57 protein-coding genes, 1 tRNA gene, 1 rRNA gene, 1 pseudogene and 1 riboswitch (1 of these 61 running past the window's edge) are annotated in these 57047 nt (G+C 45.1%); of the genes and pseudogenes, 38 read left to right on the top strand and 22 right to left on the bottom strand.

All coding sequences use genetic code 11. The features are described 5' to 3' along the window. Positions 1-11: 11 nt before the first annotated feature. Both M1D59_RS17165 and M1D59_RS17160 read left to right on the top strand, forming a co-directional pair. Positions 12-1175, top strand: coding sequence for an iron-containing alcohol dehydrogenase (locus M1D59_RS17165; RefSeq protein ID WP_458117553.1), 1164 nt, complete (start codon positions 12-14; stop codon positions 1173-1175). Positions 1176-1463: 288 nt separating this feature from the next. Continuing rightward, positions 1464-2816, top strand: coding sequence for a glucose-6-phosphate isomerase (locus tag M1D59_RS17160; protein WP_128823074.1), 1353 nt, complete (start codon positions 1464-1466; stop codon positions 2814-2816). Positions 2817-2837: 21 nt separating this feature from the next. Here M1D59_RS17160 and M1D59_RS17155 read toward each other — a convergent pair whose 3' ends face one another. Both M1D59_RS17155 and M1D59_RS17150 read right to left on the bottom strand, forming a co-directional pair. After that, complete coding sequence (locus M1D59_RS17155) at positions 2838-3365, bottom strand: GNAT family N-acetyltransferase (RefSeq protein ID WP_128823077.1); 528 nt, start codon at positions 3363-3365, stop codon at positions 2838-2840. A 74-nt stretch (positions 3366-3439) separates the two neighbouring features. Beyond that, complete coding sequence (locus M1D59_RS17150) at positions 3440-3916, bottom strand: TspO/MBR family protein (RefSeq protein ID WP_023856129.1); 477 nt, start codon at positions 3914-3916, stop codon at positions 3440-3442. Positions 3917-4032: 116 nt separating this feature from the next. On the opposite strand from M1D59_RS17150, the gene M1D59_RS17145 reads away from it, so the two are divergent. Both M1D59_RS17145 and M1D59_RS17140 read left to right on the top strand, forming a co-directional pair. Beyond that, the gene (locus M1D59_RS17145) at positions 4033-4599 is read left to right on the top strand and encodes a DUF421 domain-containing protein (RefSeq protein WP_023856128.1); all 567 of its coding nucleotides are present in this window, start codon (positions 4033-4035) and stop codon (positions 4597-4599) included. Between the two features lie 37 nt (positions 4600-4636). Beyond that, positions 4637-5041, top strand: a complete 405-nt coding sequence (locus tag M1D59_RS17140; RefSeq protein ID WP_020452758.1) for a YugN-like family protein — start codon at positions 4637-4639, stop codon at positions 5039-5041. Here the strand turns inward: M1D59_RS17140 and M1D59_RS17135 are convergent. Together M1D59_RS17135 and M1D59_RS17130 are read right to left on the bottom strand one after the other, a co-directional pair. Beyond that, on the bottom strand, positions 5038-6021 hold the full coding sequence (locus M1D59_RS17135; protein WP_020452757.1) for a potassium channel family protein: 984 nt from the start codon (positions 6019-6021) through the stop codon (positions 5038-5040). The genes M1D59_RS17140 and M1D59_RS17135 overlap by 4 nt on opposite strands. Further along, positions 6018-6272, bottom strand: coding sequence for a membrane-integrating protein MstX (locus tag M1D59_RS17130; protein ID WP_020452756.1), 255 nt, complete (start codon positions 6270-6272; stop codon positions 6018-6020). Before M1D59_RS17130 ends, M1D59_RS17135 begins: the two co-directional genes overlap by 4 nt. Positions 6273-6454: 182 nt before the next feature. Between M1D59_RS17130 and M1D59_RS17125 the strand changes: the two genes are divergently transcribed. The 4 genes from M1D59_RS17125 to M1D59_RS17110 all read left to right on the top strand — a co-directional run bounded on the left by M1D59_RS17125 (position 6455) and on the right by M1D59_RS17110 (position 9760). Further along, on the top strand, positions 6455-6679 hold the full coding sequence (locus tag M1D59_RS17125) for a hypothetical protein (protein WP_023856126.1): 225 nt from the start codon (positions 6455-6457) through the stop codon (positions 6677-6679). A gap of 98 nt (positions 6680-6777) precedes the next feature. Beyond that, positions 6778-7452: a zinc metallopeptidase gene (locus M1D59_RS17120; protein ID WP_023856125.1), complete on the top strand. Its 675-nt coding sequence runs from the start codon at positions 6778-6780 to the stop codon at positions 7450-7452. 50 nt (positions 7453-7502) lie between these two features. Further along, positions 7503-8792 (top strand): hemolysin family protein, encoded by a 1290-nt coding sequence (locus M1D59_RS17115; RefSeq protein WP_020452754.1) that lies wholly within the window; start codon positions 7503-7505, stop codon positions 8790-8792. A gap of 182 nt (positions 8793-8974) precedes the next feature. After that, positions 8975-9760, top strand: a complete 786-nt coding sequence (locus M1D59_RS17110) for a GH12 family glycosyl hydrolase domain-containing protein (protein WP_020452753.1) — start codon at positions 8975-8977, stop codon at positions 9758-9760. An 82-nt stretch (positions 9761-9842) separates the two neighbouring features. Here the strand turns inward: M1D59_RS17110 and M1D59_RS17105 are convergent, their stop codons facing one another. Together M1D59_RS17105 and M1D59_RS17100 are read right to left on the bottom strand one after the other, a co-directional pair. Next, entirely contained in the window at positions 9843-10517 is a 675-nt protein-coding gene (locus M1D59_RS17105; RefSeq protein ID WP_023856124.1) for a YqeB family protein, read from the bottom strand. Beyond that, positions 10514-11104 (bottom strand): TetR/AcrR family transcriptional regulator, encoded by a 591-nt coding sequence (locus M1D59_RS17100; protein WP_224066696.1) that lies wholly within the window; start codon positions 11102-11104, stop codon positions 10514-10516. Before M1D59_RS17100 ends, M1D59_RS17105 begins: the two co-directional genes overlap by 4 nt. A gap of 302 nt (positions 11105-11406) precedes the next feature. Here M1D59_RS17100 and M1D59_RS17095 point away from each other — a divergent pair, with 302 nt between their 5' ends. Genes M1D59_RS17095 through M1D59_RS17085 form a run of 3 tightly spaced genes read left to right on the top strand, consistent with a single transcriptional unit; the run spans position 11407 to position 14599 of the window. After that, on the top strand, positions 11407-13089 hold the full coding sequence (locus tag M1D59_RS17095) for a glycoside hydrolase family 13 protein (RefSeq protein WP_458117552.1): 1683 nt from the start codon (positions 11407-11409) through the stop codon (positions 13087-13089). Positions 13090-13127: 38 nt separating this feature from the next. Beyond that, positions 13128-13529: a secondary thiamine-phosphate synthase enzyme YjbQ gene (locus tag M1D59_RS17090; protein WP_096748284.1), complete on the top strand. Its 402-nt coding sequence runs from the start codon at positions 13128-13130 to the stop codon at positions 13527-13529. Positions 13530-13543: 14 nt separating this feature from the next. Beyond that, positions 13544-14599 (top strand): nitronate monooxygenase, encoded by a 1056-nt coding sequence (locus M1D59_RS17085; RefSeq protein WP_101561528.1) that lies wholly within the window; start codon positions 13544-13546, stop codon positions 14597-14599. On the opposite strand, the gene M1D59_RS17080 is transcribed toward M1D59_RS17085, so the two are convergent. Continuing rightward, positions 14579-15316: a protein-glutamine gamma-glutamyltransferase gene (locus M1D59_RS17080; RefSeq protein ID WP_020452748.1), complete on the bottom strand. Its 738-nt coding sequence runs from the start codon at positions 15314-15316 to the stop codon at positions 14579-14581. The two genes, M1D59_RS17085 and M1D59_RS17080, sit on opposite strands and share 21 nt — an antisense overlap. Before the next feature lie 131 nt (positions 15317-15447). On the opposite strand from M1D59_RS17080, the gene tlpB (M1D59_RS17075) reads away from it, so the two are divergent. The 4 genes from tlpB (M1D59_RS17075) to M1D59_RS17060 all read left to right on the top strand — a co-directional run bounded on the left by tlpB (M1D59_RS17075) (position 15448) and on the right by M1D59_RS17060 (position 22332). Next, positions 15448-17430, top strand: a complete 1983-nt coding sequence (gene tlpB, locus M1D59_RS17075; protein ID WP_020452747.1) for a methyl-accepting chemotaxis protein TlpB — start codon at positions 15448-15450, stop codon at positions 17428-17430. Positions 17431-17574: 144 nt separating this feature from the next. After that, positions 17575-19560, top strand: coding sequence for a methyl-accepting chemotaxis protein TlpB (gene tlpB / locus M1D59_RS17070; RefSeq protein ID WP_023856119.1), 1986 nt, complete (start codon positions 17575-17577; stop codon positions 19558-19560). 133 nt (positions 19561-19693) lie between these two features. Beyond that, positions 19694-21676, top strand: coding sequence for a methyl-accepting chemotaxis protein TlpB (gene tlpB, locus M1D59_RS17065; protein WP_458117551.1), 1983 nt, complete (start codon positions 19694-19696; stop codon positions 21674-21676). Positions 21677-21807: 131 nt separating this feature from the next. Further along, positions 21808-22332: a type 1 glutamine amidotransferase domain-containing protein gene (locus M1D59_RS17060; protein ID WP_025809689.1), complete on the top strand. Its 525-nt coding sequence runs from the start codon at positions 21808-21810 to the stop codon at positions 22330-22332. 44 nt (positions 22333-22376) lie between these two features. Here M1D59_RS17060 and M1D59_RS17055 read toward each other — a convergent pair whose 3' ends face one another. After that, complete coding sequence (locus tag M1D59_RS17055; RefSeq protein WP_144498826.1) at positions 22377-23363, bottom strand: Gfo/Idh/MocA family protein; 987 nt, start codon at positions 23361-23363, stop codon at positions 22377-22379. A gap of 212 nt (positions 23364-23575) precedes the next feature. Between M1D59_RS17055 and M1D59_RS17050 the strand changes: the two genes are divergently transcribed. From M1D59_RS17050 to M1D59_RS17040, 3 genes are all read left to right on the top strand, one after another. Further along, complete coding sequence (locus tag M1D59_RS17050; RefSeq protein ID WP_025809685.1) at positions 23576-24721, top strand: AI-2E family transporter; 1146 nt, start codon at positions 23576-23578, stop codon at positions 24719-24721. An 82-nt stretch (positions 24722-24803) separates the two neighbouring features. Further along, positions 24804-25634, top strand: a complete 831-nt coding sequence (locus tag M1D59_RS17045) for an undecaprenyl-diphosphate phosphatase (RefSeq protein ID WP_020452741.1) — start codon at positions 24804-24806, stop codon at positions 25632-25634. 126 nt (positions 25635-25760) lie between these two features. Further along, a complete protein-coding gene (locus M1D59_RS17040; protein WP_020452740.1) occupies positions 25761-26576 on the top strand; it encodes a metallophosphoesterase in 816 nt (271 codons plus the stop codon). 45 nt (positions 26577-26621) lie between these two features. On the opposite strand, the gene M1D59_RS17035 is transcribed toward M1D59_RS17040, so the two are convergent. After that, complete coding sequence (locus tag M1D59_RS17035; protein ID WP_023856115.1) at positions 26622-27170, bottom strand: YkoP family protein; 549 nt, start codon at positions 27168-27170, stop codon at positions 26622-26624. A 99-nt stretch (positions 27171-27269) separates the two neighbouring features. Between M1D59_RS17035 and M1D59_RS17030 the strand changes: the two genes are divergently transcribed. After that, a complete protein-coding gene (locus tag M1D59_RS17030; protein WP_035337557.1) occupies positions 27270-28403 on the top strand; it encodes an MGDG synthase family glycosyltransferase in 1134 nt (377 codons plus the stop codon). Positions 28404-28419: 16 nt separating this feature from the next. Beyond that, a complete protein-coding gene (locus tag M1D59_RS17025) occupies positions 28420-29901 on the top strand; it encodes an alkaline phosphatase family protein (RefSeq protein ID WP_458117550.1) in 1482 nt (493 codons plus the stop codon). Positions 29902-29921: 20 nt separating this feature from the next. Here the strand turns inward: M1D59_RS17025 and M1D59_RS17020 are convergent, their stop codons facing one another. Together M1D59_RS17020 and M1D59_RS17015 are read right to left on the bottom strand one after the other, a co-directional pair. Then, on the bottom strand, positions 29922-30095 hold the full coding sequence (locus tag M1D59_RS17020; RefSeq protein ID WP_020452736.1) for a hypothetical protein: 174 nt from the start codon (positions 30093-30095) through the stop codon (positions 29922-29924). Positions 30096-30117: 22 nt separating this feature from the next. Continuing rightward, positions 30118-30327 (bottom strand): zinc ribbon domain-containing protein, encoded by a 210-nt coding sequence (locus M1D59_RS17015; protein ID WP_003184724.1) that lies wholly within the window; start codon positions 30325-30327, stop codon positions 30118-30120. 292 nt (positions 30328-30619) lie between these two features. Between M1D59_RS17015 and M1D59_RS17010 the strand changes: the two genes are divergently transcribed. The 8 genes from M1D59_RS17010 (at position 30620) to M1D59_RS16975 (ending at position 35984) form a co-directional block, all read left to right on the top strand. Next, positions 30620-30979, top strand: a complete 360-nt coding sequence (locus M1D59_RS17010; RefSeq protein WP_023856112.1) for a hypothetical protein — start codon at positions 30620-30622, stop codon at positions 30977-30979. A gap of 18 nt (positions 30980-30997) precedes the next feature. After that, the gene (locus tag M1D59_RS17005; RefSeq protein WP_020452734.1) at positions 30998-31348 is read left to right on the top strand and encodes a WXG100 family type VII secretion target; all 351 of its coding nucleotides are present in this window, start codon (positions 30998-31000) and stop codon (positions 31346-31348) included. 17 nt (positions 31349-31365) lie between these two features. After that, positions 31366-32073 carry a DUF5081 family protein gene (locus tag M1D59_RS17000; RefSeq protein ID WP_458117549.1) on the top strand — a complete coding sequence of 236 codons (708 nt, stop codon included), beginning with the start codon at positions 31366-31368 and terminating at the stop codon, positions 32071-32073. Then, complete coding sequence (locus M1D59_RS16995) at positions 32070-32393, top strand: hypothetical protein (protein ID WP_458117548.1); 324 nt, start codon at positions 32070-32072, stop codon at positions 32391-32393. Before M1D59_RS17000 ends, M1D59_RS16995 begins: the two co-directional genes overlap by 4 nt. Positions 32394-32412: 19 nt before the next feature. Continuing rightward, entirely contained in the window at positions 32413-34089 is a 1677-nt protein-coding gene (locus tag M1D59_RS16990; RefSeq protein WP_146874799.1) for a glycohydrolase toxin TNT-related protein, read from the top strand. Continuing rightward, positions 34082-34483, top strand: a complete 402-nt coding sequence (locus M1D59_RS16985) for a hypothetical protein (RefSeq protein ID WP_458117547.1) — start codon at positions 34082-34084, stop codon at positions 34481-34483. Before M1D59_RS16990 ends, M1D59_RS16985 begins: the two co-directional genes overlap by 8 nt. Before the next feature lie 326 nt (positions 34484-34809). Further along, a complete protein-coding gene (locus M1D59_RS16980) occupies positions 34810-35796 on the top strand; it encodes an ADP-ribosylglycohydrolase family protein (protein ID WP_458117546.1) in 987 nt (328 codons plus the stop codon). Positions 35797-35911: 115 nt separating this feature from the next. Beyond that, positions 35912-35984, top strand: a tRNA-Ala gene (locus tag M1D59_RS16975). A 74-nt stretch (positions 35985-36058) separates the two neighbouring features. On the opposite strand, the gene M1D59_RS16970 is transcribed toward M1D59_RS16975, so the two are convergent. Next, a complete protein-coding gene (locus M1D59_RS16970) occupies positions 36059-37240 on the bottom strand; it encodes an oxalate decarboxylase family bicupin (RefSeq protein ID WP_025809665.1) in 1182 nt (393 codons plus the stop codon). Positions 37241-37564: 324 nt separating this feature from the next. Here M1D59_RS16970 and alr point away from each other — a divergent pair, with 324 nt between their 5' ends. After that, complete coding sequence (gene alr / locus M1D59_RS16965) at positions 37565-38746, top strand: alanine racemase (protein ID WP_075212801.1); 1182 nt, start codon at positions 37565-37567, stop codon at positions 38744-38746. Positions 38747-38922: 176 nt separating this feature from the next. Then, positions 38923-39840 carry a class I SAM-dependent methyltransferase gene (locus tag M1D59_RS16960; RefSeq protein WP_023856015.1) on the top strand — a complete coding sequence of 306 codons (918 nt, stop codon included), beginning with the start codon at positions 38923-38925 and terminating at the stop codon, positions 39838-39840. Between the two features lie 44 nt (positions 39841-39884). Here M1D59_RS16960 and M1D59_RS16955 read toward each other — a convergent pair whose 3' ends face one another. Next, entirely contained in the window at positions 39885-41513 is a 1629-nt protein-coding gene (locus tag M1D59_RS16955) for a high affinity choline transporter 1 (RefSeq protein WP_023856014.1), read from the bottom strand. A 120-nt stretch (positions 41514-41633) separates the two neighbouring features. Then, positions 41634-42188: a choline uptake/conversion transcriptional regulator CudC gene (gene cudC, locus M1D59_RS16950; RefSeq protein ID WP_023856013.1), complete on the bottom strand. Its 555-nt coding sequence runs from the start codon at positions 42186-42188 to the stop codon at positions 41634-41636. Positions 42189-42508: 320 nt separating this feature from the next. Between cudC and betB the strand changes: the two genes are divergently transcribed. The 3 genes from betB to M1D59_RS16935 all read left to right on the top strand — a co-directional run bounded on the left by betB (position 42509) and on the right by M1D59_RS16935 (position 45898). Continuing rightward, a complete protein-coding gene (betB, locus tag M1D59_RS16945) occupies positions 42509-43981 on the top strand; it encodes a betaine-aldehyde dehydrogenase (RefSeq protein WP_458117545.1) in 1473 nt (490 codons plus the stop codon). A gap of 17 nt (positions 43982-43998) precedes the next feature. Continuing rightward, on the top strand, positions 43999-45207 hold the full coding sequence (locus M1D59_RS16940) for an iron-containing alcohol dehydrogenase (protein WP_020452714.1): 1209 nt from the start codon (positions 43999-44001) through the stop codon (positions 45205-45207). Between the two features lie 109 nt (positions 45208-45316). After that, positions 45317-45898, top strand: a complete 582-nt coding sequence (locus tag M1D59_RS16935) for an MOSC domain-containing protein (RefSeq protein WP_020452713.1) — start codon at positions 45317-45319, stop codon at positions 45896-45898. A gap of 45 nt (positions 45899-45943) precedes the next feature. Here M1D59_RS16935 and M1D59_RS16930 read toward each other — a convergent pair whose 3' ends face one another. Beyond that, positions 45944-46429 carry a DinB family protein gene (locus tag M1D59_RS16930; protein WP_033155020.1) on the bottom strand — a complete coding sequence of 162 codons (486 nt, stop codon included), beginning with the start codon at positions 46427-46429 and terminating at the stop codon, positions 45944-45946. 116 nt (positions 46430-46545) lie between these two features. Between M1D59_RS16930 and M1D59_RS16925 the strand changes: the two genes are divergently transcribed. Then, on the top strand, positions 46546-47460 hold the full coding sequence (locus M1D59_RS16925) for a DMT family transporter (RefSeq protein ID WP_020452711.1): 915 nt from the start codon (positions 46546-46548) through the stop codon (positions 47458-47460). A gap of 10 nt (positions 47461-47470) precedes the next feature. On the opposite strand, the pseudogene M1D59_RS16920 reads toward M1D59_RS16925, so the two are convergent. The 6 genes and pseudogenes from M1D59_RS16920 to M1D59_RS16895 all read right to left on the bottom strand — a co-directional run bounded on the left by M1D59_RS16920 (position 47471) and on the right by M1D59_RS16895 (position 51854). Then, positions 47471-48789: pseudogene (locus tag M1D59_RS16920) on the bottom strand (TrkH family potassium uptake protein). 2 nt (positions 48790-48791) lie between these two features. Next, positions 48792-49448: a potassium channel family protein gene (locus tag M1D59_RS16915; protein ID WP_020452710.1), complete on the bottom strand. Its 657-nt coding sequence runs from the start codon at positions 49446-49448 to the stop codon at positions 48792-48794. 123 nt (positions 49449-49571) lie between these two features. After that, positions 49572-50219, bottom strand: coding sequence for a pyroglutamyl-peptidase I (pcp, locus tag M1D59_RS16910; protein ID WP_020452709.1), 648 nt, complete (start codon positions 50217-50219; stop codon positions 49572-49574). Between the two features lie 79 nt (positions 50220-50298). After that, positions 50299-50427 carry a hypothetical protein gene (locus tag M1D59_RS16905; RefSeq protein WP_023856006.1) on the bottom strand — a complete coding sequence of 43 codons (129 nt, stop codon included), beginning with the start codon at positions 50425-50427 and terminating at the stop codon, positions 50299-50301. Between the two features lies 1 nt (position 50428). Beyond that, a complete protein-coding gene (locus M1D59_RS16900; RefSeq protein WP_020452708.1) occupies positions 50429-51541 on the bottom strand; it encodes a response regulator aspartate phosphatase in 1113 nt (370 codons plus the stop codon). Between the two features lie 124 nt (positions 51542-51665). Further along, on the bottom strand, positions 51666-51854 hold the full coding sequence (locus M1D59_RS16895) for a hypothetical protein (protein ID WP_003184678.1): 189 nt from the start codon (positions 51852-51854) through the stop codon (positions 51666-51668). Positions 51855-52033: 179 nt separating this feature from the next. On the opposite strand from M1D59_RS16895, the gene M1D59_RS16890 reads away from it, so the two are divergent. Then, positions 52034-53029: a processed acidic surface protein gene (locus M1D59_RS16890; RefSeq protein ID WP_458117544.1), complete on the top strand. Its 996-nt coding sequence runs from the start codon at positions 52034-52036 to the stop codon at positions 53027-53029. A gap of 106 nt (positions 53030-53135) precedes the next feature. Further along, positions 53136-53693 carry a class D sortase gene (locus M1D59_RS16885; protein WP_023856005.1) on the top strand — a complete coding sequence of 186 codons (558 nt, stop codon included), beginning with the start codon at positions 53136-53138 and terminating at the stop codon, positions 53691-53693. 40 nt (positions 53694-53733) lie between these two features. Here the strand turns inward: M1D59_RS16885 and thiT are convergent, their stop codons facing one another. Beyond that, complete coding sequence (gene thiT, locus M1D59_RS16880) at positions 53734-54318, bottom strand: energy-coupled thiamine transporter ThiT (protein WP_020452705.1); 585 nt, start codon at positions 54316-54318, stop codon at positions 53734-53736. A 111-nt stretch (positions 54319-54429) separates the two neighbouring features. Further along, positions 54430-54529, bottom strand: a riboswitch (TPP riboswitch). A gap of 161 nt (positions 54530-54690) precedes the next feature. On the opposite strand from thiT, the gene M1D59_RS16875 reads away from it, so the two are divergent. Further along, on the top strand, positions 54691-55791 hold the full coding sequence (locus M1D59_RS16875) for a GntR family transcriptional regulator (protein ID WP_023856004.1): 1101 nt from the start codon (positions 54691-54693) through the stop codon (positions 55789-55791). A gap of 538 nt (positions 55792-56329) precedes the next feature. Further along, positions 56330-57047, top strand: a 16S ribosomal RNA gene (locus tag M1D59_RS16870) (it continues 832 nt past the right edge of the window).

Here is a 57047-nt window from a genome sequence, read left to right as displayed (position 1 = left end):
AGGAGATATAGATGGATAATTTTACATATTGGAATCCCACGAAGCTGATGTTCGGCCGGGGAGAAGTTGAAAAGCTGGCAGAAGAGGTGAAACACTACGGCCGCAATGTCCTGCTCGTATACGGCGGAGGCAGCATTAAACGAAACGGTTTATACGATCAAGTGATTTCAATCCTTGAAAAGGCAGGCGCGACCGTCCATGAATTGCCCGGTGTCGAACCGAATCCGCGTGTTGCCACTGTGAATAAAGGAGTCGCGATCTGCAAAGAGAACGATATTGACTTTCTATTGGCAGTCGGCGGCGGAAGCGTCATCGATTGTACGAAAGCGATCGCCGCCGGAGCGAAATACGACGGCGATGCATGGGATATTGTGACAAAAAAACATATTCCTGCTGATGCGCTGCCGTTTGGAACGGTTTTAACATTGGCAGCAACAGGATCGGAAATGAACTCGGGATCTGTGATCACAAATTGGGAAACCAATGAAAAATACGGCTGGGGAAGCCCGCTCGTATTCCCTAAATTTTCAATTCTTGATCCGGTCAACACATTTACCGTTCCGAAAGACCACACGATTTACGGCATTGTCGACATGATGTCCCATGTGTTTGAGCAATATTTTCACCATACCGAAAATACTCCTTATCAGGACCGGATGTGCGAATCCCTGCTCAAAACGGTGATTGAAACAGCTCCTAAGCTCATTGAAGACCTTGAAAACTATGAGCTGCGCGAAACGATTCTCTATACAGGCACCATTGCGCTGAACGGCATGCTATCAATGGGCGCACGCGGAGACTGGGCGACGCACAATATCGAGCACGCTGTTTCAGCCGTCTACGATATTCCGCATGCGGGAGGGCTTGCGATCCTGTTCCCGAATTGGATGAAGCACACGCTTTCCGAAAATGTCGGCCGCTTTAAACAGCTTGCCGTACGCGTTTTTGACGTAGAAGAAACAGGAAAAACCGATCGTGAAGTGGCGCTTGTTGGAATCGAGAAGCTGTCTGAATTCTGGACCAGCCTTGGCGCGCCAAATCGCCTTGCTGATTATGACATAACAGATGAGAAGCTGGATCTGATTGCCGACAAAGCGATGGCAAACGGCGAATTCGGCCGCTTTAAAACGCTGACTAAAGACGATGTTCTGTCTATTTTGAAGGCTTCTTTATAAGATTTCTTGACGGCTCAAGGAGGACCGCCATACCTTGAGCCGTTGTTCATTTGTTATCTTTTTGACAAAACTGCGCGTGGCGGCTGAAAAACATGCATTTTTGCGCGCCTGCCTCCATCCTCCTTTTTTTCGTCACTTGATTTAACGAAGGAGTTCATATAAAGTGAAAAGGGAAGAGGTGTCGCCGAAAATCGACATGTTTTAAAACCCTTTGGCCCGCACTCTCATGAAAATGAAAGCGCTGGCGGGTATATGGAAGAAAACAGCTAGTACTGGAGGTTTAATAATATGACGCATGTCCGTTTTGACTACTCAAGAGCATTGCCATTCTTTAAAGAACATGAACTTACATATCTGCGTGACTTCGTGAAAGTCGCCCACCATACCATTCACGAAAAAACAGGTGCGGGCAGCGACTTTTTAGGATGGGTGGATCTTCCGACTGACTACGACAAAGAAGAATTCGCCCGCATTAAAAAATGCGCTGAAAAAATTCAAAATGATTCCGATGTTTTGCTGGTTGTCGGAATTGGCGGTTCATACCTCGGCGCAAGAGCGGCGATCGAAATGCTGAATCATTCATTTTACAATGTGCTGCCGAAAGAAAAGCGTAAAACGCCGCAAGTGATTTTCATCGGCAACAACATCAGCTCTTCTTACATGAGAGACGTGATGGATCTTCTTGAAGACGCTGATTTTTCAATCAACGTGATTTCTAAATCAGGCACAACGACAGAACCGGCGATTGCTTTCCGGATCTTCCGCAAGCTTCTTGAAGAAAAGTATGGAAAAGAAGAAGCGAAACGCCGCATTTATGCAACAACTGATAAAGAGCGGGGCGCATTAAAAACGCTTGCTAATGAGGAAGGCTTTGAATCATTTATCATTCCTGACGATGTCGGTGGCCGCTTTTCTGTGCTCACAGCGGTCGGCTTGCTTCCAATCGCAGTCAGCGGAGCCGATATCGATGAAATGATGAAGGGCGCCCGCGATGCGAGCAAAGACTTCTCCACATCAGAGCTTGAAGACAATCCGGCTTACCAATACGCGGTCGTCAGAAATGTCCTTTATAACAAAGGCAAAACGATTGAAATGCTGATCAACTACGAGCCGGGCCTTCAGTACTTCGCAGAATGGTGGAAGCAGCTCTTTGGCGAAAGTGAAGGAAAAGACGAAAAAGGCATTTATCCATCTTCAGCCAACTTCTCGACGGATCTTCACTCTCTTGGACAATACGTACAAGAAGGAAGAAGAGACATGTTCGAAACGGTGCTGAACGTTGAAAAGCCGAGACATGAGCTGACAATCGAAGAAGCGGACAATGATCTTGACGGCTTAAACTACCTTGCCGGCAAAACGGTCGACTTCGTCAATAAAAAAGCGTTCCAAGGCACAATGCTCGCGCACACAGACGGTAATGTGCCGAACCTGATCGTGAACGTACCTGAAATGAACGCTTACACGTTCGGCTACCTCGTATACTTCTTTGAAAAAGCCTGCGCAATGAGCGGATACCTGCTCGGCGTCAACCCGTTTGACCAGCCTGGAGTGGAAGCGTACAAAGTCAATATGTTCGCTCTCCTCGGCAAGCCTGGCTTCGAAGAGAAAAAAGCAGAGCTTGAGAAACGTTTGAATCAATAAACGAAAAAACAGCCTCCGGACTTATTGTCCAGGAGGCTGTTTTAATTCATATGACGGATGCTGAAGTCCAGTAGACGGATAAAATTCGTCATGAGTGTAGACAAATCCCAATTTTTCCAGTCGTTTTTGTGAAACTGTATTTTCAGGGTGATGTCCCGCAAACAGCTTTTTTGCCCGGATTTTGTTAAATGCGTATTCAATCATGGCCTCAGCCGCTTCAGATGCATAACCTTTCCCCCAAGCCGAACGGACGAGATGAAAACCAAGCTCGTACACATCATTTTCCGGGTCATAGGGGCGAAGTCCGCAACATCCGATGAATTCGTTGTTTCCTGTTTTAAATATCGGGAAGTATTGCACACCGTGTGTTTTGTATTGTTCGATCTCAAGCAGCAAACGATTTCTTATTTCGCTATCGGTCATAATTCCGTCTGCTGTCAGATATTTGGCCACATCTCGATTTCCCCACAATGTCTTTGCCAAATTCAAATTCTCTTTAGCCCATAAAGAAAAGCCGATGCGTGTTGTTTGCAGAAAGCAGTGCTTCATTCCATTCCGGTCCCCCTTGTAAGGCAGCTGTTCACCTTATTTTAACACGGCAATAGCCGGCGGGGCTCGTTAACCTAATGATTCATCCCGTAAATCGCAAACGCGAGATAAGTCGCGAAAAAACTCCACAACACATAAGGGACAAGGAGAAGTGCTGCTCTTTTATGAATGCGAAGTGTAATCAAGGCAAGCGCAAGAGCGGTCAAGGCTACGAAAAAGGAGTCGGCCGCGGCAGCAAGTACGTTTTTTTCCGTGAATTGAAAATAGCTGAATGCCTGGTTAAACAAATAGTTAATGATCAGCATGATCCAAAATGGCGCCGCTGCTTTTCTCAGATCATATGTGGCATACACAAGCGCCGCCGCTAATGAAATGAAGGCGAACAGCACGCTCCAGATGGTTCCGATCAAACGGCCTGACGGTGTCCAATCCGGTTTGTTCAATGACTCATACCATTCCCGGTCTACCGGGAATAAAACGCCCGCCAGTGAAAACAGTGCATATGTAGCAATAAACACGATGACAGCCGTTGCTATTTTTTCCTTCTTCAATAAAAGTCCCTCCCCATAGTAAGCTCATACCTTTGTCTTTCCCTATTCGTTTAAATATACTCATACCGCACAAGCTTCTGATCCATACTAAAAAATAAAACGGGTGAAGTGACATCATGTTATTTGTATTGGAAACGTTGTTTCTCATCTTAACGGGTATTGTTCTGCTGAGAATTTCGGGGAGGAAATCAATTTCGCAAATGACAATAGCCACCACCGTCGTCATGATTTCCATCGGAACGATCATTGTTCAGCCGATCATTGAAGACAGCATTTTTAAAACGGTGGCAGCTGCATCGATCTTTATCATCGTCCTTCTGTTGATCGAGTATTTGAAAATGAAATTTGATTTTTTTGAAAGCCTGATTGCGGGGAAAGCCGTTGTATTAATCGAAAACGGCGAGCTTCAGAAGCAGAACCTAAAAAGGCACCGCCTGACTGTCGACCAGCTGGAAATGAGGCTCAGGACACAGGGGATTTCAAAATTATCGGACGTGAAAAACGTAACGCTCGAATCAAACGGCCAGATCGGCTACGAGTTATCGGATGATGCAAAGCCTTTTACTATGGGAGAGTATAAAAAATTCCTCCGCATGCAAAACAACCTGCAGCAGCCGGAGGACAATCTGTTTAAGGAAATCAATGAAGGGCACCTGCACGAACCTGATAAACAATTGCGCTAGGGCCCAGAAGTATAAAAACGAAAAAAGGAGTTTTTTTATGATAAGCTTACCTTCTGAACTGGAAAACCGGTCGTTTTCTCTTTATCATCTCGAACAGACGCTCAAGCCTCTCGGTTATGTAATCAGCGGCGGCTGGGAATATGACCGCGGCTTTTTTGACTATAAAATTGATGATGAGGAAGGATACTTATTTTTGCGGATTCCGTTTGAAGCGGAGGACGGACAGCTTGATTCGCAAAATGCGACGGTCAAGCTCGGTACACCGTTTTTGCTTCGCCACGTCTATCAGGAAGCGCTGGACGACTACGTCGTTCAGGGGAATTTTCGCGCATCTTTTGACCAGTTTGCTGAACCGAAAGAAAAAGACGCCGATATTCCCGGCGTCTATGAAAAGCTTGGCCAATCGTATGTAAAAGAACTCGAAAAGGCGCTTCTTTCCTAAAGTGACAGCAGCTGGTCTGTCGGCTGAAGCTTGTACGAAAATGAAGGAGACAGCACAGGCCCGTCTTTTTGGTGAATACCGATGACGAAAATGTCTTCCTTCATGAAATGGTGAATCACTTCTTGAAAAGACGCACCTTCCATCGTCTTCGGAAGCGGAACCCGATGGACTTTGAAATGGATATCGGCTTCCTTAAATAGCGGATCAGGAAGCTGATTTTTAATGAGAAAATGCTGCAGCATCGCTGTTTTTAAAAGGTCCGCCGTACTGATGATTTGGTTCGCTCCGGCGCGCTCGGCATTTTTTTTCTGCTTTTCCGTCAAGATTTCTACAACGCAATACACCGACGGGTTCAAGCCTTTAACAGCCAGCAATGTTAAGACCGACTGCATATCTGCAGATATTTCGCTTTTATGCTGATCGGCGGTAATAAAGACGATTTCAGCTTCTTCAATATTGGCTTTTTGCAGTGTGGCATCATCCGCAGCGGGTCCTCTGATGAAATGAATGTTTTCCATCAGAGGGCCTTCCTTTAGTGTTTCATCAATGAGCACGATCGTTTTGTTTGAATCGGCGGCCTGGAGCGTCCTCATCAGCTTGTTGGATTTCTCGTTCCAGCCGATCAGGATCATATGTCCCTTGCCTCTGTAGTTGACCTTGCCTTCGGCGTAGCGCTGCTGCTTGCTAAAAGCGGCCGTCGCCATCGTTGCAAAATAGGCCGTGACAAACGCTGCCCCTATTAAAATAAGGAGCATGCCGACGGTTTTGCCGAGTGCGGTTTTAGGGACAAAATCGCCATATCCGACTGAGGACACGGTGATCAGCGCCCACCATACGCCTTCAAAAACGTTTGAAAACTGCTGCGGCTCGACGAATGTGATCAGCTGACCGAAAAGGATGATCAATAAAAGGATAATGATTGCGATGCGGACATATATCGGCCACCTCAGCCATGCGATAAATACACGGTTTGATTTCATGTTTCTTCACCGTCTTTCCGCAGGGAAAATGATAAAATCTCTTTGATGATTGCATTTAACTTTTGATTGGTGCTTACTTTCCCGTGCTGTTCAATCGCTTGTCTGATCATCTCAGCCGTTTCTTCTTCAAATTCGATCAGCTGCTCGTCTTTTTCCGATTCGTTATAGAGAAGAATGAACGCATCAAGCCCTTCATTCATTTTATCAATCGCCGTGCTTAGCTGTTCTTTTTCCTGATCCGTTACTTTCACCGTGTCACCACCCGAGTTCGCCTTTTTACTCAGTATATCCCTCTTTTACAAAAATTTTTCAGGTAAAAATAAACCTTTGTTAACCGACAATAACCGGTAGAGCTGAAGATTTTTACTGCGGCGTCATATCGGTTCCCGTCCTTCCATACACTTTTTATAAACGGATGAGGGATGGGAGCGGAATGTCCTGTTTAATGAGGCTCTTTTTCATACTGGTCGGAGTCCAGCTGATGGCGGCGGCATCCATTCAATTCATTTTTGATTTAAATGCCGTTTATCATTCCTCTGATGAGGTATTCTGGAGGGAGTTTTTCAAGGAGCTGTCCACAAGGCCGCCTTTCTACATCATGGTGTCAGGAATGGTGCTGATCTTTATCGGGGTTTGTTTACCGCGAAGAAAAAGGTAGTGCACTTTTCTGTACAAAAGGAAATCCCTCGGGATAAAATATATTTACAATTAAAATTTTAAACGACTTATCACAAGAGGGAAGATGATTGCATGAGCATGATTTTTTACTTGTTAACATTTGCTGCATTAGGTTTATCGATTTGGGCACAATTTAAAGTAAAGAGCAACTTTGAAAAATATTCAAAAGTAGAGGCGTCAAGCGGGAGAACTGGAGCCGAAGTGGCCAGACAGATTCTCGACCAAAACGGCCTTTACGATATCCCGGTTGAACCGGTAAGAGGAACCTTGACAGACCATTATGACCCGACAGCACGCGTTGTGCGCCTGTCCGAACCCGTATATTACGGGCGTTCAATTGCAGCGGTTTCCGTTGCTTCCCATGAATGCGGACATGCCCTGCAGCATCAGGAATCATACGGCGCACTTGTTTTGAGGCATAAGATGTTTCCGATCGTGAACTTTTCTTCGGGAGTGGCGCCGTTTTTGTTTATCGGCGGAATGCTGCTCGGAAGCCTGAATCTGATCGGACTCGGCATCATTTTGTTTTCGGCGGCCGTATTCTTTCAGCTTGTGACACTGCCTGTTGAATTTAACGCAAGCTCCCGGGCAAAAAGGATCATCGTTTCAGAAGGAATGATCCGCAACACGGAAGAAAGAGGCGTCAGCAAGGTGCTGGATGCCGCGGCTCTGACATATGTTGCTGCAGCGCTTGTTTCGCTGTTTGAGCTGCTGCGCTTCGTCGCAATTTTCCTGTCCGGTCGTAATGACTAACCATTCGTCTTAAGGAGGTGGCCCCTTACCATATTTGGTAAGGGCTTTTTTTGAATATCCTGAATCTCATACTCGTCATACTTTTAATTGCAGCTACGGCTTTTTTCGTTGTCGCCGAATTTGCGATCGTCAAAATCCGCGGCACAAAAATCGATCAGCTTGTTGAAAGCGGGGATAAGCGGGCGATTGCGGCCAAAAGAGTGGTGACAAATCTTGATGAATATTTGTCTGCCTGCCAGCTCGGCATTACCATCACCGCATTAGGGCTCGGCTGGCTCGGAGAATCGACATTCGAAAGGATCATCCATCCGCTTTTTGAACTATTTGGCCTGCCTGAATCCGTTTTAAGAGTGGCTTCGATTGTTACCGCCTTTGTCATCATTACATTTTTGCACGTTGTGGTCGGCGAGCTTGCGCCAAAAACGATTGCGATTCAAAAAGCGGAAGCCGTCAGCTTATGGACGGCGAAGCCGCTCATTTTATTTTATAAAATCATGTTCCCGTTTATCAAACTGCTGAATGGCTCGGCTCGGCTGTTAACGAAGCTGTTCGGGTTCCATTCGGTTAAAGAGCATGAAGTGGCAATCAGTGAGGAAGAGCTGCGGCTTATGCTGTCTGAAAGCTATAAAAAAGGAGAAATCAACCAGTCTGAGTATAAATACGTCAACAAAATTTTTGAATTTGACAACAGACTGGCCCGGGAAATCATGGTGCCGAGAACGGAGATGGCTACCTTGTTGGCCGATCAATCCATAAAAGAAGCGATTGAAACCGTCATTAATGAACGCTATACGAGATATCCGGTCATTAAGGATGATAAAGATCATATTATCGGAATTGTCAACAGCAAGGATTTGTTTAAATCGTATTTTCTCGACGAGACGATTCCTTTAACGGACTTAATGAGGCCTGTCATCAGGGTGATTGAGAACATACCGATCCAGGAGCTCTTGATTCGCATGCAGAAGGAACGGATTCATATGGCCATTCTTGTTGATGAGTACGGCGGAACGGCAGGACTGGTTACGGTTGAAGACATATTGGAGGAAATCGTCGGGGAAATCCGGGATGAGTTTGATCAGGACGAAATGCCGCACATTATAAAAAAAGGCGAACACCATTATATTATGGACGGAAAGGCTTTAATCGACGAAGTGAATGACCTCCTTCATATCGCGATTGAAAACGAAGAAGTCGATACGATTGCCGGCTGGCTTCTGACGCAAAAGATGGAGCTGAAAAACGGTGACATCCTCAAAACTGAGGGATGCGAATTTAAAATTCTTGATGCTGAAGATCATCATATCCGTTTCATTGAAGTGAAAAAAACGGAATTTTAAAAAGACAGCTGCGGGCGACCGCGGCTGTTTTTTAGTTCGATGGCCGTTCTTTATTTCAATAAAATGGATATCTTTTCAAAGATAAGAGGATATATCTATGGAAATTCATGACTTTTTACGAATGTACTCCGTTTCGTTCTTTTTTATAATAGGGTGTATAAATATGAGGAGGTTTTCAATACGTGAGAAACAACCATTTGCTAAAAGCTATCCTGCTATGGGGAGCTGTATGTATCATGCTGCTGACGGGGCCGCTCTCAGCGCTTGCTGCTTCGTCATCAAACCCGTCGGATAAATTGTATTTTAAAAACAAAAAATACTACATATTCAACAATGTTTGGGGAGCCGACCAGGTCAGCGGCTGGTGGCAGACCATTTATCATAACAATGATTCAGACATGGGCTGGGTATGGAATTGGCCGAGCAATACAAGCACAGTAAAAGCTTATCCGTCGATCGTCAGCGGCTGGCATTGGACTGAAGGCTATACTGCGGGCAGCGGCTTCCCGACCCGATTGTCAGATCAAAAAAACATCAACACGAAAGTCAGCTATTCGATCAGTGCGAACGGCACGTACAATGCCGCATATGACATTTGGCTCCACAATACAAACAAGGCAAGCTGGGGTTCGGCTCCAACCGATGAGATTATGATCTGGCTCAATAACACAAATGCCGGACCTGCCGGTTCTTATGTCGAAACTGTTTCGATCGGCGGGCACAATTGGAAAGTATATAAAGGCTATATTGATGCTGGAAGCGGCAAAGGATGGAACGTGTTTTCATTTGTCAGAACGGCAAACACCCAACGTGCGAACCTGAATGTTCGGGATTTCACGAATTATCTTGCCGACTCCAAACATTGGCTTTCCAAAACAAAGTATGTCAGCAGTGTGGAATTCGGGACGGAAGTTTTCGGAGGCACAGGACAAATTAATATTTCCAATTGGGACGTAACAGTCCGCTGATGGATTTACACCGCTCTTTCACAAAAAGAGCGGTGTTTAATTTATTCCAAATGTTCTTTTTTAGGCGTTCGCAACTGAAATATTACGATACCATCCTTACGTATTGCCGTTTATCTTCATCCTGTATAACCACTCCAAGCTTTGCCAGGTCTTTGCGCAGAATTTTTGCTTCTTCATGTTTATTATCCAGTAAAGCTCGTTCTCTGGCTAAAAGTAGCGTATTGATATGCGAGGGAAAATCGGGGTGATCCGCAACCCAGCGTTGATACTCATTCTTAAAAGGATCTTCGTCTGCCCATTTATAGCCGTGATGTTTAAAAGCACTTTCTGCAAGGGCTCTCTTTGATTCAAGTTGTTCACGGTACAATTCAGTACCCTTATGATCAAGAACAACAAGATCCTTATTCTCAAGATAAACTGCAGAAATGTCTTTTTTCTCAATCACTTCTTCTTTCTCTTTAAACAACAGCTTCACATTTTGATCAGAGATGAACACCTGAAGAATTTCAGTGAAAATATATTGTGAAAAAAATAGGCCGGCAACGATTCCGATAACTGCAGCGATAATTGAAACCCAGAAATTGTTTAGTGATGTGATAAATTCCAAAGGCCCTTTAAAAGGAACGATTGGAATGGTCAATACCCAATCGGCTATAACAGGCAAAAACCATCCAAGAACAGCTCCTAAAACCGGTGGAATGATCCAATATAAGGTTTTCTCTATTTTAGATAATCCAATAATCGTTTCCTGATTCAAAATCTTTCACTGCCTTTCATCACATGACTGACTGCTGTTTCCCATATTTTTTTATAATCCATCTCGATTCCTAAAATCATAAAGTTACCCAAATTATCAATGATCAGGGCAAGGGAGTGTGCATTCACTTTGGTGTTTTTAGAAGAGATGACACCGAGTTCGACACCGTAAGAAAGCAAAGCTTCAAAACCTTCTAAGAATTGTTCCATGATAGATTTAAGCTTTTTCTCATACCTTGGTTTTTGTGCTGCACTTAAAACAAACTCGTGTACCACTTTTAAAGCAGGAGAGTTATGTTTATACTCTTCAAAATAGCGTATGCCGTCTGTTATTAATCGTTTTTTAAAGTTCTCCTTCGTGTACTCATTGCTTGAAAAAAATTCAGAGAAATTGTGATCATCAAATACAATGTGAAATAGATAATCCACCAGCTCTTCTTTAGAAGGGAAATAATAGTAAATAGCCGGTTTAGAAATGCCGACTTCCGATGCAATCATTGAAAGGCTCGTGCCTTTTAGGCCGTGTTGGGCAATAAGAGTAAATGCTGCTTCAACAATCGCATCTTGGGTGTTCATTTTCTTTTTCATTGAAATCATCCTTAGCATAATCTGTATATTTATTTTACTTACCGATAGGTAAAAAAGCAACTGTAATTTATGCTTTACATATTCTGTATTAACAGATGCTCCGTTTCAAAAGGATTAAAGCTTCTTTCACCTACTCTTGCCATCACCCTTGCTGCCTTCAAAGGATTTATAAGCCGCAAAGCATATTTAGTATTGAGAAACGTATAATCGTTGGTATATCAAAGTTTATAGGATGTTTATGTTCGGAGTCTAAAAATATTTTATTCATATATCATAATGTCTTCACAACAAGGGGTGTTTGAATGACAAGGGCATGGTGGAAAGAGGCTGTCATATATCAAGTGTATCCGCGCAGTTTTATGGATTCGAACGGGGATGGCATCGGAGATATCAACGGGATCAGAGAGAAGCTTCCGTATATCAGGGAGCTCGGGGCAGATGCCATTTGGATTTGTCCGGTCTTTGATTCTCCCAATGCCGATAACGGTTATGACATCAGGGATTATCAAAGCATTATGCCGGAATTTGGCACGATGGACGACTTTGACGCTCTGCTGACTGAAGCGCATCAGCTCGGAATGAAACTGATCATCGATCTCGTCATCAATCATACGAGCGATGAACATCCATGGTTTATCGAATCAAGGGCAGAGCGGAATTCCGGGAAGCGGGACTGGTATATTTGGCAAGACGGAAAGGACGGGAGCGAACCGAACAACTGGGAAAGCATATTCGGCGGCTCAGCCTGGACTTATGACGAAAAAACAGAGCAATATTATCTGCACCTGTTTCACGAAAAGCAACCGGATCTGAATTGGGAAAACAGTGACATGCGAAGCGCTCTTTATGACATGATCAACTGGTGGCTTCAAAAAGGAATCGACGGGTTCAGGGTTGACGCGATTTCACACATTAAGAAAAAAGAAGGACTTCCGGATCTGCCGAATCCCGAAGGGCTCTCTTTTGTGCCTTCATTTGCTTATCATATGAATGTCGACGGGATTATAGCGTTATTGCAGGAACTAAAAGAAAATACGTTCGCCGGGTATCCCCATATCATGACAGTCGGCGAAGCAAACGGTGTCAGCGCTGAAGAAGCGGAGGACTGGGTTGGAGAATCAAACGGGATATTCAGCATGATTTTCCAATTTGAACACCTCGGTCTTTGGGGGATTGAAGGCGGAGAACTCGATCTCCCCGAACTCAAGCGGATATTGTCAAACTGGCAATCGGCTCTTGAGGGGAAAGGGTGGAACGCGCTTTTTATCGAAAATCATGATCAACCCCGGGCCGTTTCAGTCTGGGGAGATGACGGGAAATACAGAGTAGACAGCGCCAAGGCCTTAGCTGCGATGTATTTTTTGATGAAAGGCACCCCGTTTATTTATCAAGGGCAGGAAATCGGAATGACAAACGCGATTTTCTTCGATATAGATGATTATGATGACGTATCGATTAAAAATGATTACCGGATTCAAAAAGAAAAGGGCCGCTCACACGAAGACATCATGAAGGCGGTTTGGAAAAAGAGCAGGGATCACACCCGCACGCCGATGCAATGGACGGATCGGCCAAATGCCGGCTTTACTAAAGGAGAACCGTGGCTCTGCATGAACGAAAATTACAAGCTGATCAATACAGTTCATCAGCAGCATGACCCCCGGTCAGTCTATCATTTTTATAAACGGTTGATCGCGATCAGAAAGCGGTATGACGTCTTCATCGACGGATCATATGAACTGCTCTTGCCTGAGGACCGGCAGATTTTCGCATACTTGCGAAAGCTTCGGGAAGAAACGGCCATCGTGATCGTCAACCTTAGCGCGCGCCAGGCGTTTTACCATCATCCCGCATACCCGTTATGTACGGACGGACTGCTGCTGTCAAATGCTGATATCAACGCGCACAAGCACCTTACATCTTTTGTGATGAAGCCTTATGAGGCGCGCGTTTACATGATCAGACAGGAAATCGGCGATTTATAACGAATAGAGAAAGGGTGCCAGGAAAGGAGCGGATTCGTATGTTGAAAAAAATACAGATTCAAACAAACCGGCGCGATGAAATGCTTGATATTACAAATGACGTCCAAAGATTCATTTCAGAAAATGGCGTTTCCAGCGGCACTGTTATTGTCTACTGTCCGCATACAACGGCAGGCATTACGATTAATGAAAATGCCGACCCCGATGTCAAACGCGATATGCTGAGACGGTTCGATGAAGTGTATCCGTGGGAACATGAGCTTGACCGCCATATGGAAGGGAATACTGCGGCGCATTTGAAAGCGAGCACGGTCGGGACATCGCAACATATGATCATTGAAGGGGGCAGGCTTGTCCTCGGGACTTGGCAGGGCATATATTTTTGCGAGTTCGACGGCCCGAGGCACCGGACATGCTATTTTAAAATCACAGCCGATTGAAAGGAGAAAATAAAATGAATCAGTTCATGGAACGTCTCTCTTTATCAAAGCCTGTGATCCAGGCGCCGATGGCGGGTGGACCGACAACACCAAGGCTCGCCGCCGCCGTATCAGATTGCGGCGGCTTAGGCAGCCTTGCATCCGGCTATTTGACGCCGGAAGTTCTTCAACAACAGATTCTGGAGACTAAAAAGCTGACATCAGCCGGATTTCAAGTCAACCTCTTCATTCCGGAAAAACGGGAAAACGTCAGACGGGAAGAATATGAAGGGTGGAAAGAGAAGATACCTTATGCACGTTCGGCTTCACCTGTGCCAGAAGAGAAACACGATTGGGACGATTTTTACGAGAAAATCGAAATCATTTTAAGGGAAGGGGTCAGCGCCGTTTCATTTACGTTTGGCCCGCCGCCGACCGATGCCGTCAAAGAACTGAAAGACCGAAACTGCTGTTTAATGGGCACCGCCGTTTCGGTTGAAGAAGCCTTGATGCTCGAAGAATTGGGGATGGATGTCATCGTTGTTCAAGGAAGTGAAGCTGGCGGCCACAGGGGTGCCTTTTTGAAAACGAAGGGAGAACCCGCTGTCGGCTCGATGGCTTTAATTCCCCAAGCGGCAGATCATGTGTCGGTTCCGATTATTGCAGCGGGCGGCATTTTTGACAAAAGAGGTGTTGCGGCAGCTTTTGCCCTCGGCGCACAGGGCGTTCAAATCGGCACCGCTTTTTTGACGTGCGAAGAAAGCGGAACACACCCTGCATACAAACAAAAATTGCTCGAAGCGGTTGAAACAGACACAAGGCTGACCCGTTTGTTCTCAGGGAAGCCGGCAAGAGGCATCGTCAATCAATGGATGGAAGACAGGCGCCCGGACGAAGCTGAAGCGCTGCCTTATCCTCTGCAAAATACGCTGACGCAGCCGATGAGAAAACAGGCGAAGCTTGAAGGGAATTCGGACGGCATGTCATTGTGGTCCGGACAGGGCGTGCGGGCCTCCGTCCGGCTAACGACGGTGAAGGAGCTGATGGATCAGCTTGCGCCTGCCGATGTGCTATCTGATCATTTGTATTAATGCAGGAATATCAACCCGTGTCACTTGAGAAAGCAGATAGGCGGACGTCTGTGCATGAGGCTTTCTCAGCCCGTTCAGTTTTTCAATGATCGTTTCGCCACTTAAGATCCCCAGACCGTGTGCCGCATAGAGATTATTTTCAAGTAAAATAGCGTTTTCTCCGCGCCACTGCGGTCTTTCGGGATCGAATTCAGGGTTCTTGAAATACAGGCAGTCTCCCGGAAGGTAGTCGTTCCCCTTATCCGTATAGATCGGCAGCCGCTCATAATGCCAATCGTATAAAATGATTCTTTGATAATTCCGGTCAAATGTCTGATCGCCGATCGTTTTGAGGAGCGCCATATAAAAAATGATGACAATCGCAGTTGCGCACTCAAAAGCATAAAGAGAGCCGCTTTCAAAAATATTTCGAATCGCCTTTGAAGCCGGCGCTCTGTACTTCAACTCCAAAGCCCCCTCAGGCGTCACCCTCCAAAACTCTTCATTCCCGTATGTCTTTGAAAAGGTGGCAAACTTTGCTCCGCTGTTGATCAGCTCTCTGGCTGATTCGACGGTATGCACTCTGAATCTCAGCTCAAATAACAGTTCTGAGATTGAACCGTATCTATATCTGGACGGCATGGCCAGCATCCGGTTGGCAATGTCTCTTTGCGTCTGACTGACATTCAGTTTTTCGATATCCTCAGGACGGAGCCAGTAGCCCGAAACACTTATCATAGGATACACCCTTTTCCCTTTTTTATTAGCGTATGCCTGATGCTTGGGCAGGAAAACGGTCTAATTTTCCGCTTTTTTTACTTAAAAAATAGACCCCGTCTCCGATAAAAGTAGAGAAAGGGGAATCACACATGAAAAAGCTTTTAAATTGGATGAAACGGCCTTCTATTTCTAAAAAATTAATTTTTTCATTTATATTCATTTTAACAATTCCGATCTTGGTTCTTTCGGCTACTTCATATTTTACGGCCAGCAGCACGCTTGAGGATGAGATTTTGAGAAGTGCGAAAGACAATATCGATGAACTGAACGACATCATTCAGCAAGATATCGGCAGCAAGGAGACTTCTATTGCGTATTTCAGCGAATGGATTGATCAAAAAGCGTACAAAGAGAAAGGGCAGACCGCCATTAAACAGCGGTTTGAGCAATTTGCAAAACAAAATCCCGACGTCGAACTCGTATTCACCGGTTCGGAGGATAGCGTTTACGCACAATATCCGAATGCTCCATTGCCTGACGGGTATGACCCGGTAGAACGCGACTGGTACAAACAGGCTGTCCAGGAAAAAGGGAAAACGATTGTAACTGAACCTTATGAGTCTGCATCAACAGGCCATATGGTCGTCACGATCGCCAAGCAGAACAAAGACGGATCAGGCGTAGTCGCCCTTGACTTAAACATTGACAAGCTGATCAAATCGGCAAACAGCATCAGCATCGGAAAAACCGGCTATGCATTCATCATCGGCGAAGGGAAAACGTATGTCGCCCATCCGAAAATGAAAGCCGGCACAGAAGCAGAAGCCGATCTGACAGAGCAGATGTTCAGCAAAGAGAGCGGCTTGTTCACATTTAATGAAAAAGGCAAAGAAAAGAAAACGGTCTTCACGACCAATAAACTAACAGGCTGGAAAATCGGCGGAGAGATGAATACAGCAGAGATTAAAGACGCTGCACAGCCTGTGCTTCACATGGCAGTCATGACATTGGCAGGCGCGATTATTCTGGGCGGCATTCTTGTTTACTTTATCGTCCGCGCGATCAGCAAGCCTTTAAATCAACTCGTCTCTTCTGCAAAAAGCATCAGTGAAGGAGATCTGACACAAAAAATCGATGTCCGCTCCAGAGACGAATTCGGACAGCTGGGCGCAAGCTTCAACGAAATGGCTGACTCATTGCGTTCGCTGATCAGCACAATTCAGGAATCGGTCGACAATGTGGCATCTTCATCAGAGCAGCTGACGGCAAGCGCCGACCAGACAAGTAAAGCGACGGAGCACATTACATTAGCCATCGAGCGGTTCTCAAGCGGCGCTGAAAGTCAAAATGAAAAAGTCGAAGCGAGCTCCCAGCGGCTCAGCCAAATGAATGACAAGCTGAATGAAATCGCAGGCGTATCGGAATCGATTACAGAATCCTCGGGTAAATCGACGGAAATTGCCGAAACAGGCGGAGAGCTCGTCCAACAAACCGTCGGGCAGATGAATTCGATCAACAAGTCCGTCAGACAGGCCGAACAGGTTGTCAAAGGGCTAGAAGCGAAATCGAAAGATATCACCGCGATCCTGCGCGTCATAAACGGAATCGCTGATCAAACGAATTTACTGGCGCTGAACGCCGCCATCGAGGCAGCGCGGGCCGGCGAATCAGGCAGAGGATTCTCGGTTGTCGCTGAAGAAGTCAGAAAGCTTGCGGCCCAATCAGCAGGATCGGCAAAAGAAATCGAAGAGTTGATTCAGGATATCGTCAAGGAAATCGAACATTCGCTCAACATGTTCAAATCGGTCAACCAAGAAGTACAGTCAGGGCTCGAAATTACGGAAGAAACGGAAACGAGTTTTAAACATATTTACGACATGACGAACGAAATCGCAGGCAAGCTGCAGACGATGAACGCCGCCGTAGAGCATTTGTCAACAGGTTCTCACGAAATATCCGACGCGGTCGAAGAGATCGCCGACGTATCGCGTGAAAGCTCTGCCGGCATTCAAGACATCGCTGCTTCAGCGGAAGAACAGCTGGCTTCAATGGAAGAAATCAGCTCATCCGCTGCGACGCTCGAACAAATGGCTGAAGAACTGCGCGACTTAACGAAAAAGTTTAAAATTTGATGAAAAGAGGCTGCTGGTCAGCCTCTTTTTTAAGCTCTTTTTTAAGAATCTTCAGAAATACTTTTTAAAGTTTTTTAATATGCAAAAGTAAATGAAAGCTCCGATATTAGTTTCATAATCTAGAAGCTAAAGGAGTTATATCAAATGAAAAAGGTATTGGACTGGCTTAAACGTCCGTCTATCTCAAAAAGGCTGTTTTTCAGCTTTATATTGGTTTTAACTTTGCCGATTTTGGCCTTATCCTATAGTGCGTACCAAACGGCGGGAAGCTCTCTTGAAACGGAAATCATGAGAAGCGCGCGCGATAATGTCGAACAGCTGAATGAGATCATAGACCAGAATATCGGAAAGAAAGAGCAGGCCGTCTCTTTTTTCAGCGGCTGGGTGAATGAAAAGCTTTATCAAGAAAAAGGGAACGCATCACTTGTCGAGAGATTCGAGCAGTACGCCAAGCTGAACCAGGATGTGGAAGCGATCTACACAGGTTCAAAAGACGGCAAGTTCATCCGCTATCCCGCTGAAAAAATGGCGAAAGATTATAACCCGGCGGATAGGGACTGGTATAAGCAAGCCGTTGAAAATAAAGGAAAAGTGATCATCACAAACCCTTATAAAACGGCGTCAACCGGAACGATGGTCGTTACGATTGCAAAGCAGACGGAGGACGGCTCAGGGGTTGTTGCCGTTAACATGAAAATCGATGAACTTATCAAAGCGACAGAACGCGTCAACATCGGAAAAAGCGGCTTTGCGTTTATCTCAAGCAATGATAAAAAATATGTCGCTCATCCGAAGATCGAAGCCGGAACCGAAGGCAAAGGCGACTGGGTTACAAAAATGTACGGCAGTGAAAAAGGTGATTTTCAATATACATTTGAAGGAAAAGAAAAGAGAATGGCCTTTACGACGAACAAGCTGACCGGCTGGAAAATCGGCGGAACGATGTTCACGGATGAGATATCAGAGGCTGCTCAGCCTGTCTTCCACATGGCGATCATCATTTTGGCAGCCGCGATCGTGCTCGGCGGGATTCTCATCTACTTCATTATCCGCGGAATCAGCAAGCCGTTAAGCGAGCTCGTGTCATCCGCAAAGAGCATCAGCGGCGGCGACTTGACACAAAAAATCGCAGTCCGTTCAAAAGACGAATTCGGTCAGCTCGGTACAAGCTTTAATGAAATGGCCGAATCGCTGCGCTCTTTAATCAGCGTCATTCAATCATCAGTTGACAATGTAGCTTCTTCATCTGAAGAGCTTCATGCCAGCGCAGAGCAGACAAGCAAAGCGACTGAGCATATTACAATGGCCATTGAACAGTTTTCTGACGGTAATGAAAGCCAGAAAGAAAAAGTCGAAGCAAGCTCGCATCAGCTGAATGAAATGAACGACGGGTTATATGACATGTCAAAAACTTCAGCCGCGATTACTGATGCGTCGCTGAAATCGACTGAGATTGCAGGCAAAGGGGAAGAGCTTGTTCAAAAGACGGTCGGCCAAATGAACTCGATCGATCGGTCTGTCAAGCAAGCGGAAGCGGTCGTCAAAGGGCTCGAAGCCAAATCAAAAGACATCACAAGCATTTTGCGTGTGATTAACGGAATCGCCGATCAAACGAATCTGCTCGCGCTCAATGCAGCGATCGAAGCGGCAAGGGCCGGGGAATCGGGCCGCGGCTTCTCGGTAGTGGCTGAAGAAGTCAGGAAGCTCGCCGCACAATCCGCCGGTTCGGCGAAGGAAATTGAACATTTAATTCAGGAAATCGTCAAGGAAATCGACAACTCTCTGAACATGTTCAAATCGGTCAATCATGAAGTACAGTCAGGACTTCGAATCACAGATGAAACAGAGACAAGCTTCAAAACGATTTACGATATGACCAATGATATCGCAGGCAAGCTGCAGACGATGAATGCCGCTGTCGAACAATTGACGCAAGGTTCCCGCCAAGTCGCGGGCGCGGTCGAAGAAATCGCTGATGTATCGAAAGAAAGTTCGGCAAGCATTCAGGACATCGCCGCTTCAGCCGAGGAACAGCTCGCTTCTATGGAAGAGATCAGCGCATCTTCCACCACATTGGCGGAGCTGGCTGAAGAACTGCGTGATTTAACACGGAAATTTAAGATTGAATAGCTTTAAAACATCCGGTTTTCCTCCGGATGTTTTTTTAGTTATTTTAGACTATAAAAAGTTATAAAACGCGTATAAAAACTTTTAAAAGAATCCGATATTAGAAATATAACAGAAAAGAGGAGTCAACAATTCTATGGCAAATATTATAAATTGGGTGAAACGTCCCTCCATTGCAAAGAAATTAATTCTTTCATTCTTGCTTATTTTAACCGTTCCAATCATCGTCCTCTCCTATAGCGCGTATCAAACGGCAAGCAGTACGCTTGACGGAGAAATCATGGACAATGCGCGCGAAAACGTTAATCAGCTGAACGAAATCATCAATCAGAATATCAGCCAGAAAACAAATGCCATGTCCTATTTCAGCGGGTTCATTAAAGAAAACTCTTTTAAAGGAAAAGAAAGTGACGCTTTAAAAGTGAAATTCGAACAGTTCGCCAAGCTCCATCCCGATGTGGAAGGGATCTTTACCGGATCAAAGGACGGAAAGTTCATCCGCTACCCGGATCAGGAAATGCCGAGCGGATATAATCCGGTAGAGCGGGACTGGTATAAAAAAGCCGCCGAACACAAGGGCGAAGTCATTATTACAGACCCTTACAAAACGGCGTCAACCGGAACGATGGTTATCACCATCGCCAAGATGCATGAAGACGGATCCGGCGTGGTCGCCGTCAATATGAAAATCGAAGAGCTCATTAAAGCGACAGAACGCGTGACCATCGGGAAAAAAGGCTTTGCCTTTATCACCAGCGCCGATAAAAAGTTTGTCGCCCACCCGAAACATGATGCGGGCTCAGACATCGAAGGCAGCTGGGTTGAAAAAGTATACGCCAATGACAAAGGAACAATCAAATATACGTCTGACGGCGAAAAGCAGATGGCATTCGCGACCAATAAACTGACCGGCTGGAAAATCGGCGGAACCATGTATATCACTGAACTAAAAGAAGCGTCACAGCCTGTGTTGAATGCAGCTTTGATTACGTTGGGCGTCAGCATCATCATCGGTGTGCTTCTGATGATTTTCATCATCAGGTCGATCACAGGTCCGCTCCGCGAACTCGTTTCCTCTGCGAAAAGCATCAGCGGAGGCGACTTGACGCAAAAAATCACTGTCCGTTCAAAAGATGAAATCGGACAGCTCGGATCAAGCTTCAACGAAATGGCCGAATCGCTGAGCTCTTTAATCAGCGTCATTCAGACATCAGTTGAAAACGTCGCTTCTTCGTCAGAGCAGCTGACCGCGAGCGCGGATCAGACAAGCAAGGCGACAGAACATATTACATCTGCGATCGAACAATTTTCAAACGGAAACGAAAGCCAAAACGAGAAAGTGGAAGTCAGTGCACAGCAGCTGGCTGACATGAACAGCCAATTGCATGAAATGTCCAAAGTTTCAGCATCGATTACAGAATCATCCATTCAATCGACAGACATTGCCGGTACAGGCGGAGAGCTTGTTCAAAAAACGGTCGGACAAATGAATTCCATCGATCATTCCGTTAAACAGGCAGAATCCGTCGTGAAAGGACTTGAAAGCAAGTCAAAAGACATTACGGCAATCCTGCGGGTGATCAACGGCATCGCAGATCAGACGAATTTGCTCGCGTTGAACGCTGCAATTGAAGCCGCAAGAGCCGGTGAAGCCGGGAGAGGGTTTTCAGTAGTGGCTGAAGAAGTGCGCAAACTGGCTGAGCAATCCGCCTCATCGGCAAAAGAAATCGAAGCGCTCATTCAGGAAATCGTCAATGAGATCGGAAAGTCGCTGGACATGTTCCAGGACGTCAACCGTGAAGTACAGTCGGGACTTACCATCACAGACGAAACAGATACAAGCTTTAAGCAGATTTATGACATGACAAACGAAATCGCGGGCAAGCTGCAGACGATGAATGCGGCAGTTGAAGAGCTGTCAGAAGGGTCACAGCATGTCGCGGGAGCGGTTGAAGAAATTGCAGACGTATCGCGTGAAAGCTCAGGAAGCATTCAAGACATCGCCGCTTCGGCTGAAGAACAGCTCGCTTCAATGGAAGAAATCAGTTCTTCTGCGGCTACGCTTGAACAAATGGCTGAAGAACTGCGCGATTTGACGAAAAAATTTAAGATTGACTAAACATCAGGCTGCCGGCGATCCGGTAGCCTTTTACGCGGGAAAAGCATTTTTAAAAAGGGACGGGGAAGGGGATAAATAGGTTTAAACAGACTGTCATCTATCGTACACTGGTTGTACAGGAGGGATAAATCATGCGACTGGAAGGCAAGAAAGTGATCGCGCTTGTCAGCGATGACTTCGAAGATTTAGAACTGTGGTATCCAGTTTTAAGGCTGAGAGAAGAAGGCGCGATCGTACACCTCATTGGTGAAAAAGCGGATCATGAATATAAGGGCAAATACGGCGTACCTGCTGTCTCTGATTATGAGCTGAAAAGTGTGAATATTGAGGAATACGACGCAGTTCTGGTTCCGGGAGGCTGGGCGCCTGACAAGCTCAGAAGATATCCCGAGGTACTGGAGATGATTCGGTGGTTCAACGAAAGGAAGAAGCCTATCGGGCAAATCTGCCATGCCGGCTGGGTGCTGATTTCCGCAGGAATATTGGAAGGCAGGAAGGTCACAAGCACACCTGGGATCAAAGACGATATGGAAAATGCCGGAGCGGTATGGGTAAATGAAGCAGCGGTCGTCGACGGTCATATCGTGTCAAGCCGCCGCCCGCCGGACCTGCCGATCTATGTCAAAGCCTTTGCCGATCTTTTGGCGCAATCCTAAAACAAATGAGCCGCCCGTTCATTCGAATCGAGGCGGCTCATTTTTTATTTTTGATCAGCGGGGAAAACGAGACCGATCTGTTTGCGGGCTTCATCCATGACAGCCAAGGTGTTGATAGAGCGTTCAAATGTGTTGAGCGAAGACTCGATCCGCCCTTGTTTAATTAAATGAATGAATTCCTCTGTTTCATAAAACATGGCCGGTTTGTCATCCGGCAGCGTAAGATGTTCAACCCGTCCGTCCCGATAGCGGATGTCGACTTTTTCAGGTCGGTGGATTTTATCAATGACGATAGAGCCTTCCTCCCCTTGAATTTCAGCAGGAGTGAAGGAATTGGAGATTTTCGAGTGCATCAAAACAGCTTCATGCTCCTTGTATTTTAACAGCACTGTTCCTTCACCGTCCGCCCCCGACTCAAGGATCAGCCCGTTTGCTTTTACTTCGAGGGGCTTGCCGAACAGGACGATCGCGGGATGGACGCAATAGACGCCGATATCCATCAGGGAACCGTTCGATAAAGCCGGGTTAAATGCGTTTAAGATGGTTCCGTTTCTATAGGCGTCATAGCGGGAAGAGTATTGACAGTAGCTGGCTGTAAAACGGCGGACTTTGCCGATTTTGTGCAGGTTGCGTTCGATGTTTTTAAAATTCGGAAGAAATGTCGTTTTCATCGCTTCCATAAATGTCACGCGGTGTTCCTGCGCTGTTTTTACCATTTCTTCCGCTTCTTTGACATGGGACGCAAGCGGTTTTTCGCACAGGACGTGCTTTCCGCTTTTCATGAATGTGACGGCCTGTTCTTTATGTAAAGAGTTGGGACTTGCGATATATACCGCATCAATAACATCGCTCTCAGCCATTTCGCTGATATCGGTAAAAACCGCCTCGGCCCCGTATTTTTGCGCGAATTCACGTCCGCGCTCCCCGCTCCTTGAATATACCGCGGTTAATTGAAAATCGCCGACCAAACGGGCCGCTTCAAGAAACCGGTCGGTGATCCAATTTGTTCCGACTACCCCGAACCGTATCATGCTATTTTCCCCTTTCGCTGTAGGATATGTTTATTATACAGTGTTTTCTTTTGCCGGCGAAAGACAAAAAGCCGGAAGCACCGGCGTATATGTATATCATCAATAAACATTTGCAAGCGGAAAAAAAGACCAATAGCAATGGTTTTATTTTTAGTATGAGGAGTAATAGTGTACAATTTAATGTATAAAACCAACGTTAATGGAGGATCGCCATGGACTCTTTGAATATGTGGGGCGGCAGATTTAAGAAGTTTTTTTTAGACAATAAATTCGTTTTGTTTCTGCTCGTTCTGCTCTTGATCGGATTGAACATCCTTGTATTTACAAAAGCATCGTTTATTTTCACGCCTTTCATCGTTCTTGTGGAAACCATCGCCCTGCCTGTCGTGCTGACAGGTGTCGTATATTATTTGTTAAATCCGATCGTTGATTTTCTAGAGCGGAAAAATGTGAAAAGGATTTATTCGATTCTTCTTCTCTATATTGTGATCATCGGTCTGATCACGATTTCGATCGTCTCCGTTATCCCGCTGTTAAGGGAACAGATCACAAGCCTTGTCGATAATTTCCCAAGGTATGTCCACATTGTGGAAGACCAAATTAAACAGCTGATCGGAAGCCAGTTTTTTAATCAGGTCCAGCAGACGCTGAACATCAATCTGACCGATTTGGCAAGCAAATTATCCGATCAGGCCACCACTATTTTAAACAGCACATTTACCGGAGTGGGAACGTTCATAGGCGCCGTGACAGAAGTTGTGATTTCGATTGTGACCGTGCCGTTTATCCTGTTTTACTTATTGAAAGATGGTAAAAAACTGCCGCTCTTTATTTTGAAGCTCGTACCGGTCCGCTTGCGGGAACAGACGTATGTGATGATGTCCGAGATGAATCACCGGCTCAGTTCGTATATCAGGGGGCAGATCATCGTCAGCTTCTGTATCGGCTGCCTATTGTTTATCGGATATATGATCATCGGTCTTGATTACGCTTCCTTATTGGCCCTTGTGGCGGCGTGTACGAGCATCGTTCCGTATCTCGGACCGACGATTGCGATCACGCCGGCAATCATTATTGCCCTGGTTACTTCCCCGTTTATGCTTGTGAAGCTGATCATCGTTTGGACTGTGGTACAGCTGTTTGAAGGAAAATTTATTTCGCCGCAAATTATGGGAAAAAACCTGCACATCCATCCGGTAACGATCATCTTTGTGCTGCTGACGGCAGCCAAGCTGTTCGGCGTGATCGGCGTCATTCTCGCCATCCCCGGATACGCGGTCATCAAAGTGGTGGTCACGCATTTGTTTGAATGGTTTAAACAGCGTTCACACCTTTATGAAAAAAACGAAGAAGTCTGAATCCCGCTTGCATAATCGGCTTTTAAAGGCGATATAAATAGTTTATTAGAGGACAAGTTTTATGAAGCGAAAGGAATGACATATGAACATTTGGGATATTTTTGTCGCCATCATACTTGGAATTGTTGAAGGATTAACAGAATATGCCCCTGTTTCGTCAACAGGGCATATGATCATTGTTGACGACGTCTGGCTGAAATCGAAAGAACTGCTCACGCCGGAGGCGGCGAATACCTTTAAAGTCGTGATTCAACTCGGGTCCATCCTCGCTGTCGCCATCGTATTTAAAGACCGGATTCTCAACCTCTTAGGTGTGAAGAAAAACATGACGGAAGAGCAGAAATCGGGAAACCGCCTTTCCATTGCCCAAATCGCTGTAGGACTTGTTCCCGCCGCTGTGCTCGGCTTTTTATTCGAAGACTATATTGATCAGTACCTGTTTTCCGTACACACCGTTGCGGTCGGTCTCATCGCCGGCGCGGTGCTGATGCTCGCGGCCGACTGGATTAACCGGCGCACGGAGACGACAGATTCGGTTGACCGGATGACGTATAAGCAGGCGCTCGGTATGGGGCTGTTTCAATGTCTGGCGCTCTGGCCGGGCTTCTCGCGCTCGGGTTCGACGATTTCGGGCGGTGTTATTCTCGGCTTGAACCACAGAGCGGCCGCCGATTTCACCTTCATCATGGCGATTCCGATCATGATGGGAGCCAGCCTGCTCTCTTTAATTAAAAACTGGGCATATTTAAGTGCAGACCTGTTTCCTTTCTTTATTACAGGGTTTATCAGCGCTTTTATTGTCGCTCTTTTTGTCGTCCGCTTTTTCCTCAGGCTGATCAATAAGATCAAGCTTGTCCCGTTTGCCATCTATCGCATCATTTTAGGGCTTCTTCTGTTCATTTTGTTTCTGTAAAATTACGAACCGATTTCCAGCTGGAAATCGGTTTTTATTATAGGTAAAAAGAATGATATCCTATTATTTCCCACTATAAAACTGCCTGCCAACTTACTATACTAGTAAGAGGGAGGAGATATTGAAATGTTTATTATCGCATGTCTATTGATTATCTTAGGTTTAATGCCTATTTTTTATAAAGCGAACCACAATACAAAAGATGTGAAAGTCAACACGATTTCGGTCGAGCGCGTCCAGGCTCCCGCTTTAAAGAAAAAGCTGAACATTCTTCATCTGTCTGATCTTCATTTAGAAAACATTTCGATTTCACCTGAACAGATTCTTGAACTTGCCAATAAAAAACGAGTGGATCTCATTGCTTTAACAGGAGATTTTCTTGATAGGAAACGAAATATACCAAAGCTTGCAAACTACTTAAAAGCTTTGCAAAAACTAAAGCCGGCATACGGGATGTACGCTGTATTCGGCAACCATGACTACGTATTGAAAGGTGAACACTTTCGGAAGCTGAAACGTGTGCTGGAAGATAACGGATGCATCACCCTTCGAAATCAGCATGTCTCGATTGAAGTGGAAGGTGAGGCACTCAACATTATCGGGATTGATGATTACAGCACGAAGCGAAGCGATATTGCCGCTTCATATAAAGAGCTGAAGGAAGGGTACAACCTTGTATTGACGCATGATCCGAACGTTGTGCTTGATATGCAGGAATTTCACTTTGACTATCTTCTGTCAGGACACTTTCACGGCGGTCAGATTCATTGGCCGAAGCCTTATCATCTTCTGAAGATGGGAAAGCTTGTGCGAATGAATATGATTAAAGGTCTTCACTATCATCATGACAAACCGTTTTATATCAGCGAGGGATTGGGCCAGACGGGAGCGAATATCCGCATTGGAAGCCGTCCGGAAATGACGTTCCATCACATTTCATAAAAAGAAGAGGCTGTTCCTGTTTTGAGGGATCAGTCTCTTTTTTTGTTATTTCTGCAGATAGGACTTGAACAATTTTTCTTTCGAGATAAACAAATATTGGGAAGGAGGAATTTTACGAAGAGAAAATTGCTTTGTTGTTAAATATAAAATCGGAATCTGCGTCAGTTTTTTAAAGACTCTGTAAAACTGGTTTGCGGGCTCAACGGCTTCAAAACCGAGCCTTTCAACGCCTTTATGCAGTGTCGTAATGCCGATGATGCCTTTGATTTGGTCTGTCCGGTGATGGTTTTTAACATATTCGGCCAGGATCGGCATTGAAAAGTACGCCTTTTGATAAATGAGGATGCCTCTTCTGACAGCGCTCTCAATATTTTGAAGCTCTTTGATCAGCTTAATATTATGCAGATGAATTTTGATCAGAACATCGTTCTTCTTAATAACCGTCCCATCGTTTAACACCACATCGATCCCTTTGTACCTTGTGAGACGGACGCGAAAAATGCTCGATTTCGTTTGATCAATGAGTGTCAGTCTTGAAAAAAAATAATAAAACGGGTCAATTACACTCCAAATCGACAAAAAACAGTTTCTCAAGTCGCCACTTTCCTTTCCTGAAAAAATACACTTATATTTTGGCTGGATATTTGAAAAATATAAATGGAAAACATTTTTCTTCTGAAATGGAGGATGGAGATGACAAAGATTCTGATTTTCCCTTTTTTAAGCATTTCCACCGGTCATCATCACGTTGCCGATTCACTGCAGGCAGAACTGCTTCTCAAATCCCATCAATGTGAAAAAATCGACATTTTTTCACATGCTTATCGGCGGCTTGAAAAAGCCTCTTCTGCGGCGTATTTGTCATGGATTCAGTATTTTCCGAAAGTCTACAGCTCGGTCTATCATCTCCTGGCGTGCGGGCGCCATCAAACCGCAAAGCGCCACCTCTTGTACGAGCTGATCTTTTTGAAGGATATGCAGCAGATCATTGCGGAAAAAAAGCCTGATATCGTGTTCTGTACGCATGCATTGCCCTCCTATTTGCTGAACCGCTTAAAAGGCCGATTTCCCGACATGAAAGTGGTCAATGTCTATACCGATTTTTTCGTCAACCGAATTTGGGGAAGAGAAAAGATTGATTATCATTTTGCGCCGATCAAAGACATCAAAGAACAGCTGATCGCAGAAGGCGTTGATGAAGAGAAGATTTTTTTGACCGGAATACCCGTGCATCGTTCCTATAAAATGGAGAGAAAGCCTGGGCAGAACGGGGACAAAAAAGCGGTGTGCAACATCCTCATAACCGGCGGAAGCATGGGGGTGGGCGGCATTTTTAAGCTTGTGCAGGAGCTGTCGCCGAATGGGGATGTCGCATACCAAATACTATGCGGAAAAAACCGAAAGCTCTACCGGTATGTTCATGATTTAAACAATCCATACATTACAGCGCTGCCTTATATCGAAAGCAAAGCAGAAATGAACCGTTTATACGAGGAGGCGTCGGGCATCATGACGAAGCCCGGCGGCGTCACGATCAGCGAGTGCATTGAAAAACAGCTTCCGGTATTTATCTACCATGCGCTGCCCGGACAGGAAGAGATGAATCTCGATATTCTGAAAAAGAAAAACCTTGTCATTGAACTGAATCAGCAAAAACAGGAGCCGATTGAACAGCAGCTGCTCTCCTTTTTCCGTTCGGAAGAAGACATCAGACGCTATCAAATGAGCGTTGGTCAATATTTGCGTGAAAAATCGGACCGGGATATCAGCGACATTTTAGATGGGATCATTCATAACCGGAGCGGTTTAGGGAATGCTCACGTATAAGGAAGGAGGAAGAACGATGTCTGAGAGCCGCAAGAAATCAGTCGTCATGTTGCTGATTGATTCATTAATGGATGAATCGCTTCAAGAAGCCGTGAAAACCGGACAGGCTCCTGGTCTGCGATATTTTCTGGAAAACGGGCGCTATGTCCCTGATATGATCAGCCCTTTTCCGACGATGTCCGTCAATGTTGACAGCACATTGCTTACAGGGACGAGCAGCGACCGCCATAAAGTTCCGGGTCTTGTGTGGTACAACGCGAAGGAAAAACGGATCATCAATTATGGCAGCCATATTCGAGAGCTTCTGAAATTAGGCATCAAACAATCCTCCAGAGACGTCTTTTACAATTTGAATCAGGTTCATTTAAGCCAACAGGTGAAGACGCTTCACGAAGAGCTTGATGAAAAAGGAATTGAAACGTGCTCGATCAATGCACTTTTGCACAGGGGGAGCCGGGACGGCTATTTACAGGTTCCTTTTCTTTTTTCAATAATTTCCGGATTAAACCAATCAGTCAAAATCAACACGTCCCAGCTGTTCTCGTACGGCGGTTTTTCCAAAGTGAATCCGGCAAACCGCTCGCTTTTCAAAAAATTCGGCTTTAATGACCGGTTTTCTGCGAATGAATTGGTTCATCTGATCAAAACAAACAAAGTGCCGCCTCTTGCACTCGTCTATTTTCCCGATCTCGACCAGCACGTACATAAACACGGGAGAAACGACGCAGCAGGGGTCGCGAAAGCAGACCGGCATGTTCAAAAGATTTTAGACAGCTTTCCGTCATGGGAAGCCGCTTTAAAAGATCACATTTGGATCGTGATGGGGGATAACGGACAGGCCTGGATCAGCGGCAATAAAAAAGAAGCATTGATTGATTTGAGAAGCCTTCTGGACGCCTTTCGCATTGTGAAATTAAAGAAAGGCGTGGCGGACGATGACGACATCGTTCTTGCCGTTAACGAAAGAATGGCGTTCATCTATTCGCTCGATAAAGCGAAGCTTCCGCTCACGAGGATCGCGGATATTCTGCAACAGGACGAGAGGATCGACATCATCGGCTGGAAAAATGAAACGGATTCAATTGAGGTCGTTTCGGGGGAGCAGCACGGGAAGCTCACATTTCGGCCGGGAGGCAAATACACGGATGAATTTGGACAAACGTGGACGCTGGAAGGGGATGTAAACATTCTCGATTTGACGGTCGAGCAAAGCAGCATGACATACGGAAAGTTTCCCGATGCGCTGGCCAGACTGTACACTTCATTTTTTTCGCATGAAGGCGACTTTTTGATCGCCAATGCAAAGCCTGGATACGAATTTATCGGCGAAGGGTCGCCGACGCACGTCGGAGGAGCCAGCCACGGTGCATTGCACAAGCAGGACTCCCTCGTATCCATGATCATCACCGGAACCGATACAAAGCCGGCATACAATCGCCTTGTCGACGTGAAAGAATGGATTCTCGATTTAGTCAAATCACTGGGAACGGGGCAATGACTAACCCCCTCTCCCAGTGATTATGACGGCTGTCTGATGCCTTTGACAAATGCTGCAAGCGCCGAAGCGATCATCACGAATAGTGAGACTGTTTTTATGATCGCCTGTAAGAGTGCATGTTCTACGACGATATTGGAGTGCACACATAAAGCCAAAATAAATATGGCAATCAATAATCCGTATTTTTCTCTCATAACCGTTTCTCCTTTCGGGCCGTCATCCTCCAAAGAACAGGTCGAGAATGTTTCCGGCGGTTGAAGATTGTTTGTTGTACAGTTCCGAATACCCGCAGTTTTTGCAATAAACGACGAGAAAACGGTTATGCTGCACATCGAACAATTTTGACAGGCCGGTGCCGGTCGTCGCGATTTCTTTTTGCCCCGCATCTGTACTTCCGCACTTGATACATCCTTTATGTTCACGCATAGCGCTTCTCCTTTCATGATGTAAAATCCAACCAACTTCATTATAATGGAATGTTCTTCAAAAGAAAATATTTCTCAGGAAATGACCGGTCGGAAAAGAGGGGAAAACGGACTGATCCTTTTTGCTTATAAAAATCTCTCGAAGACCGGTTATTTTATTTTTTCGTCGAAAAAACAATCCTTTTAACCTATTCATTCGCCTAGGACCATCCTGTAAGATAAACCTATTACAATATCATCCACTACAGGAAAATAGTTTTTATTGACTAGGATAAATGAAAGGGGCAGCTGCTTTGAGCGAAGGTTTTTGGGATTCAGTAGGCAACTTTTTGCACATATCCTACACGGAAAATGAACGAAAACGCGACGAGTATAAAAATTTATACGACTTTTTATCTGATAAAGAAAGCGATGTTAAGACGAAATTAGCAGAAGTTGATGCAAGTTTGAAAGCATACAACAGCAATCTCCCGGACTTGAAAATCCCTTCCCACGAATTTGAGGATACACGCCATGAAAAGGATGCCAAGCTGAAGGAATTGGTCAAGCATTTTAAAGATATGGTCGATGACATTCAAAGCGCCAAGTCGAAGGCGAAAAGCAAGTGGGAGTATTATAAAGCAAAAGCTGAAGCTGAAGAGAAAAAGGCGTAGAGGAGGAACAGCCGAGTCATGGACGGATATGGATACTACAACTATCAAGCGGCCAATCCGAAAGTAAGCGGAGAGACTGTGAAAATTTCACATAATGGAACAATAAAAGCGCATTCCCATGCGAAAGCGATCGAAAAACATGTTGGCGACTCGCTGAAAAAAGCAAAGGAATTGAAAGCGTATGTTGAAAGCGGAAAATGGAGCGGAAAAACCCGCGACGCATTTTTAAGCTACCTTGAGCTGATTATCGAATTGAATGCCGATATGAAAGACGCCTTGAAAGATCATACGGCTGCATTAGATGCACTGCAAATGCACATCGACGATTTTTCAAAGCTCAGTGAAGTGCAGGAAATCAAAAACTTATAACAGGGAAGGAGAATGACATGCAGGTGAAAGCAGATACGCTGTCGGCGGCAGAACTTTATGTTTTAGCAGGAGCAGCCGGAGTTACCTACATATTCGGTCTTCCGGAACGCGAACAGCTGGCCTTGGCTGAGACGGATTGTGCAGTAAAAGCAAAAGAGAGCCTGATTGAAAAAGGCATCCTTTTAAAGGAAGGCAAGCTGACCAAGACCGCTTTTTTTCTGATTAAGCTGCTGAAGCAATATCAAGAAAGCGAAGAATTCGTGCGCTTTAATAACGTCAAGTGCGCATTTTTGCCGGACGATGAGGAGCGCGTTGTCGCTCTGACTGAAAGAAGCCAGGGCAAAGGCTACACATTAGATTATTTGGAAAAGCGCGAAGTTTATTTATCGCTTATTTCCAACGTGTCATTTTTAGTAAGAGAGCCGCGTGATCAAGACCTCGCTTTTTTGACAAAACCGATGAGCGCCGCTGAAAAAGCCGAAGTCAGGGCAATGGATCTTGATCAAAAAGAAGTTCTTGCTGTGGAAACGTTCAAGCTTGCCTCGCAGCAAAAACCGGCAGACACCGGTTTCCAGACGACAACACTTTACTTTACAAAAGGCGAAGATTTCATCTCGGTTGATCCTTTAAATGATCGATATGAATGGATCAGCCTTTATATTATGAACAACCGGATCTATGACGCACTGCACATCAATTTCAGAGCAGGGAGGGCGATGCTATGAATGCAGAAGGCGGAGCAGGAGGCAGCGGTACAAACATCCATCTCGAGTTTGAAGAAATGATCACCATTTCCAATAAGCTGAAAAGCATCTGCGATATTTATACAGAAGGGGTTCAGAAAGAAATCAAAAACCTTTCAGAATCCGATTTTTATAAAGCCGGACAGGCATCAAAAGCGATTGAAAGCTACGCGGATATTCTCGGGAAGACGATGGAGCTGTTTGATAATTACTGTATAGCTTCCCACATTGTCAGTTATGCGATGGAGAAAATGTATGAAACAGATAAAGAGCTTCAAAAACTCTACAAGATTCAGAAATAGAAATGAGGCGATCATCTAAATGGATGTGAAATACGTACCGGAAGAATGGCAGGGCATGAAAGACGGGCTCGATGCGCTGACGGGCGGACCATATGGCGGCGGTATGAAAGCCGGCCTTATCAAACTCAACGATCTCTTGGAAGATATCGAATCCAAAATCAAAGACAAGGACAGCGACAGGTCGATCAGCTTTACCCACACAAGCAAAAAAAGCAAGATCGAGGAACTGTTTAAGGATTATCAAAAGCTGGCTGACTTTTGCCTGAAAGCCGGCAGTTTGGTGGAAGATCACATTGACAGCCCTTTTTATAAAAAAATAGACGCGTTCGCCGAAAAAATGCGCGGACTGACGATACATAATTACACGACCGCGAACCGGATCGGCTCCAAGGAAACCACTTACGTCGGATACGGCATGTCCAAACAAGCGGTCGAAACCGACAAAGCGAAAGTGAGCGTAAATGATATCTTCAAAGACTCGGAATCGTTTGATCACGTACTGAGCAAAGAATTTGAAGAATTCCAGATCAACCACCCCGACATCGAATTATCGTATGAAGAATACATGAAAGCGATTGCCTCTTCCCGCGGATTTGAATACGAATCAATCGGAGATGTCCAAAAGAATCAGGAATTGTGGCGGGATCTTCTGGCCGGTGCAGGCATCATCGTGCTCACCATCTTTTGTGCACCGGCAGGTCTCACGGTGGCCGTCGCCTACGGAGGAGCCAATATTTCGAGCGCCGCAACCGGAAAAGACTGGATGACACAACGGGAGTTAAACACAGACGAAAGGGTTGAAAGAGGCGTGTTCGGCGCCCTTGACATCATCCCGGGGGCAGCCGCGGCAAAAGGTACATTTAAAAGCGCAGCCACAATCGGCCAAATTTCAAGCAAAACAGAACATATGGTACAATCTTTTAAAGACAGCAAAAACATCTGGGCGAACCGCATGAAGGTGAATGGGCTGAAAGCTCAAGACCGACTCAACGACGCAGGCTTCGCCATCAAAAAACAATTCGCCAAAAGCGCCGACGCTTTGAGCGATATTGCCCGCGGTGCAGAAGCAGGAGCCGGCGGCACCCTCGTCCGAAAAGGGTCCAATTACTCCGCCCACGTCAACGACGCCCATAAAGCGTCGAAAGCGAAGATGCAGGATTCGATTCAGCGGGTTGAGAAGGAGATTGAGGCTGGGACCGGAAAAGCCGTTAAAGAAATAAGTAAAGCAGATAAGGCAAAACTGGAAGGCTGGTCTTATCCTCCAAGTGAAGAGAAATATTTAAAATACAAAGAAGTTTACGATAATCCCAAATACTATAATCAAGAGACTGGAGACATCAATTGGCCGCCAAATAACGGATTTGATGGTGAACCTGTGAAAATGAAATTGCAGAAAGGCATGCTGATTGACAGATTTGGAGGACCAGGAGGGAGCTTCTTTTCTCCAGAAGGAATTCCTTATGAACAAAGAGCTCTGGCGTTACATAGTGACGAGGTAGATTACTATGTTTACGAGGTAATAAGGCCTTTGGAAGTAGATGGAGGGAAAATAGCTCCATGGTTTGACAGGCCAGGTGGCGGAACTCAATATATTAAATACCACGAAAATGGAGAAGCATATTCTATAAATGAATTAATAGATGAAGGTTATATAAGAGAAGTTTCAGTTAGAAAAGGTGGTTTGAAAAATGAATGATTTGCTAAAAGAAAAGCTTGGTGAGAATTATGCAGTTATAAGTCAATTTAAAGATAATAAAATAAGGGTTCATCAAAAAGCTAAAGATCATATTTATCAAGAAACATTTGTTGAACTTCAAGAAAACACGGAAAACAATATATATTATTTAATATTAAATCAAAGAGGGAATGAATTTATTAAAGAGCAATTTGATAATAAAGAAGAGGGAATTTGTGCACTCGGTATTTATGCGGTTTCAATTTTAGGTGATCGTATTCGAGATATTGAAACACAAGATAAAATATTAGAGTTAGAAGATAATGAAATAAAATCTTTAAATAACTTATTAGATTTGAAAATTGGTGAGAATTTTTTTCAATTTTTAAAGAAAAAAAGATTTCTGTTAACTTAGAACAAACAAAAAATGGATTATATAATATTTTTTATATGACTCCTGACTTCAAAAAAGTTTATTTAATTAAAGATAGAGAAGCTCCAAGTGCATTTCTTGTATTGTATAACTTTTCCTTGAAATTAAAAGAAGTTATCTCTCTTTTAAATCTATGGAAAAACGATTTCAATATAAATATGCAGTTTGAAGAGAAGATAAGAAGATTGATTTTAGGAAAATAATATTTGATGTATAATTATTTTTAAATGAATATGATTTAAAACTAAAACGCATGGAAATCGATCTCCATGCGTTTTCAAGATGAATCAACAAAGCGGGTGTGCCAAATGAAAAGAAGAATAATATCGTTTCAGTGGAACGATGATAACCATATCTCACAATTTAAAAAAAGACTGTACTCCACTATCCTTGGCGGGGTTATCGGTGATGCGCTGGGCGTCCCTGTGGAATTTAAAGCTAGAAAATTAAATATCACTGGAATGATAGGGTACGGGACTTATAATCAACCGCCTGGGACATGGTCAGATGATACATCACTCACTTTGTGTTTAATGGAGAATCTGATCGAAGAAAAAGATGAGACCGAATTGATGAAAAAGTTTGCTGCGTATCGGGAAGGGTACTGGACTCCATACGGCAGCATGTTTGATATTGGCAGAGCGACTGATGATGCAATCGAGCGCTTCAAAAGGGGCGTTCCAATTGAACAATGCGGCGGAGCGTCTGAGTTTGATAATGGAAACGGAGCATTGATGAGAATATCTCCGTTGGCTTTTATGCTATGGAACGAATCAGATTTTTCAAAAAGACAAGCTGAGATCGAAAGGTGGGCATTTATTACACATCGTCATCCCCGATCTACGCTGGGATGTATCATTTATATAGAATTCTTAATAAACTTGTTTGATCATTCTCCTAAAGAGGCGTATAAACAAGCAGTCCATTCTTGTGTGGAGAATTTGAGAGGAACCGAGTATGAAAATGAGTTTTCTTCGTATAAGAGGATACTTAATGATGACATTGCGAGTGTTAAAAGAGAAGACATCATGTCAGACGGCTATGTTGTGCACTCTTTAGAAGCGGCATTGTGGTGTTTCCTCAATTCAGACCGTTATTCTGATGCTGTATTGGAAGCAGTGAACCTGGGGGAAGACACAGATACAATTGCCTTTATTACAGGTACAATGGCTGGAATGTATGATCAAATGGAAAGCATCCCGGAAGAATGGATCACTGCCTTGCCTAGGATAGATGACATTCTGGATTTGTCTGAAAGGTTCACTCAGTTCTGTTTTGAAAAATCAAAGCAATAGCGCTTGTCTAGGTGAAAAAGAAAATGCCGGCTGACAGAGCATTTTCTTTTTTACATCAAAAACCACTTGCTTTTCTCCAAAAATCCATCTATAATAAATCATGTCTTAAATATACGGGGCATTAGCTCAGCTGGGAGAGCGCTACACTGGCAGTGTAGAGGTCAGCGGTTCGAGCCCGCTATGCTCCATCTTTAAAACCCTTGAAGATTCAAGGGTTTTTTTGTTGCCTTTTTTACGCGATCCATTTTTGCGGGGTGATGGCCTATCTGTCTGTACGGTATTTGACGACTGGCCATTTTTCTTTTCGCAGAGCGTTCATCAGCTCTGGTCCTACATGCAAATGCTCTTCAATCAGCTCTCTTGGAGTCAGCGCCATCCACTGATTTAATGAAATGTCTGCAAAGCGGCTGCTTTTGAATATTTCTAAAAACCACAGGCTTTCGCTGCCTGTATTTTGAATGTAATGTCCCATGGCAAACGGGACATATCCGACATCCCCCGCCCGGTAATTAAAGGTGCGGGCAGTCCCGTTTGCCGCAAATACTGTCATTCGCCCGGTTCCTGAGATATAGTACTGCCATTCATCGTTGTTCGGGTGCCAATGCATTTCCCTCATTCCGCCGGGCTTGACTTCGACGAGTGCGGCGGCGATCGTTGTCGAAATTGGAAAGTTTGAAGAATCAACAATTCGCACCGTTCCGCCGGGTGTTACGATAGGCTTTTGTGCAAACAGCCTGTAAGCGAAGCTTTTTGGTACGGTTCCATACGGGTCGGGCACTTTTTGGTTTTCGAGCGGTCCCGGCACTTTTGCTTGGAAGATGTATCGCTGTTTGTCGGGGATGCGGGCGAAGGCGCTTTCGTGTACACCGAAATTCGCGGCCAGAACATCTTTCGGTGTGTGTGCGAACCAATCTGTAATCGTGAAGGTATCGAACTCGGAGAAGTTCCCGTCGTCAAAAACGAGGAGAAATTCGCAGCCATCCTCAAGCCCTTGAATCGAGTGCGGTATTCCGGCGGGAAAGAACCACAAATCCCCGGGGCCGACATCGGCGATAAAGTTTCGGCCGTCCTGATCGACGGCGGTAATGCGCGCATGGCCCAAAATCATGTAAGCCCATTCCGATTGCTTATGCCAATGCAGCTCGCGCACCCCGCCTGGCGTCAGCCGCATATTGACGCCGGCAATCGTCGTTGATACCGGCAGCTCCCGGACAGTTATTTCGCGCGACCAGCCGCCATGATTTAACTGCATATGTGTGTCTGAAAAAGAAAACTTTAAATTGGGGATTGCTCCGGCATCTGTTTTTGGAGGAACGAACATGTCGGGATTCTCTAAATCCCGCATTACGTCGCGGGGCCCAAAATCAGTCGCGCCCGCACCATCGTGTCTTATTGGATGAGGCACGCGATTGTACCAAGCTGGAGTCCCGGCTGTTCTTTTCATGTAAAAAGCTCCCTTCACAGGTCGTGTATACCGAAATTTATGACAGGGACGCTTAAAATATATCAAATCGAAAAAAATCGGAGCCTTCTTAAGACACTTTTAAAAAAACTAGATGGACAGATTTGCATTTCCTTTGGCAGCAGAAGAAAACCTTCGATTTAAAGTCTGCACGGCACGGGCTCCTGCTGTTTGCCTTCCACCGCTAACGATTACTGACTGAATGATTTCGCCCGAAGCTGAATAAGAATGAGATAGAAAGCATCCGGGCAATTTTCGAACGGCTACATGAATGAATACTATGTGACAAGAAAGAAGGGAGCGTTGATGAAAAAGCTTTGCCGGGAAGTCTGGGTAGAGGTAAACCTTGATGCGATTAAAAAAAATTTGCGCGCATTTCGGCGGCATATTCCGAAGAGGAGCAAGATTATGGCTGTCGTAAAAGCGAACGCTTATGGTCACGGCTCGGTGGAAGTGGCACGCCATGCACTGGAAAACGGCGCGAGTGAGCTCGCCGTTGCCTCGGTGGAGGAAGCGGTCGTTTTGCGAAAAGCGGGGATTGACGCACCGATCCTTGTGCTCGGTTTCACCCCGCTTAGCTGTGTGAAAGAAGCGGCAGCTTGGAATATATCGTTATCAGCATTTCAAGTTGACTGGATTAAAGAAGCGAACGAGATATTGGAAACAGAAGCAACCCCTGACCGGCTGTCTGTTCATATCAATGTGGATACCGGCATGGGGCGTTTAGGTGTACGCACAAAAGAAAGGCTTTTAGCAATTGTGGAAGCGCTGGCGGCAAGTGAAAACCTCAGATGGGAAGGGATTTTCACGCATTTTTCCACAGCTGACGAACCGGATACTGAGCTAACCATGATTCAACACGAAAAGTTTATCAGCTTTCTCCGCTTTCTGAAAGAACAAGGCTTTAAGCTGCCTACGGTGCATATGAACAACACGGCCGCGGCGATCGCTTTTCCGGAATTCAGCGCTGATATGATTCGCTTAGGTATCGGAATGTATGGATTATATCCTTCCGATTACATCAGGCAGCTCAATCTCGTTAAGCTTGTGCCTGCACTAAGCTTGAAGGCGCGCATCGCTTATGTGAAAACCATGTTGACAGAACCGCGGACCGTTAGTTATGGGGCTACATATGTTGCGGAGCGCGGGGAAGTGATTGCCACGATTCCGGTCGGCTATGCTGACGGTTATTCCCGTGAACTTTCCAATCGCGGATTTATTCTACACCGCGGAAGACGGGTGCCGGTGGTGGGAAGAGTAACAATGGACATGATAATGGTCAGTCTGGGAGAGAGCGAAGGTAAACAAGGAGAGGAAGTCGTGATTTACGGCCGGCAAAAGGGAGCTGAAATTTCCGTTGATGAAGTTGCGGAAATGCTTGATACGATCAATTATGAAGTGGTATCTACAATAAGCTGGCGCGTCCCCCGTTTTTATATAAGAGACGGCAAGATTTTTAAAAAGTCGACCCCGCTGTTATACGTGTAGTTTTCCCATACTCACAGGCTGTTTTCTCGATCATTGATAAAATAGGAAAAGTGCAAATTCTTGACAAAAAAATTTATTTATGCTATAATTTACTAATTGAATATTGGTGTGTATAATAGGATTCTCCTGGCCGGGAGAATCCTATTTTTTTTGCGTTTGATGAAGGAGTGTACGACATGAAAAAAGATGAATCGAGTGTAACGTCTCTTATTTCGGCTTTTGGCAGAGCTTATCACAGCCAATATGATGAACCAAAAATTTTTGATGACAATCTAGCCAAAACGCTCATTTCCCAACAAGAATTTTCTGATATTAAAAACAGTTTCATTCAAGGTATACAGTTCTTCAACAAAGATATAGCGGAAAAATACGAGGGAGACGATGAAGAAATATTAAAATGGGTCACACAAATTCAGCTCTCTCCGACGCCGCTCGCGCGTGCCGCATATTGCGAAAGCGTGCTGCACCATGAGATTCGGTTTGGAGCAGAACAATACGTGATTCTTGGGGCAGGGCTGGATACTTTTTGTTTTCGGAACCTGGAGTTAAAAGGCAAAATTGATATCTTTGAAATTGACCATCCAGCGACACAAAAATGGAAAAAGGAAAGGCTGGACAAAGCAGGTTTTCACATCCCGGCCCACCTTCATTTTATTCCTTTGGACTTTGCCAAGGCATTTTCTTATCAAGAATTGGCTGATAAGGGTTTTCATTTTAACAAAAAAACGTTCTTTAGCTTTTTGGGCGTTTCCTACTACTTAACAAAGGAAGAAACCGAAAAATTGCTGAGACAATTAATGGCTGATCTTCCTTCAGGAAGTTCGATCGTTTTTGATTATGCGGATGAAAACCTGTTCAAAGAAAAAGGTTTCTCCAACAGGGTGGAAAATATGGTGAAAATGGCAGCGGCAGGCGGAGAACCGATGAAGTCATGCTATTCGTATCAGGAAATCCAGCATATGCTGGAGCAATCCGGACTGCTCGTTTATGAGCATTTGTCACCGTCGGATATTCAAGAGCGTTATTTTAAAAATCGAAAAGATGATCTGTCAGCCTTTGAAACGATTCACTACATTCATGCCGTGAAAAATTAAACAAGAATCAAGAAAAACGCCCGGGGCCGGGCGTTTTTCCTATTTTAAGCCGCGCGATCGTCTTTCTGTTTTTCTTGGGGGAGTACAAGCTGTTTAGGAGGGCATTTGCGCTGCGTCAATTCGGACACAGCGAAGATCGTCATAAATGCTGTAACCGCAGCCAGCGTCCGGAAAGGAAAGAGGACTGTGCCGTCTTCAATCATCGGATACGGCAGAAGCGGCGGGATGCCGAATGCGGGTTCACCGCCGCCCAGCCTCAGAATGACCGCAACTGCAAATCCGGAAATTGACCCGTACAGGTTTGCTCTTTTATAAAAGAGGGCCATTGTTAACTGGGGAAAAAGAATGCAATAAACTAAATCCGATGCCAAATACCATAAAGTATAAACGCTTTTGACATTCAGCGCGATGATCGCTGCTCCCGCGCCGAACAAAATGATTGAGCGTTTGACGACTTTTTGCAGCTGTTTTTGGGTGGCCTTCGGCTTGATCAGCGGACGGTAAATATTCCATGCGGCCATTGATGATGCCGATAGAATCGATGAGTCCATGCTTGACATAACGGCAGCTGCAATTGCACCCAAACCGATGCCAGCGATAATTCCCGGCGTTAAATACGCAAGCGTTTGCGGCAAAATCATCGCCGGGTTATCCGGAGCGCTCGCTCCGAACAGGCTCCAATCCGCACTGTTTCCGGCAGCTCCGATGATCACGCACGGAATGGCGGCAATGATACAGATCACTCCGGCAATAATCGACTGCCACATGGCGGCGTTTTCCGATTTTGCCGAAAGAACGCGCTGAAAGTACACCTGCCATGCGATACCACCGAAAATTAAGAGGAGCGCATTATCCCACCAGTTCCAAAACAGGTTTCCCCATTCAGGATTTTTCCAGCCGTCCAACGGCGGAAACAGATTGGCGCTGCTTCCGAAATCGTGCCTGTAATTTGCCCATACGATATCGAATGAACCGACATTTGACAACACAAATGGGACGACTAAAAACAGCCCGAGCAAAATGATGATCATTTGGAAGACATCTGTGAAAGCGACTGCCCACATGCCTCCGGCCACCGTATAAGCGATGGCGATCATCGCCGAAAGAATAATCGACGTTTGGAAATCGATATTCAGAATCATTCCGAAAGTCGTGCCCAATGCCGTTAAGATCGCGGCGCTCCAAAACAATTCTCCTAACAGCGCCGGTATATATAAAACACCGGCCATCCGCTTACCGAAGCGCTGTTCGAGAGGATCGATAATGGTCATAAATTGATGACGGCGCATTTTTCTGGCGAAGAAAATACCGCCGATAATCAGGCTTAATGCGTAGCCCCAGGGTGCCTGGGCCCAGATGAGACCGTCGCTGTAAGCCGATTCGGCCGTTCCGTTAATATATCCGCCGCCGACCCATGTTGCGGCCATCGTCACCATTCCGACGAAAAACGGCATGCTCCTTTTTGCCACGATCATATCAGAAAAAGAATTTGATTTCTTTGCTGCGTAAAAAGCGCCTAAATAATAGGTGAAAGCAAAGAATATCATCATGGAGATAAAGCCGCCCCAATGAATGTCTGCATTCGAAATGCCGATATACGCGAGTAAGCCTCCCGCAAACAACACAAAAATACCTAATTTGATCCAGTTTTTTTTCTTCTCAGCATAATTCATGTATTCACATCGCCTCCGGTAATAATTTTTCGAATTTTCTTGAAATTAAAATGTGAAAAAAGGTTTTGCGCCACTCTGGGAAGTATGCAAACTGCTGACTTCAGAGCGGATAAAACCTTTTTATTCCTTGTTATCAATCGGTATAAACTCAAAAATCTCTCCGGATTGGACAGATTTCGCGAGTCTCAGCAGCCAGTCATAATACGGTTTTGACTGTTCCAACTGGTCATAAAGAGTTCTCGCTTCTTCTTTTATACTTTCGTCAAGCCCATCGCTTTCGACGATGTCCTCCAATGCTTTTTGAGCGTCTTGAATGGCCATGAGATTCACTTTGACTTCCCTTTCCCATTTTTGCGGGAAAAAGCTTGTGAAAAATTTGAAGAAATCCTTTTCAGCAACAAAGCTGTGTTTTCTTCTTCCTCTATGGAATGTCTTTTTGACGACGTTTAAGTCTTGGAGTTTTTTTACGCTTGTGCTCATGCTGGGCTTGCTCATTTGCAGTTCTTCCCGCATTTCGTCCAGTGTCATTTCATCCGAAAGGTACATGGTTCCGTACAAAATACCCGCACTCCGGGTAATGCCGTACAGATCCATCGTTTCTGCGATTGAATCAATGACAAGATCTTTTGCCTGTGCGATCGCTTCTTTTGCTGAAAGATCACGGGGATTGTCCATTACTTGCCTCCTTTCACAGGAGCGGAACATCAGCATTGCAGATTCAATGCCCCGGAAAAACGGGGATTAATCTGAAATCCGCGTTAAGTTTGTTAAGTTATTTCTGTATGTTCTTTATCTTAACGAAAGAAATTCAAATGTCAAAATCAAAATTTTTTTTCAAATGGCCTCAGCCCGTGTGAGTACTGCGTTCATATAAAATTCAAAAAAATAATCAGCCTGATTTCCTTTGACACAAAAAATGGCACATGATAAATTCAAAGTGTTCAAAACGTTAAATTTTTATTTAACAAACTTTACGTAATGAGGAGGCTGCTTTTATGAGTCACACACTTTTCATTGACGGAAAGTGGGTGGGCGCCAAAAAAGGCGAAACCCGCCAAATTATCAACCCTTACAATCAAGAGCATATTGAAACCGTCAGTGAAGGAGACAGAGAAGACGCTGTTCGGGCGATTGCCGCAGCGCGCCGCGCCTTTGACGACGGCGAGTGGGCGAATACGCCGGGTCTTGAACGAGGCAACATCGTATTAAAGATCGCCGAACTGATCAGACGCGACCACGAAGAGCTGGCAGAGCTTGAATCGCTTGACACCGGCAAGACGCTTGAAGAAAGCAGAGCCGATATGGATGATATTGCAAACGTATTTCAATATTATGCAGGGCTTGCGGATAAAGATGGCGGAGAAGTCATTTCTTCACCGATTCCCGATTCTAAAAGCGAAATTGTCAGGGAGCCGGTCGGTGTCTGCGGGCAGATCACCCCATGGAATTATCCGCTCCTGCAGGCAAGCTGGAAAATCGCTCCGGCTTTGGCGGCGGGCAACACAATCGTTGTCAAACCAAGTGAAATCACACCGTTGACAACCATTAAGATCTTCAAGCTGATGGAAGAAGCCGGTGTGCCTAAAGGGGTTGCCAACCTTGTTCTCGGCCCCGGAGCCACTGTCGGAGATGAACTTGCCAGAAATACAGACGTCGACTTAATTTCCTTCACCGGCGGAATTGAAACCGGAAAGAAAATCATGCAGGCTGCAAGTACGAATGTGAAAAAAATTGCGCTTGAGCTTGGCGGAAAAAATCCGAATATTGTGTTTAAAGACGCAGATTTTGACGTAGCGGTTGACCAGGCGCTGAATGCGGTATTCTTCCACGCAGGACAGGTTTGCTCCGCGGGTGCTCGTCTTCTCGTTGAAGAATCCATTCATGACGAGTTTGTCGCAGAGCTTGTCAAGCGTGCGAAAAAAATCAAACTTGGCAACGGATTCCACGAGGAGACACAGAGCGGTCCGCTCATTTCAGCTGAGCACCGCAGCAAAATTGAAAAATATGTAGAAATTGGCCTGCAAGAAGGCGCCAAGCTGGAAACAGGCGGAAAGCGTCCGGAGGACCCTGAACTTGCAAATGGATTCTTCTATCTGCCGACGATCTTCTCGGGCTGTACATCAGATATGAGAATCGTTCAGGAAGAAGTATTCGGTCCTGTATTAACAGTTGAATCATTCAAAACAGAAGAAGAAGTGGTCTCACTTGCAAACGATACGATTTACGGCCTTGCCGGCGCCGTTTGGTCAAAAGACATCGAAAAAGCGGAACGCGTCGCTGCCAAACTGCGCATGGGAACCGTCTGGATCAATGACTTCCACCCTTATTTCGCACAAGCGCCTTGGGGAGGTTACAAGCAATCAGGCATCGGCCGCGAACTTGGCCGCATGGGCCTTGAAGAATACACAGAAGTGAAGCACGTCTACCGCAATACGAAACCGGCGGCTGTCAATTGGTTTAAAGCATAAGAAGGAGGAAATGATTCATGACTTTAAATATGAAAGTAGAAGCGATGAACAAATTCCACACGTTTGAAATCCCGACCGTCATTAAGCACGGAATCGGAGCCGTTAAACATGTGGGTGAAGAAGTGAAAAAACTTGGCGTTTCAAAAGCACTGCTTGTCACAGACCCCGGCATCTACAAAGCAGGTGTAACAAACCCGGTCGTTGAATCCCTTCAAGAAGCAGGCGTTGAAGTTGTCGTCTTTAATAAAGTCGAGCCGAATCCGCCTGTCCGTCTTGTCGCTGAAGGTTCCAAACTGTATGCTGAAGAAAACTGCGACGGCCTTGTAGCAGTCGGCGGCGGAAGCTCAATGGATACGGCGAAAGCGATCGGAGTCGAAGCCACTCATGAAGGCTCGGTTCTTGACTATGAAGCGGCAGAAGGAAAGAAGCCTCTTGAAAACCGGATTCCTCCGCTTACAACGATCCCGACGACTGCCGGAACCGGCTCAGAAGTTACACAATGGGCGGTTATCACAGATGAAGAGCGTGAATTTAAATTCAATACGGGCGGCCCGCTGATTGCTGCTCACTTGACAGTTATCGATCCTGAATTGCATGTATCAATGCCTCCGCACGTCACAGCGATGACCGGCGTTGACGCTTTGGCTCACGCCATCGAGTGCTATACGATGAAATTTGCTCAGCCGATAACTGACGCGGTGGCCCTTCTTGCCATCGAATACGGCGCACATTACATCCGCAGAGCGTTTGCCGATGGGGAAGATCTTGAAGCGAGATACGGCATGGCGCAGGCGGCTATGCTTGCAGGCCTTTCTTACGGAAGCGAATCTGCAGGCGCTGCTCACGCGATGAGCCAGACGCTCGGAGGAATCATTCCTGTCGCGCACGGCCAATGTGTGGCGGCGATGATGGGTCCTGTAATGGAATACAACTGGAAAGGCTACCCTGAAAAATTTGCCCGCATTGCAAAAGCGTTCGGCATTGACACAAGCGGCATGTCTACAGTGGAAGCGGCTAAAGCTGCAGTGAACTGGATGTATCAGCTTGTGGAAGACTTGGAGATTCCTAGTCTTGAAGAGCAAGGCGTATCACCTGACATGATCGACCGCCTTTCAAAAGAAGCGATGAAAGATCCGCAAACGGTCGGAAACCCGAGAGACCTGAACGAAAAAGCGTACAATTGGATTTACAAACGCTGCTTTAATCTAACCCCGAAAACTGTATAAAGAAATGCATGAATCCCGCTGTGTGAACGCACAGCGGGCTTTCTCAATTTGAGAAAAAAAGGGATGCATTGTAAAATAAATCACATCTTGAAAAAAGGGGATGGGTTGAATGTGGAAAAAGCACACGGCTGTTGCAGAGAACGTATACATAGCGGACACACCGTCATTTGTGACAGAGAAACAAGAAAAGATTGTGATTGATTATGGGGGAATACCGGGTGATCTGCATTTTGGACTGACGAAAAAAGCGGGAGCAAGGGAGCCGATGTATAAAAGAGGGACGGAGATTTTCAACAGGAGGCAGATTTCAATTGTCTCGGTCGAAGAGTGTCTTGAGATTGCCGGACGGCTGAACGTTCCTGCGGTCCTTCCGGAATGGCTCGGGGCTAATATCGCATTAAGCGGACTGCCTGATTTAACTTCATTAAGAGAAGGAAGCAGAATCGTTTTTCCAAGCGGCGCCTCTCTGTTGAGCGAGGGTGAGAACGAGCCGTGCATTCAGCCCGGAGAAGTCATTCAGGAGCAGTTTCCCGACAAACCGAAGCTTGCTTCGCGCTTTGTGCGCCATGCGATCGGAAGAAGGGGAATCGTCTGCGTCGTCGAACGCCCCGGCTTGATCCATCAAGGCGACCAGGCAGAAGTGTGGGCGTATTCGCCTGCTGCCACGAAAGACGCCAGGTCGTTTGCCTGAGCGGATGAAAAGCCCCGGGCCTCTAAAGCCGGGGCTTTCCGTGTATTATAATAGTTTCTGTTTGATTTCCTTGATCTGTTTAATATGTCTTCTTTCATGATGGCCGATGAAGTCGAGCCACTGTCTGACCGTAAGCTCTTCGAAAACCGGATGCGGCAGCACCCTTTGAAAATCTTCATCATGAAAGGCGGCGATGACTGAAGTTAATTGTGTTCTGACATTGTCGAGCTCAGCTTTGAGGGTTAAAGCATCCGCCGTTTTTCTTTCAGGCTCTGCATATGGGGGCGCCTTTCGTTTGGAGCTTCTGTCTTCCGACTGATGCACCGGTTTATCTTCGATTGTTTTGACCGGTGCATGCTTGATTTGTTCCTTTAGGATTTGAAGTGCCATCAGGTCGATTTTTTTCAGGTGGTCGATCACTTCTTGAATGCTCCATTCGTCCTCCGAGGGCCTTTTATTCAGCGTTTCGTCTGACAGGCCTTGAATCTCGCTCCAAAGTTCTTTTCTCGCTTCATTAAAAATGCTCATCATATCCCCTCCTGTTTTTACTGTACCATATCGCAGGCTGGTAAAATAACCAAAAAACACTCGATTTTCGCAACGCCTTCGGATATGCTTAAGAAAAATGAATAGAAGGAAGGATTTATTTGAGAACAACATTGTACCCGTATATCGCATTAGTGGTCGGGGTGCTGGCTGTGTCTTCCTCCGCCATCTTTGTCAGACTGTCAACGGCTGACGCTGGAATCATCGCTTTTTATCGTCTCTTTTTTTCCGCTTTGCTGATCTTTCCTTTTTTCTGGGGAAAAAGAAAAGAAGTCTTGAGTTTTTCGAAAAAGGACTGGCTGTTTTCAGCGGCAGCGGGGTTCTTTTTGGCATTTCATTTTATTTTATGGTTTCGTTCGCTTGAATACACCTCAGTGGCGAGCTCGGTTGTTCTTGTGACGCTGCAGCCGATTTTTTCTTTTATCGGTACATACTTTTTATTTAAAGAAAGAGTGTCGTTCGCTGGAATCATCAGTGCGCTTCTCGCGATCGGCGGAAGCGCGTACATCAGCTGGGGGGATTTCAAAGTAAGCGGCCAGGCGCTCTACGGCGACATTCTTGCACTATTGGCGTGTGCGCTTGTGACGGCATATTTGCTGTTTGGCCAGCATGTCAGAAAACGCCACAGTTTGACCGTTTACACGTTTATTGTGTATGGAATCAGCGCCATCACTTTATGCCTGTACTGTCTGTTTTCGGGCGCCGCCTTTTTTTCTTATCCTGCGTCAGATTGGGGGTATTTCTTTCTGCTTGCCGTCATTCCGACTTTGCTCGGGCACTCGCTGTTTAACTGGGTGCTGAAATGGCTGAGCACAAATATGATTTCTGTGGCGATTTTATTTGAACCTGTCGGAGCGGTTGCGCTGGCGTATTGGATTTTAGACGAATCCGTCATGATGACGCAGGTGATCGGCGGAGCGGTCATTTTTTCAGGTATTATCTTGTTCATGGCCTCGCAAAGCATGAGGAAAAACACCGTCCCGTCCGTGAAAGGGAAAACACATAAGGCGCTTTAAAGTTTGCACCTTATCCGGTCAAAATATCTTCGCTTGAATAGCGGATGTTTTCCTGTTCAGGTCTGGCCAGGGAAAACGCCAATGTGAGCGGTCCGAGTTTTCCGAGAAACATAATGAAAATAATCAGTATCTTTCCGACAGGGGTCAGGTCAGCCGTAATCCCCATTGACAGGCCGACCGTGCCGAAGGCTGATACGACTTCAAACAAAATCGCCAAAAACGGCTTAGGTTCTGTCATATTTAAAATAAAGACAGCCGCTAAAATCAACAGCACACTGATAGTCGAAATAGCGAGCGAACGAATGATCAATTGGTCTTTCAGCGTTTTTTTTGCTATCGAAATATGTTTTTTGCCTTTTAAAAAAGTGATAACCGACAGGAGAATGACAAGAAACGTCGTCAGCTTGATTCCTCCGCCGGTGGATGCACTCCCCGCTCCGACAAACATAAGAAGGAGCAAAAGTGTGATCGTGCTTTCGTGCAGGCTTCCGATATCTGTCGTGTTAAACCCGGCTGTTCGCGGGGTCACGGCCTGAAAATAGGCGCCCCAAAGTTTTTCAGCTGGCGGAAGCATGCCGAGCGTTTTTTGATTTTGATACTCCAGCAGAAAAATAAAGATCAAGGCTGACAAATTGATGATAAACGTACCGTATATCATCAATTTCGAATGAAGGCTTAACTTTTTCAAGCTCCGCTTATGCCATAGATCAGACAATACGGTAAACCCTATCCCGCCGATGATAAACAAAAAACTGATCACCAAGTTGACGAGCGGATCGCTTTTATACCGTATTAAACTGTCCGGCCAAATGGAAAATCCCGCATTGTTAAAGGCGGAAACCGCGTGGAACAGGCTGTAGTAGACACCGCGTGCGAAACCGTATTCAGGAACCCATTTGACAGCCAGTATGACCATGGCCAGCATTTCAATTGCGAAGGAGTAAATAAACAAACTCTTGATGAGCTTAATGATCCCGCCTAAAGAAGTTTGATTGAGAGACTGTTGAATCAACAGCCGTTCTTTCAGGCCGATTTTTTCCCGAGCATGATAAAAATGAGCACTGCAAATGACATGATGCCGAGTCCCCCGATCTGGATGAGAACGAGGATCATGAGCTGACCGAACAACGTATAATCCGTGCCTGTATCAACGACGGCTAGGCCGGTAACAGTCATCGCCGATGTCGATGTAAAAAGCGTATCAATCCAGCCTATGGGTTTAGACGTCGCTGCCGGGGTCTTCAATAAAAGAGTTCCTAATATGATGAAAAATAAAAACACCAGCACGAGCAGTTGGGACGGGCTTAATTGAATCTGTTTAAACTTCACGGTTAATCGCCCTTTTTTTCAAAGGTCTCAATATCTTTGTTTTGCCCGATCACAATCAAAATATCGTTTTCGTATATCAAGTCATCAGCGCTCGGTGCGATGATGAAATGCCCGTCTCTTTTTATGCCGACGATGTTGCAGCCGAAGTTGGCGCGTACATCGATATCCCCCAGGCTTCTTTTGTCCAGCTTTTTTGTTGCCACAATTTCGACGATGCTGTAATTTGGCGACAGCTCAACAAAATCGATCATCTTTTCCGAGGTGATATGGCTGGCTATCCGCTTGGCCATATCTTTTTCGGGATGAATGATACGATGGACGCCGATTTTATGGAGAACCTTTTGGTGATAGTCATTTTGCGCTTTCGTCCATACTTTGGGAACGCCCATTTCAATCAGCAAAAGCGAAGTCAGAATGCTTGCTTCAATGTCATCGCCGAATGATACAAAGGCGTGATCGATGTTGCGTATTCCGATTTGTTTCAATGTATTTTCATCAACGGCATTGGCGCAAATGGTGTAGGTTGCATAAGCAGAATATTCGTTTACTTTTTCTTCGGATTTGTCGATGCCTAAAACTTCCGCCCCTTTTGCGTGGAAGGCTTTGACAAGACTGCCGCCGAACTGACCGAGCCCGAAAACGGCATAAGATTTCTGCATCCGTGTTCACCCTTTTATCTGTTTTTCTTATAGTGTTTACTTTTTTAAAAGAAAAACACACAGGGATGTACAAGAATCCGGAAGTGTGCGAATCCGGAGAGCCGCCTTGAGGCGGCTTCGGTTTCAGCTGAGCGAGCCTCCGGTTTCGCGAATGTCTTTTTCGTGAAGGGCAGAGACGACGGCGGCTAGCCTCAGCCCTTCGACGATCGTTTCAAGGCTGAGGCTCGGCTCGTGCTTATCGACTGTTTGTTCGGGGAGATACGGAATGTGGATGAACCCTCCGCGGATGTTTGCCGAGGTGCGGTCTATACGGTGCATTAACTGGTAAAAAAGATGGTTGCATACGAATGTTCCAGCTGAATTAGAGACGGAGGCCGGGATTCCGTTTTTTCTCAACTCTTTCACAACGAGTTTGATCGGAAGCGCGGACCAGTAAGCTGCAGGCCCGTCTGCCGCGATCGGTTCATCGATCGGTTCCCGTTTTTCATTATCCGGAATGCGGGCGTCATCGATGTTGATTGCGATGCGTTCCGGAGTAATGTGAGCCCGGCCGCCTGCTTGTCCTACACAAATGACGATATCGGGATGGTGCTTTTCGATCGCTTTTTCCAAAACGGCCGCTGAATGATGAAAAACGGTCGGGATCTGCTCCGCCACGATAGAGACGCCTTCGACTTTTTCTCCGTTCAGCCGTTTTACAGCTTCCCAAGACGGATTGACCGTTTCTCCCCCGAAGGGGTCAAAACCTGTCAGCAGTACTTTCTTTCCCATATCGATCCCTCCTGAATATGAATATAAAGTGCAAAATACCCATTCAGAAGATGTCTGAATGGGTATTTTTTAAAATATTTTATGCTCCTGATCCCCGGGATGCCAGAAGTACCTGATCTCCTTGAGAAGCCGCTTCCGGTGCATGGTTTACGAATGAAAAGCTGATAACTGCGCCTAATACAACTGCTGTTAATAATACTTTTTTCATTTTATTCTCCTCCTCTTCCAGCGAGCTTGCTCGCCTTGTCTGTTTTAATGTAAAAGTATATGGCTTCTTCATATAACTTTTCTCGCCTGTAGTAATTCGCTACATCCATCAATAATTCCTCCAAATCTACCCAGGCTTTTTCATTTTCTAACTGGTGAACATAGTCCTTGATTATTTCCAGTTTATTCTGTGTATCAGAATATAATGTATATAAAATTTTGAATTTCAATTCGAAAATTTCGCTGTTCATTTCCCGGGATTTTTTAAAGCCCACTTCGATCCATTTAAATGCTTGTTTGTGTGCGTTGGTTTTGAAAAGAGACCTTGTGTTTTCATAAACGCAAAGAAGGTAAGCATACTTGGCTTTCGTTTCAAAATCTTTGATTGCAAAAGCTTTATTGTAATACTTTAGCGCTTCCTCCTGCTTGTCTTCCTTACTCTTCAAAAAGCCCATATTATAGTAGGTACACGGTAAAAGGAATTGGTCGCCGATTTTTTCGGTTTTTTCGATCGCTTCTTTTAATAATACTTCACTTTCGGAGAACTTAAATTGGTCAATATAATTGAGCCCGATCAGCATTTTGCAGTTGATGACCCGCTTGGCATACCCGTCATACCCTTGAAAGATGCCGGAGGCAATGTTGATGTGATGAATCGACAGCCATGTCGCTTTTAAGTTGTAATACAAAACACCGATTTTATAATGAAATTCAGCTTTTTCAATTTCATTTTGAATGACGCTCAGTCTTTTTTCCGCTATTCTGAAAAAATTGAGCGCTTCTGTATGGTTTTGCTTGTAGTCCTCATAAATCCCTTTAAACAGGTAAAAATAATAATTCAGCTTGTCGTCCGTACTTTTTGGATCTTTGTCTTGAAAACTGATGGCCTCCAATTTTTCGGTGGAAGATTGGGAGATATCTTCAAGAAGGAGCCTTAAGCGAAAATCGAGCATTTGATAATAGAGTAGAACGTCATGATCTTCTTCCATTTTTTCAATTGCTTTATCTATGTCATCTTTCATTTCGATTGAGCCTGAAATGTCTCTTTTTTTCATCAGTATGTACCAGTCGTTGAGCATATTGGCGACTTCTTGTGAAGCCACGGCTTTGGCCATTCTCTTCCCTCCAATCTTTGTGAATTTTTTGTAAATTGAAGTTCTATTAATCATAGCATAAACTGCTGCCGTCTGTGAATAACGCTGAAATGCAAGTTCGCCGGTGAAAAGTTCATTTCTGAAATTAAATCGTCATTTTCCAAAAAAAGTGCGCGAAAAAAGCGAAAACCGCGCCAAGCGGAATACAGGAGATCATTGCGGTTCCGTTGACCAGCCCGTCAGCTCCGCTTATTTTCAGGGCTTCCCGGTAGCCTATTAAAAAGTGGATGATCGATAGGACGTAACATAAGAGCATCATATAGTAAGGGTTCATTTGCATACCTCCTCTATTCGCTTTACTATATTACATTCAATAGAGGGGAAGATTATGCCTGTTTAAACAGGAAAAAGAACAAAATATTATAGACGAAAAGATTTTCAATTACAATACATGTTTTTAAAAATATTTCCACTATAATCAAAATGAAAGATAAATTTAGGGGGTCATAAGAAATGAAAAAAAGGCTGATGTCACTATTGGTCTGCATCCTGGTTTTAGTGCCGGCAGCTGGTGCTTTTGCCGCGCCGAAACAGGCCGAGCTTCAAGAGTATCTTGAAGAAATAGGAATGAAAGAAAAAGAATTGGAAGCTTATTTACAGGATACATATGATGAAAGTTTAAAAGATTTTGAGTCGGTGGAAGAGTTGAAAGATTTTTTAGGGGAAAGACTGACTAATCAACTTTTGGCATCCTATTTAAAAGAATACGGATTGAGCGAAAAAGAAGCGGCTGACCTTTTTGTTGAAAATGGCTATATGGAAAGCGGCCAAAACATTCTCGACGTGTTTATGTTTGAATACGAATTGGACGATGCGCTTTTCACTGTGACATATGAAGAAGACGATTTTCAGATCGGGAACCTGTTTCAAGAATTGGGTGTGGATGATCAGGAGTGGGAAAGGCTCGTGAATCATCTCCGAAAGGTGCGCGATAAAAATCCAAACCTTGAAAATGATTTGATGGCTCTTGGAGAACGTCTTGAAACGGTAGCCGATTTCGAGTCTGTATCAGAGCTCTCAGCTCAGGATATCGCTGAAATGCTATCCATTTTAAACGATCTTCAGAAGACGCTTGAAGTGAAAACAAAATACTATCTTGTTAAAGACGGAAAGAAAAAAGAAGTGTCTTTGACAACGCTTGTCAGCGCGGAAGATCTGAAGGGAGCAAGCCTTCTGGTGGAAGTATACGATCTGCAAGGCAACTTCATTTTGGATGTATTGCTGACGCCTGACATGATCGGATCTGATTTAATTCATGATACAGGGTCAAAAGTGAAGCAAACCCAAACGGCTGTCAAACATGATTCAAAGCCATCTCATGTGAAAAAGACGGTTAAAGGTGCAAAGCTTCCAAAGACAGCCGGGCATTACGCGGAATGGTCGATCTTAGGCGCCGTTCTGATGTTTGGCGGATTCTTCATGATCAGAAGGCTTCGCAAAGCGGCTTAACATGTCACTTCCCATTCTAATTATGTAGAGAATGGGAAGTTTTTATAAGGAGTGAAAGGAAATTAAGGCACATCGAAAAAAAATCATCTGGCTCGCAGCTATTGTGATGGTTGTGTGCGGCGCTTATTTTACAACAACGAATGTGTTCAAGTTAATGCACGGCTACGCTCTTTTTTCATTTCAGCAGATGAAAGAAGAAGAAAAGCCTGAAAAACCTCCGATTCAGACGGCGAAAAAAGAAAAAACGGTGATTGATCAAACATTTAAAACCGGGGAGAAAATCGGTGATCTTGTCATTCCGAAAATCAATGCAAGGATTCCTATATATCACGGGACAGATGAAGACGAGCTGCAAAAAGGCGTGGGCCATTTCGCTGGTTCCGTTCTGCCTGGAGAAGATGACAACTCGGTTTTATCAGGCCACCGGGATACGGTTTTCCGAAAACTCGGCCGAGTGGGGAAGGGCGATCAGTTAATTGTTGAAGCTTCCTACGGAACTTTTACATACAAAGTGAAAAAGGTGCGGATCGTGGATGCGGATGACCGGACGGTGATTGTACCAAAGCCGAGAGCAACATTGACGGTTTCCACCTGCTATCCTTTTGACTTTATCGGTTCAGCACCGGAGCGGTATATATTGGTCGCAGATTTGATTAAATCATAAAAAAACAGCGGAATCTCAGGCGAGTCCGCTGTTTTTTATGCTATCTCATGTCTGATCTGTTTTCCAAGAGTTTTGGCGCGGTTAGCAGCAGTAAACAAAGGACAATTGTGCAGACAATGAAAGACGGAAGCATATATGTTCCATTATATACCAAGGAATAAATCCATACCGGAGTGCCTTCAGGCGCATAGTTTCCAAAAAAGACAGCGCCGCTGATGACATGAGCGAGAAATTTCAGTCCGCTTCCGAGAAAGACGGCCAGCGTAACATAGAAAATGATCTTTCCTTTTTGTTTCTCGACTGAAGCATTTCTGATCGATCCGGCAAAAAAGCCGCCGATTCCCGCGGCTGTAGGCGCGATAAAATAATCAAGAAGAAGCTGCAGAGGATGATAAACGTAAAATCCTCCAGTGACAAACTGAAGCAATCCGGCTAAAAACCCGGTTGCCAGCCCTGCCTTCAGCCCCCATCTAAAGGAAATCAGGAAGATCGGAATCATCATGACGGCGATTGAACCGCCTTGAGGCATTTTTAAAAACATTCCGGACACCATATCAAGTATAAGTGCTATTCCTGTCATAAACGCAATTTCAATCAGCTGTACAAGTTGTTTAGATTGATTCATCATAACCCTCACTTTTGATGAACAAAGGGATACTGGACTTCTTTCCCAATAAAAAAAGCAATGCGGGGAAGGAGTAGGAAAGTTTTCCACGCACTGCTTTGGATGCAATTAGAAATGACTTTGCCACATCCCTACGCCAGCGTTAACTAACAGGTTCAAAGGGTCAGAACGGTCGTTCACTCTCAGCCTCGAGGCTCCCCTTGTGGTCATCAAGTTATTTAGTTATATTCTACTATACTAAAAAAAGAAACGGACGACAAGCTGATTTTTCGAAAAATTTTGCTTAATTTCTCCAATATGTAGCAATGCAAACATCTTTTCCTTTATAATAGAACGTATTCGTACGTACAAGATCAGTAAAGGGTTGATCTGATGAGTGAACCTACAAAATACAGCATGGTGAAAAATAAAATTAAATCGTGGATATATGAAGGCAAAGTGAAGCCGGGGGAAAAAATTCATTCGGAAAACGAATTGATGAAAATATTTGATGTAAGCAGGCACACGATCCGGCAAGCGATTGGCGACCTTGTTCATGAAGGGCTTTTATACAGAGAGCAGGGCTCAGGGACGTATTGCTCTCACCGTCTTCAGCTTTCTGAAAAAGGAAGGGAAAGAAATAAGATGATCGGGGTTATTACGACTTACCTTTCGGATTACATTTTTCCTTCTATTATAAGAGGAATCGAATCGTCACTGTCCAGCGAAGGATACACCCTTGTCGTCGCGAGCACCAATAATGACATTGAAAAAGAAAAACAATGCCTTGTGAATATGCTCGATAAAAAAATTGCTGGGTTGATCGTGGAGCCGACGAAAACAGGAAGCTTTAACCCGAATTTAAGTTACTATCTGACGCTTGAACAACATCATATTCCGTATTTGATGATTAACCAATTTTATCAGGAGCTAAATCCGCCCCATTTCATTTTGGATGATGAACACGGCGGCTTTATCGCCACTGAGCATTTGATTAAACTCGGCCATGAAAAAGTGTTCGGTTTCTTTAAACAGGACGATATGCAGGGCGCCAACCGGATGAAAGGATTTATCCGTGCTTTCAGAGAAAACGGCTTGTCGTTTTACCCTGAAATGGTCGTGACGTACACAACAGAGAACAAAAAACAAAAAACGATAGCTGAAGCCAGGAAGCGGCTTTCTTCATCAGACCGTCCGACTGCCATATTCTGCTATAATGACGAGATAGCGCTTTTGGTGTTGGATGTCGTGAGGGAATTCGGTTTGAAAGTGCCGGAAGACATTTCGATTGTCGGATATGACAACTCACATTTGAGCGAGGCATCTGAAGTGAAGCTGACGTCAGTCACTCATCCGAAAATGCAGATGGGGATTGAGGCGGCAAAATGGATGATTGCCAAAGTTGAGGGACGCAACACGAATCAGCTTGAACATTCCACCGTCTACAAACCTGAACTGGTTGTCAGACATTCGACCGCCAAGCTGAAAAGGTAGGCTGCACAATCTTTATCCGCCAACCAGCGTGAATGAAAATGAGAAGAATATATATTCTGTTACAAAGCTCCGGAATGAGGAGCTTTTTATTCAAGTAAAAGCTGATAACGGAGAGTTTAATGTCATCCTCGAAGCTTTGGACCATGTGCAGCTTTAGTAAATCAATTTTTAAAGACCGCTGTATACTTTTATATAGAAGAAAGCAGTAAGAAGAAATAAATGCTGTCAACTGCCTGAGGTCGAGATGATCAGGAATCATCTGAGTCCAAATCATTTGATTATTATTTTTTTAAAAAAGCTATTGTGAAAAACGAAAATAGATGTTATATTAGTATCCGCCCCTAAAAAGGAGGCTTTATAAAAACAACTTCGAAAATCTTTTGAAAAAAGTTGTTGACATTCACGATGATAGAATGTTATATTAGTAAAGTCGCTTCTTCGAGAGGCGGAAATGATCTTTGAAAACTAAACAAGACAAAACGTACCTGTTAATTCATTAAATAAATCGCACACATGTTGTGCGTAGTCATTATCAAACTTCATGGAGAGTTTGATCCTGGCTCAGGACGAACGCTGGCGGCGTGCCTAATACATGCAAGTCGAGCGGACAGATGGGAGCTTGCTCCCTGATGTTAGCGGCGGACGGGTGAGTAACACGTGGGTAACCTGCCTGTAAGACTGGGATAACTCCGGGAAACCGGGGCTAATACCAGATGCTTGATTGAACCGCATGGTTCAATTATAAAAGGTGGCTTTTAGCTACCACTTACAGATGGACCCGCGGCGCATTAGCTAGTTGGTGAGGTAACGGCTCACCAAGGCGACGATGCGTAGCCGACCTGAGAGGGTGATCGGCCACACTGGGACTGAGACACGGCCCAGACTCCTACGGGAGGCAGCAGTAGGGAATCTTCCGCAATGGACGAAAGTCTGACGGAGCAACGCCGCGTGAGTGATGAAGGTTTTCGGATCGTAAAACTCTGTTGTTAGGGAAGAACAAGTACCGTTCGAATAGGGCGGTACCTTGACGGTACCTAACCAGAAAGCCACGGCTAACTACGTGCCAGCAGCCGCGGTAATACGTAGGTGGCAAGCGTTGTCCGGAATTATTGGGCGTAAAGCGCGCGCAGGCGGTTTCTTAAGTCTGATGTGAAAGCCCCCGGCTCAACCGGGGAGGGTCATTGGAAACTGGGGAACTTGAGTGCAGAAGAGGAGAGTGGAATTCCACGTGTAGCGGTGAAATGCGTAGAGATGTG

The organism is Bacillus sp. PK6-026 (assembly GCF_054161455.1).
Note: the sequence above shows the minus strand (reverse complement) of the source record. Positions and strands in the feature narration are given on the sequence as shown.

Bases quoted from the DNA above. Each gene is read 5' to 3' on its own strand.
- M1D59_RS16890 (WP_458117544.1), top strand. From the start codon at position 52,034: ATGAAAAAAAGGCTGATGTCACTATTGGTCTGCATCCTGGTTTTAGTG.
- M1D59_RS16980 (WP_458117546.1), top strand. From the start codon at position 34,810: ATGAAAAGAAGAATAATATCGTTTCAGTGGAACGATGATAACCATATC.
- M1D59_RS16895 (WP_003184678.1), bottom strand. From the start codon at position 51,854: ATGAACCCTTACTATATGATGCTCTTATGTTACGTCCTATCGATCATC.
- M1D59_RS16990 (WP_146874799.1), top strand. From the start codon at position 32,413: ATGGATGTGAAATACGTACCGGAAGAATGGCAGGGCATGAAAGACGGG.
- M1D59_RS16885 (WP_023856005.1), top strand. From the start codon at position 53,136: ATGGTTGTGTGCGGCGCTTATTTTACAACAACGAATGTGTTCAAGTTA.
- M1D59_RS16940 (WP_020452714.1), top strand. From the start codon at position 43,999: ATGACTTTAAATATGAAAGTAGAAGCGATGAACAAATTCCACACGTTT.
- M1D59_RS17080 (WP_020452748.1), bottom strand. From the start codon at position 15,316: ATGATAAGTGTTTCGGGCTACTGGCTCCGTCCTGAGGATATCGAAAAA.
- thiT (WP_020452705.1), bottom strand. From the start codon at position 54,318: ATGAATCAATCTAAACAACTTGTACAGCTGATTGAAATTGCGTTTATG.
- alr (WP_075212801.1), top strand. From the start codon at position 37,565: ATGAAAAAGCTTTGCCGGGAAGTCTGGGTAGAGGTAAACCTTGATGCG.
- M1D59_RS17155 (WP_128823077.1), bottom strand. From the start codon at position 3,365: ATGAAGCACTGCTTTCTGCAAACAACACGCATCGGCTTTTCTTTATGG.
- M1D59_RS16930 (WP_033155020.1), bottom strand. From the start codon at position 46,429: ATGATGAGCATTTTTAATGAAGCGAGAAAAGAACTTTGGAGCGAGATT.
- M1D59_RS17040 (WP_020452740.1), top strand. From the start codon at position 25,761: ATGTTTATTATCGCATGTCTATTGATTATCTTAGGTTTAATGCCTATT.
- M1D59_RS17145 (WP_023856128.1), top strand. From the start codon at position 4,033: ATGTTATTTGTATTGGAAACGTTGTTTCTCATCTTAACGGGTATTGTT.
- M1D59_RS17090 (WP_096748284.1), top strand. From the start codon at position 13,128: ATGTTGAAAAAAATACAGATTCAAACAAACCGGCGCGATGAAATGCTT.
- M1D59_RS17000 (WP_458117549.1), top strand. From the start codon at position 31,366: ATGCAGGTGAAAGCAGATACGCTGTCGGCGGCAGAACTTTATGTTTTA.
- M1D59_RS17055 (WP_144498826.1), bottom strand. From the start codon at position 23,363: ATGATACGGTTCGGGGTAGTCGGAACAAATTGGATCACCGACCGGTTT.
- M1D59_RS17120 (WP_023856125.1), top strand. From the start codon at position 6,778: ATGATTTTTTACTTGTTAACATTTGCTGCATTAGGTTTATCGATTTGG.
- M1D59_RS17050 (WP_025809685.1), top strand. From the start codon at position 23,576: ATGGACTCTTTGAATATGTGGGGCGGCAGATTTAAGAAGTTTTTTTTA.
- M1D59_RS17165 (WP_458117553.1), top strand. From the start codon at position 12: ATGGATAATTTTACATATTGGAATCCCACGAAGCTGATGTTCGGCCGG.
- M1D59_RS17085 (WP_101561528.1), top strand. From the start codon at position 13,544: ATGAATCAGTTCATGGAACGTCTCTCTTTATCAAAGCCTGTGATCCAG.
- M1D59_RS16875 (WP_023856004.1), top strand. From the start codon at position 54,691: ATGAGTGAACCTACAAAATACAGCATGGTGAAAAATAAAATTAAATCG.
- M1D59_RS17030 (WP_035337557.1), top strand. From the start codon at position 27,270: ATGACAAAGATTCTGATTTTCCCTTTTTTAAGCATTTCCACCGGTCAT.
- M1D59_RS16935 (WP_020452713.1), top strand. From the start codon at position 45,317: ATGTGGAAAAAGCACACGGCTGTTGCAGAGAACGTATACATAGCGGAC.
- M1D59_RS17060 (WP_025809689.1), top strand. From the start codon at position 21,808: ATGCGACTGGAAGGCAAGAAAGTGATCGCGCTTGTCAGCGATGACTTC.
- betB (WP_458117545.1), top strand. From the start codon at position 42,509: ATGAGTCACACACTTTTCATTGACGGAAAGTGGGTGGGCGCCAAAAAA.
- M1D59_RS17020 (WP_020452736.1), bottom strand. From the start codon at position 30,095: ATGAGAGAAAAATACGGATTATTGATTGCCATATTTATTTTGGCTTTA.
- pcp (WP_020452709.1), bottom strand. From the start codon at position 50,219: ATGGGAAAGAAAGTACTGCTGACAGGTTTTGACCCCTTCGGGGGAGAA.
- M1D59_RS16900 (WP_020452708.1), bottom strand. From the start codon at position 51,541: ATGGCCAAAGCCGTGGCTTCACAAGAAGTCGCCAATATGCTCAACGAC.
- M1D59_RS16905 (WP_023856006.1), bottom strand. From the start codon at position 50,427: ATGAAAAAAGTATTATTAACAGCAGTTGTATTAGGCGCAGTTATCAGC.
- tlpB (WP_023856119.1), top strand. From the start codon at position 17,575: ATGAAAAAGGTATTGGACTGGCTTAAACGTCCGTCTATCTCAAAAAGG.
- M1D59_RS17125 (WP_023856126.1), top strand. From the start codon at position 6,455: ATGTCCTGTTTAATGAGGCTCTTTTTCATACTGGTCGGAGTCCAGCTG.
- M1D59_RS16960 (WP_023856015.1), top strand. From the start codon at position 38,923: ATGAAAAAAGATGAATCGAGTGTAACGTCTCTTATTTCGGCTTTTGGC.
- M1D59_RS17095 (WP_458117552.1), top strand. From the start codon at position 11,407: ATGACAAGGGCATGGTGGAAAGAGGCTGTCATATATCAAGTGTATCCG.
- M1D59_RS17005 (WP_020452734.1), top strand. From the start codon at position 30,998: ATGGACGGATATGGATACTACAACTATCAAGCGGCCAATCCGAAAGTA.
- tlpB (WP_458117551.1), top strand. From the start codon at position 19,694: ATGGCAAATATTATAAATTGGGTGAAACGTCCCTCCATTGCAAAGAAA.
- M1D59_RS17025 (WP_458117550.1), top strand. From the start codon at position 28,420: ATGTCTGAGAGCCGCAAGAAATCAGTCGTCATGTTGCTGATTGATTCA.
- M1D59_RS17135 (WP_020452757.1), bottom strand. From the start codon at position 6,021: ATGAAATCAAACCGTGTATTTATCGCATGGCTGAGGTGGCCGATATAT.
- M1D59_RS16985 (WP_458117547.1), top strand. From the start codon at position 34,082: ATGAATGATTTGCTAAAAGAAAAGCTTGGTGAGAATTATGCAGTTATA.
- M1D59_RS17140 (WP_020452758.1), top strand. From the start codon at position 4,637: ATGATAAGCTTACCTTCTGAACTGGAAAACCGGTCGTTTTCTCTTTAT.
- M1D59_RS16970 (WP_025809665.1), bottom strand. From the start codon at position 37,240: ATGAAAAGAACAGCCGGGACTCCAGCTTGGTACAATCGCGTGCCTCAT.
- tlpB (WP_020452747.1), top strand. From the start codon at position 15,448: ATGAAAAAGCTTTTAAATTGGATGAAACGGCCTTCTATTTCTAAAAAA.
- M1D59_RS16915 (WP_020452710.1), bottom strand. From the start codon at position 49,448: ATGCAGAAATCTTATGCCGTTTTCGGGCTCGGTCAGTTCGGCGGCAGT.
- M1D59_RS17100 (WP_224066696.1), bottom strand. From the start codon at position 11,104: ATGAAAAAGAAAATGAACACCCAAGATGCGATTGTTGAAGCAGCATTT.
- M1D59_RS17015 (WP_003184724.1), bottom strand. From the start codon at position 30,327: ATGCGTGAACATAAAGGATGTATCAAGTGCGGAAGTACAGATGCGGGG.
- M1D59_RS16995 (WP_458117548.1), top strand. From the start codon at position 32,070: ATGAATGCAGAAGGCGGAGCAGGAGGCAGCGGTACAAACATCCATCTC.
- M1D59_RS17160 (WP_128823074.1), top strand. From the start codon at position 1,464: ATGACGCATGTCCGTTTTGACTACTCAAGAGCATTGCCATTCTTTAAA.
- cudC (WP_023856013.1), bottom strand. From the start codon at position 42,188: ATGGACAATCCCCGTGATCTTTCAGCAAAAGAAGCGATCGCACAGGCA.
- M1D59_RS16955 (WP_023856014.1), bottom strand. From the start codon at position 41,513: ATGAATTATGCTGAGAAGAAAAAAAACTGGATCAAATTAGGTATTTTT.
- M1D59_RS17045 (WP_020452741.1), top strand. From the start codon at position 24,804: ATGAACATTTGGGATATTTTTGTCGCCATCATACTTGGAATTGTTGAA.